Below are 56,267 nucleotides of genomic sequence, written 5' to 3'. Positions count from 1 at the left end.
TGCGTGGTGTTCGAGGAGCGGTTGGAAGCGCATCGTGCCGACCTGACCGGCTACTGCTACCGCATGCTCGCCTGCGCCGCCGAGGCCGAGGACGCCGTCCAGGAGACCTTCTTTCGCGCCTGGAAGAACGCCGACCGCTTCGATGAGCGAAAAGCGGGTCTGCGCACCTGGCTGCACAGGATCGCCACCAACGTCTGCCTCGACATGACCCGAAGTGTGCAGCGGCGCGCGCTCGCGATGGACCTCGGCCCGTCCTCGCCCGCCGGGGCCTTCCTCGGCGCGCCGTTGGATGCCGCCGCCTTCGTGCAACCGATCCCCGACCGGCTCGCGCTGCCCGTTGACGGCGATCCGGCCGAGCTGGCCGCCGCGCGCGAAACGATCCGGTTGGCGTTCGTCGCCGCCCTGCAAGCCCTGCCGCCGCGCCAGCGGGCCGTCCTCATCCTGCGCGAGGTGCTCTGCTGGTCGGCGGACGAGGTGGCCGGGCTGCTCGACAGCAGCCCGGCCGCGGTCAACAGCGCCCTGCAACGAGCACGTGCCACCATGTCCGCACGTCGCACTCCGGGCGGGAGCGGCGAGGTCGATGAGGAGCTGGTCGAGCGGTACGTCAAGGCGTTCACGTCCTACGACGTCGAGGGCCTGGTGTCGCTGCTCCACCAGGACGCCACCATGTCGATGCCGCCGTTCGCCTGGTGGCTCGGCGGCCGGGAGGCGATCCGGGCCGCCCTGCTGGGGGCGGCCGGCGCCTGTGCCGATGACCGGCTGGTCCGCACAGCGGCCAACGGATCGCCCGCGTTCGCGCAGTACCGGGACGGGAAGGCGTTCGGCCTGGTCGTCCTCGACCTCCGCGACGGACTGATCGCGAACACGACGACCTACCTCGATCCGTCCCTGTTCGCGCTGTTCGGACTGCCGATGACTCCGGCCCCGCCGTCCCGTATGTAGTGCATGACCGACATCGTTCACATGTGGCATGACCAGCGCGGCGAGGGCGACCCCGTGGTGCTCCTGCACGGCGGGCTCACCGACGGCCGCTGCTTCACCGGCAACCTCGACGGACTCGCCGACACGTTCACGATCTACCTGCCCGACCGCCGCGGCCACGGCCGCACGCCCGACGCCCCCGGCCCGATCACCATCGAGCTCATGGCGCAGGACACGATCGCCTTCTTGGAGCAGGTGGTCGGCGGCCCCGCCCGGCTGGTGGGCTACAGCGCCGGCGGGACGGTGGCGCTGCGGGTGGCGATGCGCCGCCCCGACCTCGTCGAGCGCCTCGTTCTCATCAGCACGGCCTACGACCTGGACGGACTGATCTTCAAGCCGTCGGCGGACGGCGAGATGCCCGCCGAACTCGTCGACGCCTACGCCGAGGTGTCGCCCGACGGCCGCGACCACTTCCCGGTCGTCATCGGCAAGATCGCGCACGCGGCCGCCACCGAGCCGAGCCAGGACCCGGCCGAGCTCCGCGCGGTGACACCCCGGACCCTCGTCCTGGCCGGCGACGACGATCTGGTCACGCTCGACCACACGGTGGCGCTCTACCGGTCGCTGCCCACCGCCGAACTGGCCGTGCTGCCCAACGCCAGCCACCTGCTGCTGATGGAGCACGCCGACGCGGTGCGCGCCATGGTCCTGGCGTTCCTGACCACTGACGCGGCCCCGACGTACATGCCCATCGCACGCGCCCGCCAAGGCACCCCCGAAGCGGGGTAGCCCCAGGAGGCCACGAGCTAAGGGCGTCCTCGACACGAAGGCCCGGACCGATCGCTCGGTCCGGGCCTCGATGGTGCCGGGAGGTCAGCTGCAGTGCGTCCAGCCGCTGTACCACCACTGGTTGTTGGTGCCGCCGCCCCACTGGACGCACTTGCCGACGGCGGGAGCGGAGACGGGACCGGCGTAATAGGCGTAGCTGTCGACGTCCGTGATCGGGTTGCTTCCCTGGACGTACAGGTAGGCGCCCGTGCGCGTCTTGGTGCCCACCGACGTGGTCTTCACCGTCACCACGCAGTTGCGGCCGGACGAGCTGTTCCAGAGCAGGTAGACGGTCGAGCCGGTCAGCGCCTTGTGGTCGATGACCGAGTAGCCCGAGCCGCAGACGGCGGACGGCGAGGTCGCGGCCGAGGCAGGGGCGGCCACGGCGACGCCGGAGGCGGCGACGGAGGCGGCGGCGAGGGCGAGTGCTGCTTTGCGCATCACGCTGATCTCCTTCCGCTCCGGCCGGTACCGGAGCAGTGAAGATCATCTTTCGCGGACGCCGACGCCCGGGCGAACACCAGATGATCACCAGCGAATCATCCGAGAACGCCCCGGTGCACCCCGCGTCAGGGACCACTCCGCCGTCCTTGGAAGGAGACGGCGGAGTGGAGCCAGGGCGTTCCTGGCTCCACTCCTTCGCGTGGACGTGTCACTGGAACTGTGCGAAGAACCTCCAGATCTCTCCCTTGGTCCAGGTGGCGACGCCGCTCTCGTTGGGAGAGCCGTCAACCGGGCCTGGGATGTGGTCTCCGTCGAACGCGGCCCATTGGACCGGGTACCCGGCGCGGCAGCCCGAGTAGACGGTGGTGATGTGCGTCCGGCTGCCTGGAGCGGGCTCGCGCGGGCTCTGGGGAGTGCAGCCGTTGTTGGCGACGAACTTGTCTCGCAGGGACCGTCCTTGCGCGATGTTGAGGACGGAGTCGCTGACGCCGTGGATACCGAAGTAGGCGATGGGCTGGGTGCCGCCGCTGCACCCGCTGATCTGGGCGCCGGAGAGGACCGCGACGGCCCTGAAGACGTTCGCCCGGGCGCATGCCAGTGCGTAGCTCATGCCGCCGCCCCAGCTGAAGCCCGTGGCGAAGAGCTGTGCGGTGTTGACGCAGAGGCCGCTCTCGATCTGCCGGACCATGTCGTCGACGAAGGTGACGTCCTCACCGCCCGAATTGGCCCAGCCGTTGCCGAGGCCCTGGGGGGCGACGAGGATCGCGCTGTCGTTCGACTGCTCCTGCTGGCCGTAGTAGGACCAGGCGCTCCCGCTCGTTCCACCCGACGCGACGTCGCCCGCGGTCCCGCCCCGCCAGTGGAACGCGAAGATCAGCCGGTAGGGGTGGCCGCTGTCGTAGTTGGAGGGAACCCTGAGGATGAAGCTGCGGCTCTTGCCGCCGCTCTGGATCGTGTACGTACCGCTCGTGAGCGCCGGGGCGCTGCCGCATCCGCTGCCGCCACCGGACGACAGCTTGACCAACTGCCACTGCTGGTTGGCGCCGCCCCAGTCGGCGTACTGGACGACGTTGCCGCCGTCGGCCGTGGAGGCGCCCTGGACCTCCACGGCCTTGCCGCTGCTGCGGCTGATCAGCCGGACGTGGCCCGCGTCGGAGTCGGCCAGGCGGAACTGCTGGTTGGTCCCGCCGTGGTCGGACCACTGCTGGATCGCGGCGCCGTCGGCCGTCGAGGCGCCCGACACGTCGAGCACCTTGCCTGAATGCCGGGCCTTCAACCGGTAGAAGCCGTCGCCGGAGTCCAAGAACTGCCACTGCTGGTTCGCTCCGTCGTTGCGCGTCCACTGGGTGACCCGCGCACCGTCGCCGGTGGACGCGCCGTACACGTCCAGTGCCTTGCCGCTGTTGCGGTTGACCAGGACGTACCAGGCATCGGTGTCCACCGTCGCCGCCTTGGCCGGCGCCGGGTCCACCGCGACGAGCATGCCGATCGCGAGGGCCACCGCCACCGCGGCGGCGAACAGGGACCGCCTGCGATGCCTGCGCGAAGCCGCACCGTAGGTCTTCATCGATTCACCCTTCCCGTGGCGGCAGGTCAGGTGCGGGTCCAGCGCTGGTTGTCGCCGCCCCAGCAGCTGTAGAGCTGGATCGCGGCGCCGTTGCCGGAGCCGGCGGCGTCCAGGCAGAGGCCGGACTGGACGCCCACGATGGATCCGTCGGAGTTGACGCGCCACTTCTGGTTGTCGCCGCCCCAGCAGCTGTAGAGCTGGACCTTCGCGCCGTTGCCCGTCCCGGCGGCGTCCAGGCACTTGTTGCCGTAGACCCTGAGCTCTCCCGCGTCGGTGGAGGTCCACTGCTGGTTGGTGCCGCCGTGGCAGTCCCACAGCTGGAGCTGGGTGCCGTCGGTGGTGCTGGCGTTGGGCACGTCCAGGCAGCGGCCCGAACCGACGCCCTTGATCGTCCCCGAACCGCCGGTGGGCGGAGGCTCCGAGGTGCCGCCGTTGAGGGCGTTGAGCACCGAGGTGTAGGCGGCCTTCTTGTTGCCGTTGCCGTCGAACAGCAGGGGAGTGTCCTGCGAGCGCCAGGAGTCGGTGTCGCGCACACCCCAGACGGTGATGCCGAGGCAGCGCGAGACGGCCAGGCAGTCGTTGGTCACGTTGGCGTAGGTCGTGGGTGAGGCGCCCTGGATGTCCAGTTCGGTGATGGCCACGTCGACGCCGAGGGCGGCGAAGTTCTGCAGGGTGGTGCGGAAGTTGCTGTTGTAGGGGCTACCGCTGTTGAAGTGGGACTGGAAGCCGACGCAGTCGATGGGCACGCCGCGCTGCTTGAAGTCCCGGACCATCGAGTACACGCCCTGGGTCTTGGCCCAGGTCCAGTTCTCGATGTTGTAGTCGTTGTAGCAGAGCTTGGCGGAGGGGTCGGCGGCGCGCGCGGTGCGGAAGGCGACCTCGATCCAGTCGTTCCCGGTGCGCTGGAGGTTGGAGTCGCGGCGACCTCCCGAGTTGCCGTCGGCGAAGGCCTCGTTCACGACGTCCCACTGGGCGATCTTGCCCTTGTAGTGGGCCATGACGCCGTTGATGTGGTTGATCATCGCCTGGCGCAGGCTGCTGCCGCTGAGGTTCTGCATCCAGCCGGGCTGCTGGGAGTGCCAGGCCAGGGTGTGGCCGCGCACCCGCTTGCCGTTTTGGACCGCCCAGTTGTAGACGCGGTCGCCGGAGCTGAAGTTGAACTGGCCCTGCTGGGGTTCGGTGGCGTCGATCTTCATCTCGTTCTCGGCGGTCACCATGTTGAACTCGCGGGACGCGATCGTGGTGTAGGCCGAGTCGTTGAGCCGGCCCGAGGCGATGGCGGTGCCGAAGTAGCGGCCGCTCTGCGCCGCCGCGGCGCCCAGCGTGCTCTCCGCGGCGACGGCCGGGGACGGTGCCACCAGAGCGGCGGCCGTGGTGAGCGCCCCGATGGCGCCGGCGAGAATGGCCCGCTTGCGGATCCCGGGCCTTGGCATGGCTTTCGTACGCACGTCTGTTCCTCCATGAATGAACGAAGGGTGGGAGCACGGAACACAGCCGTGAGAAAGACGCCGCGCTCCATCGGGGGAGCGCACACACCACCAGGCGTCGCGGACCCAGTGTGTGAGCCTTCGAAGATCCCGTCAATAGTTTCAAAATCTTTCATGGCGCATGCCCAGTGGCCGGTGTGCACGCGCCCAGTAGCAGCAGCTCTGCGCTCGAAATTTTTCGAAGGTTCGCGGCTCTTGACGATGCCATTGGCCTGTTATTTACTCCGGCCACCGCCACCTCCCCCCGATCGCCTATGGAGAGAAGGTTCCGCCCGGCAGGAAATGTTAGCGCTAACATCCACGCCGAACGAAAGGAAGAAGGTCATGTTAAGGACCGGTGCGGTGCTGGCATCGCTCCTGCTCTCGGTGCTCCTGTCCGTGACGTACATCCAGCCCGCGCAGGCCGCGACAGTGGATGTGAACAAGTGGTACGTCCTGGTCAACCGCAACAGCGGCAAGGCCCTGGACGTCTACAACCTCGCGACCAACGACGGCGCCCGCATCACCCAGTGGACCAGGAACGATCAGAACCAGCAGCAGTGGCAGTTCGTCGACTCCGGAGGCGGCTACTACCGCATCAAGTCCCGCCACTCCGGGAAGGTGCTGGACGTTTACAACTTCTCCACCGCCAACGGCGGCCCGATCGTCCAGTGGGCCGACCTGAACGGCACCAACCAGCAGTGGCGGCTCGCCGACAGCTCCGGCGGCTACGTGCGGTTCGTCTCGCGCCACAGCAACAAGGCCCTCGAAGTGCAGGGCGGCTCCACCGCCGACAACGCGAACATCGTCCAGTACGACGACTGGGGCGGCGACAACCAGCAATGGCAGCTCGTCCCCGTCAGCGGCGACACCACTCCGGGATGCGATCTCCCGTCGACATACCACTGGACATCAACGGGAGCGCTCGCCCAGCCCAAGTCAGGATGGGTCTCGCTCAAGGACTTCACCGTCGCCCCCTACAACGGCAAGCACCTCGTCTACGCGACGACGCACGACACGGGGACCAGGTGGGGCTCGATGAACTTCGGCCTGTTCGGCAACTGGTCGGAGATGGCCTCGGCCAGCCAGAACACGATGTCGAATGCCACCGTCGCGCCCACGCTCTTCTACTTCGCCCCGAAGAACATCTGGGTGCTCGCCTACCAGTGGGGCGGGACCGCCTTCTCCTACCGCACGTCCACCGACCCGACCAACCCCAATGGCTGGTCATCACAGCAGGTGCTCTTCTCCGGAAGCATCACCGGCTCCGGAACGGGACCCATCGACCAGACGCTCATCGGCGACGGCACGAACATGTACCTCTTCTTCGCCGGTGACAATGGCAAGATCTATCGAGCCAGTATGCCGATCGGGAACTTCCCGGGCAGTTTCGGCACGTCCTCGACAGTGGTCATGAGCGATTCGACCAACAACCTGTTCGAGGCCGTCCAGGTCTACAAGCTCCAGGGCCAGAACCGCTACCTCATGCTCGTCGAGGCGATCGGCTCGCAGGGCCGCTACTTCCGCTCCTTCACGTCCACCAGCCTGAACGGTTCGTGGACCCCGCAGGCCGCAAGCGAGAGCAACCCCTTCGCCGGCAAGGCCAACAGCGGCGCCACCTGGACCAACGACATCAGCCACGGCGAACTGATCCGCACCAGCGCCGACCAGACCTTCACCGTCGACCCCTGCAACCTGCAACTGCTCTACCAGGGCCGCAGCCCCAACTCCGGCGGCGACTACGGCCTCCTCCCCTACCGCCCAGGCCTCCTGACCCTCCAGCACTGACAACGACCCCCGTGCGCCCTGGGCTGGGCGGGCTCGACAAAAACCCGAGCCCGCCCAGCCCACCGCCAACAGCCCGCCCCTAGCCTCGGCCGCTCGCAGCCCGGCCCCGGCTGAACGAGTCCCCTCGTCAGAAAGCGCTACTCGCGTGGCTGGAGGAGTTCAGCCCGGATCAGTTCGAGCAATCGACCGACCCAGTTGCGTCCTTCGAGGGGACCGCGATCGGTCCAGAAGGGCGACTCGGAGACGCCGGTGTAGCTGATCCGTGCGTCGGCGGTGGACAGCAGGATCTCGGCGATGCCGGGGTGCTGGGTGAACTTGGCGCGCAGCAGATCGGCCATTGCGGCAGCCCTGGCCGCTGCCCAGTCCGGTCGCAATGTGCACCGGCCGCCGGTCTCGCGGGCTTCGCGGACGGTGGCCGCGTCCCGGATGCGGTCGTGATCTGAGCGGGCTGCCACTGCACGCGCCCAGTACCCGTGGATGATCGTGGAATAGGTCTGGCCGGCGTAGGTGAACGGAGCCGGAAACTCGTTGCGGAGTGCCCCCAGGTCCAGTCGTTCCGGCGGCTCGGTGGGCGGGTCGGCCCGCTCGTGCAGAGTGATCGTGGCGGCTCCGACCTCTAGGGGATCGTCGGCATGCAGGACGTCCCGGTGCTCGCGCTCACGCTGCAGGCCTTGATCGCCGGCGTTGAAGTACTTCAGAACCTTGGAGTGCATCTCCGCGGTGGCGATCGGCCCGTCCCCGCAGACCGGTTCGCCGATATCGGTGACCAACTGCCGCAGCGGAATGTCCTGCCGGTCCATGTCGCCGAGCACGAACACCCGCCGGTGCGCCGGGATCGCCAAGTACGCCTCGCGGATCTGCACGCGGTTGTCCTCGGATGGATCGGACTGGTACCGCCTGATCGCGTCCCAGCACCGGTCGGAGGTGGTCGGCCGACCGTTCAACGCTTCGATCTCGTCAGCGACCTCGCCCAGGAAGCCCTGGTTCCTCAACGGCTCCGGGTAGCGTGCTGACCACCGCGGCGTCGGCGCAGGCTGCTCGGACACCGGACGCTCAGGATCATGCAGAACGATCTTTCCGGACTCGAGCCTCTGCCGTAGTCCGCGCAGGTCGAACGTCTCTCCGCACCTGAGCAAGCCGTCAGCGTAGGCGAACAGATCGTCCACGTAGTAGCCGGAATGGCCGTTGACCCAGACGTGGCACCACACCCCGTCGACCCGCTCCCCATCCACGAGCCGATAGGTCGGCCTCCTCCACACCATTCGCACAAGCTAACCCTCGATCAGTACCGCGACAAACACGCATGCATCGGGAGAGTGGCGTGGTCAGCGGCATGAAAGGAGATTTAGGGTGTATGCGGAATATTCGGTGGTCCTACCCCGTCCGCAGTGATGAAGTGACGGCGTGAAGCAGCAGCGCAAGCGGCGGTCTGCGGGGCGCACGACGCCCCTTCCCGTACGTCACCACGCTCGCATCGCCGGGGCCCAGGTCGGCGATGCACTGGTGAAGGCCTCGATCGGCCCCAGTGGTGAGTTCATTGCACTGTGGTCGCCCGCCGCCGACGTCCAGGCCATGAGGTCGACGACGACGCAGCCGGGCTGGGCCGTCTTCCCGGACCCTCGGCCCCCTCGCCCGGTGACCGCTCGCGTGCCCTGCACTCGCCGGCGCTGACCAACGTGATCACGATCGGCGACTTCCCGCTCGCGCACCCGTCCGTCCAGCCGCTGCCGGACGGACGGGTTCTGGCCGTGGGCGCCAGGGCCCGATGGCGCCAGGACGGTCCGGACCGCAATGCGATCATCTACTCCGCCGACGGGACCGCACTGGCCGCCGAAACCCTCCGGGACGGCATCGAGCACGTCTTCACCACCGGCACCGGCCACGTCTGGGTGGGCTACTTCGACGAAGGCGTCTACGGCAACTACGGCTGGGGCGGGCCCGACGGCCCGGCACCGATCGGCTCCTGCGGGCTCGCACGCTTTTCCCCGGACCTGGAGATCGACAGGCGGTTCCCGTACCCCCCGGACAACCCATGGGGCGCGATCAGTGACTGCTATGCGCTCAACGTCGACGCGGACACCGCCTGGACGTGTTACTACACGCACTTCCCCATCGTCCGCGTCCACGATGGAGAACTCACCGGCTGGGACGGCGACGGCGAGGCCGCACATGCGCTCATCACCGACGGCTCACGCATCGCCCTGTACGGCGGATACGGCCCTGACCGCGACCGCCTGATCGCAGGCCGGCTGACCGACGACCAAATGCGGAGCACCGGAGAACACCGAGTCGTCCTCCCGAACGGGCACAGACTTCCCAAGGAAGCGCGCGTCATCGGCCGCGGCCCCGACCTGCACATCCTCACTTCCGCGGACTGGTACCGGCTCGACCTCAGCGACGTCCCAGCCGAACCATGACACCGCCGGGCAGCGCCCGACCAGATCATCCACTCAGGGACTGCAGGTAGGCCATGAGGGCCTTGCCGCGCGGGGAAAGGCGGTAACCGGTCTCCAGGCTTTCGGTGAGGCCGAGGGCTTTGAGGCGGCGGACGTCGGCCTTGAAAGGGAGTCTGTCGCGGCCCAGGTGTTCGGCCAGGTCCATGGCGCGCAGTCCGGGGTTTTCCTCGATGAGGCGGAGGACCTCGCGGGTCCAGGGGCCGCGGCGGCTGCGCGCGTCGATGGCGTCCAGGGAAGCTTTGAGGTCGGCCAGTTCCTGGTCGGTCAGGTCGTCGTCCGCGGCCAGCTCCGCTCGGGGGTCGGGCCCGCCCAGATGGAGCATGACGCGGTGGTAGCCGCCCTCCTTGCGGCTCTTGGACAGGGCGGTGAGCAGCGCCGCACGGCCGTCAAACCCCGAACGGAGGGCGTCCTCCTCCGTGATCTCCTCGGGGGCGACGGCCGTGACCGAGTCGATGACGATGATCCCCGCCCAGGTCCGCTGGGTGCTCCCCGCCCGGACCGGAGGCTTGCCCCACACCCGGAACACCCGATCGATCCGCCCACCCGCGATCCCCTCGAGAACCTCCCGCCGAAACAGCATCCTTGCCTCCCCGGGTGCTACGCCTCTCCTTCCTCAATCATCTGCGGAAGCCCTGAGAAGGGCCACAAGATCCCCGCCGACCCGTCGAAGAGGCAACGTGTCCGGTTGAGGCCTGAGCGTGGCCGCCGCCATGGGGGACGCGCCACGATGGTCCTCCGGACCGCGAGGAGATCGACATGGGCAAGGACGACAAGAAGATCGTCTTCTTCGCGGCCACCGTGTTGTCGGTGATGGCCGTCCTGCCCGCGGGGCTGCTGCTCGGCCCGCTCCACCTGGGGGACGGCGAGGCCGCGCGACTCGCGGCCGTGCTCACGTTCATAGGCGTTCTGGTGACCGCGTCGGTATCGCTGATCGGTCTCATGGTGAACCGCCAGACCGAGCACCGGCTGCAAACAGAGCGAGCCGAACAGAGCCGCCAACTCAAACTGGACTCGGCGATGCGCGCGGGCCAGCTCATCGCTCCCACTGACGGGACCCCATCCGATCCGACCGCGCTGGCCTCCGGGCTCCTCGCGCTCACCAAGCTCGACAACGCCGATCTGGCCGTGACCCTGCTGGTCGACCTGTGGGACCCCGAGAACCCACGTGTCTCCCACGAGACCGCCGTGCTCGTCATCGACGCGGCACTGCGCTCGCCATCGTCCAACGCCCAGCTCATCGCCGCCGAACTGCTGTGCCGCCACTCGACCCGCCTCAACCCCTGCCAGTCCCTGCACTGGCCGAGTGCGGTGGAGGGCTGCTGGATGCCGAAACTCAGCCCGCGGGCCAAGCTGCTGCTGGTCGAGGCGCTGGTGAACATGACACTGGCCGGACCGACCAACGAGAGCGCCCTGCGCGCGGTCGCCGTCCGTCTGTACGGCATCTGGCGTGACGATTCCGACGACCGTGTACGGGGTTGCATCGGCAAGCTCATCGACTCATTGATCGGCAGGCTCAACGACCTCGGCTACAAGGACTTCATGCAGGGCACCCAGCAGGTCATGCTGAGCGAGTTGCAGGAGGCCGCCCGGAGCAGGAGCCACAATCCGGACGGCTACCTCGACCGCCTGTCGACCAGGTTCGCCCGCGACCTCCGCGACTGGGCACAACGCTGCGAAGGCCTACCCACAGAACACGGCTGCCTAGCCACAGCCGACTGATCAGCAACCGCGCAAGGCCGACCCCGACGGCCTTGAGCCTGACCGCCTCCAGCCCTGTTACCGCTCAAGGCGCCCTTGGCGCCAGGCGCGCAGGGACCACCGCCGGCCGGTGGTGTGGTCGACGACCTCTCCGCGCTGGGCGTTGTGCGTGAAGGCCTTGGCCGATCGCTCGGACCGGACCTGGGTTCGGCGCAGGTGATCGGCGTCCTGCCGCGCCTGCCGCGCGGCCATGAGCCGAAGCCGGTCTTCCAGGTCGGTGCGGGCGGAGGCGAGGTTGGCGGCCTGGGACCGGCCCGTGGTCCGGGTGATGACTATGCCGGTGGGCAGGTGTTGGAGCCGGACGGCGGTCTCCACCTTGTTCTTGCGCTGGCCGCCGCGTCCACGTCCCCGCATGGTCTGCACGCGCAGGTCCTCGTCCCGGACGAGCGGTCCGATGGGACGGGTCTGCCGAGGCATCACCGCGACGGTCGCGGTGGAGGTGTGTCGGCGGCCGCGCCTGTCGTTGCGGGGCTCGTGCTGCAGGCGATGGGTACCCGACAACCAGGCGAGTTCCGCCTCGGCGACCCCGTCCAAGGTCATCACGATGGTGCGGCCCGGCTCGGCCGCGGAAAGGTCGACGGACCAGCCCCGGCGGGCGGCCCAAGCCGCGATGGTATCGGCCAGTTCGGTGGCGAAGGCGAGCGCGTCGGCGCCGCCTTCACCGGGACGAATTTCTACAACGCACATGGCAAGGCTCCTGGGCATGAGCACCGGTGGCGAACCGGCGAAAAAGGGAAAGCCGATGAGTCGAGAGCACAGAGGAGCGCCGCGATGCGGCGCAAAGCTCATCGACGCCCAGGAGCGAGCACGACAACACGCCCGCCGCCGGAAGCGGCCGAGCGCTGCGTCTTCGTCGTGCTGATCACGATTCCCACGTTCTCACACGCCCGCCCTGCCGCCAAGCGGGTTACGGCCTGGGGACCAGGGCGCCGCCATCGGACCTCCGGCACCACTCGGTGGCCCCAGGAAGACCGCGGTGTCGAGGCGGCGACCGGAGGTGAGCCTCTGCCGAAGATCCGCTTCAACGACCTCCGGCACGGAGCCACGACACTCGCCCTGTTCGACGACGTCAACATGGAAGTGATCAGCGAGACGCTCGGCCACGGCCGCCACACGTCCACCGCCGACACCTTTACCTCGGTACTTCTCGAGGTATCCCAGGCAGCGGCAGATGCGGTGCCTGCGGTCGCCCTTGCCGACCGCAGCCGACACCATCCGCCGCGACCGACGTGATCTCGTTCGCGGACCACCGCAACCGGCGCGGCCAACGCGCAGGGTAAGCAAGCGGCGAGGTCAACACCCGGCTTCGCTCGGGAGCGAGAGCACTCGCCGACATCCCATGCACACCAGACCGGGAAGAACGGACATCCGGAATGCGGCAGGGACTCCGTTCAAGATCGCGCGGGGCGGAGTTCTCGCGGCGCGGGCCGGGAGCTGAGCGGGCTCTGATCCGAAGGGGATCAGAGCCCGGGGCGTGGTTTGGGCGGTGACGGGGGTGGGGCGTCGTGTCCGGTTCGGGCCGGTCAGTGGAGGGGAGGTGCGGCCTGCTGGGCGAGGCCCAAGGCGTACTCGGGCCACCAGGCACCGGCCGCCGGATCGACCACGCCGTACTCGGGGTCCTCCGGGCCGGCGGTGCCGCGGGTGCACTGGCCGTCGGATTCGCCGGGACGCTTGATCCAGAGGAAGGCGTCGACCAGGGGATCGCCGGTGCGGGTCGACGGCCGGGCGCCCAGGCCGCGGCCCGGCGGGTTGCACCAGACCTGGGGGTCGCTGTACTTGTCCGCCGGAGGCGTCCACGGTCCCTGACCGTTGCGGCTGGTGTCCAGGACGAAGTGTGCGAGCCCGCGCGGATCGTCGGGGACGGTGGCCAGGTCGGTGTCGGAGCAGGTGGTCGCGCCCGTCTCCTGGCGGAAGCGCAGGCACTTGGACAGCCTGGTGCCGTACGAGACCAACTCGTCGGTGCTGCGGTAGTTGGAGACGTTCAGCGCGAAGCCGTCGGCCTTGGCGATGCCGCCCTTGAGCAGGCGGCCGGCCATGCCGAGCTGGGCGCGCGGTTCGCCGTATCCGGCGTCGTAGTCGTTGAGCGGCTGCCAGTCCGAGTGGCCGGAGTCCACGTAGACGCCGGTGCGCGGCAGCCGCTGCAGTGCGTCGATCGCGTAGTTGATCTCGCGGAAGCGTTCGTCGACCCGGGCGGGATCCTCCGGTGTTCCGGTGGTGCCTCCACCGCCCTCGTTGCACCACGGCTCGCTGGGCAGCAGCGCCAGCCCGTCGGGCTCGACGATCACTACGGCCCGGCCGCCGCCGATCCCCTTGGCGAAGGCGTCGATCCAGGCGCGGTAGGCCGCCTCGCTCGGCGCGCCACCCGCCGAGTACTGCGAGCAGTCCCGGCCCGGTACGTAGTACGCGACCAGCACCGGAACGGCGTGCTGCCTGGCGGCCCTGACCATCGTCTGCCGCACCGCCGTCCGCACCTCGGCGGGGGTGCCGCCGGTGAACCAGATCGCCTGCGAGACCTTGGACAGGGCCCGCATGTGCGCCGCGTCGGCATTGCGTCCCGCGGCCGCCCAAATGTCAGCCTGTCGTCCGGCGTTTGTCGTGGGCTCGACGTAGAACCTGGCCTTCCCGGCCAGCGGATCGTCGTGCCCCAACGCCTGCGCCGGCGGGGCGAAGAGCGCGACGATGCTCGTCGTGGCGGCGGCGAGGATCCCGATGCCTCGTCTCATCCGGTACTCCAGACTCTCGGGGTGGTGGAGGAGGCGCACCCATGAGAACCGCTGACGTATCAGGCCATGCGGGACGAGTGAGGCTAAACGTGGGAGCGCTCCCATGAAGGAGTCTGAGCAGGCTCCAAAGATCCGTCAAGACCCAACATCCCGACGATCGTCCGATCGTCCCTGCGCGGTGGCGCTGCCAGCGCGTCGGCGTCGAAAGCCCAACCCCTACCCGCGTCAAGGCGTTCAGCGGCCGTCAGTGACCGTGCCCGCCTACCCGCCGCGACAGACGGGCCACCAGACCGCCCCACACCAGAAACACCGACGAGAACGTCATCGAACGACGCCATGACGGTGGACAAGCCGCTGGCGAATCCGCTTCAGCTGATATCGCCTCCGTGGGCAACAGGTCGACTGAACGCCGCGCAGGAACTCATTCATAGTCGAGCGACTGCCAATTAGCGACCGAAGTCGAAGAAAGGGTCACCCTCCGGAAGGGGGCGTGGTTGCGGGAGGGGTTCCTGGTGTGCGGATGGGGTTGGTGGCTCTTCGTGTACTCGAAAGGTGTCCTGGTCGATCGGGTCGGATTCCCTGCGGACGGCCTCGGCCAACTCGGCGTTCGGCCATCTCGTCGTGGAGTCCCAGGTGCACTGAGCGAATTGCGCCAGCACGCAGCGTGGGTCAATCGATCCGGAATTGTAGTGCAGGAGGGCGCCAGTGAAATCCGTCCCGGTGAGGTCGGCGCCGGTGAAAACGGCTCCCACCAGGTGGGCGCCGATGAACTTGGCCCGTACGAGCCTGGCGCCATTGAAGCACCAGGCGCCGACCTCGGGGGCGCCGCCGAGATAGGCACCGGTCAGGTCGGCATCGGTGAGGTCGGCACCGATGAAATCGCCGACGATGCCGAAGTCGGCGTCGCGTAGATCCGCGCCGATGAGTTTGGCGCCGGTGAACTGGGCTCCCGCGCTCGCGGTCCGGGCCGGTTCGGCCCAGGAGAGATCGGCATGGCGCAGATCGGCTCCGCTGAGGTCGGCGCCTCTGAGGTCGGTGCCCTCGGGGAACCGGACGCCCCGCAGGTCGGCCCCACGCAAGTCCTTGCCGACGAGTTGGGCGACGGCCTCGGCACTGCTGTCATCGATCAGTTCCGCCAGGTTCTCCGGTGAACCGGACGGTCGACTTTTCCCTGTCCGCTCGACGGTGATGGCGTCTTCGGGGACGACCCTTCCGTGCAGCGCATACAGATGGAAACCGTCGCGGTAGCGTAGCGCCGGACCTGTGCGGCAGTGCAGCACCAGGGGGTCTTCCCCGAGCCTTGGCGAGGTGGCGAGACGGATCTGGGTGGGACGCTCGCACACCAGGCATACTTTCTCGAAGGGCCACCAGCCACCGCAGGACTGGATGAGTTCTTTCCACAGCGCCAGCCTGTGATTCCACACCTCCCGGCGTCGTTTTCGGAAAAACCATCCACCCTTCTTGCCTTGATGACCGCTGAGCAGGGTCAGGAGGAACTCCCCCGGATCCGGCACACCGTGGGCGGCCGCGATCGCCTGGGGCTCTGGCGCGCCGAGCTCACTCCAGTTCCAATCGGGATCCCCGCGGGGTGAGTCGATCCACACCAGCTGAGCCTGCGGCGCGCCGACCAGTTCATACAACCCGCGGATCGCCGCCTCGGCGGCAGACCGGTCGGCCGGTTCAGTGGATTGCCGTCCCGCCCAATCAGGTAGGCGAGCGGCCAGCCGGGCGATATCAAGGCCGGCAATGTCCGGGTGGACATAGATCTCGGTGTTGAACGGGCGAGGCAGCGCCATACTCGCTCTCTATCACGGGACGCGCCACGCATCCAGGCCCCGAGCCAATGCGGCCCTCAGTCAGTCGGACGCTCCTAGCGGTACCGCCCATTTCCGACAGACCAGAACCATCATTTGCGCATTTGCGTGCACCATCGAGAAAGGAGGCAGTCTCCGCATCTCATGCTCGTCTGCGGGGTGTGTAAACTCCCTGGCTGGTCTCGGCGCGTTGAGCGGTCAGCGTATGGTCGGGGCGCCCTGAACTCGGCGGTCAAGTCCAAACGCCTCGCACAAAACCGATCGAGCACGTGGAACTGTCCGGGATCAAGGGTAGGCGGGGCGCGCCGTACGCATGGACCGCCGAACACGTCCGGTGCCGAGAGAATGGCGGGCAGTCACCGTTCCTCCCGATAGGACCGTGGTGGCACCCGGTCTCCGGTCCCTGGCTTGCACCGCTTGCCAGCACCAGCGAGCAACCAGCGGCAGATGAGGTGGTGCGGCTGCGGTGGCGATGTCTAGAGTCTGCGTCGTGACTGACACTGGAGCCGACGTCGACAAACGCGTTGCCGAGGCGTGGGCGCGGATCGAGGCCGGCTTGAGTCGCGTCCTGCCGGCTTCCCTGCGGCAGCTCAATGCGCAGGCCGCGGTACAGGCAATCGATGCGGTGGAGGCCGACTTGGCCACACCACTGCCCCAGGATTTCCGCGCCAGTCTCCGCATTCACAACGGAACCGGCCCCGGCGCGACACTGCTGCCCCCTGAGCCCAGCCCGGTACCGCTGACTTGCCTCTGCGACACCAACGAGATCATCGAGATGACCCGGATGTGGCGCGACAACTATCATCCGGAGCCGGACTGGGACGATCCTCAAGTCTGGGCTTACCTGGTCGACACGAAGATGCTCTGGCTGAACGGGCCGGTACGGCCGATCATCGGTTCGCCCGGCGCTGTGGTCGTCGGCGACATGAATGGCGACGTGCAGTGGCTGCTCGACTTTGATCCGGCCCCTGGGGGAACGCCCGGACAAGTGGTTCGTGTTGACGTCGAATGCGCCTCATGGGACGTGCTGGCTCCGTCCTGGACGCAGTTGCTTGTCCGCTACGCCGAGGATCTGGAACTGTACGCTGCTGATCCTGATAACTCGACTCTGGAGATCGGTCACCTCGGACCGGCCTGTGAATGGGGCAGCACGCCGACGGACTCATGGGGGATGCGTCCCGCATGGCTCCAGGACGTTCAACGTCGCAGTCCGTACTCGACATGACGCCCCCCGCACAGCTGTCCTCACGGCCGAGTGCGCCCTGTCATCGGCATGAGCACGCGATCGTAGCGGGCGGCTCGAGTTCTCCGACTCATGCTCACCCACGACCGCGGTCGGGGGGCCTGCCTGGGCGGACATCGACCTCCAGGGCGCAGAGACGCTTGGCGCGCCGCTCAGGAGTGCGAAAGATCCACTGTCGGCCCCGAGGGGTGGGTGGACTCCGGGCGGGTCTTCACCCATGAGGATGGGAACGCCTACGTCCCCAGTGGGTCTCCACACGGTTCGGGGACCTGATCAAGAAGTACGGACTCGTCCAGGACAAGCACTCCGTCGAGGGCCGCCATCCGGGGCGCGCGGGAATAGGCCGCCGTCTTGTGTCTGCTTCAGCTCACGTGGCGAACATCGTGGATATCTCACGGGCAGACGACGTCGGCACCTCCTCCCCGGGACCGGCGTGGGAGATGTCAGGCATGGACCATGTCCAGCTGCCGGCGGGCGCGGTGCTCACCGAACCGCCGGCCCCGCTGTGGGCGCTGGTGCTGGCGGGCGAGCTCACGCTTGAGGTGGCGTTCGAGGAGCAGTCGCTCGCCGAGGGGGACGCCGTCCTCATCGACGCCCGCACCGCTCACCGGATCACCGCGTCGGAGCGGCACGAGGAGTCGGCCTTGGTTGTAGCGGACCTGCGCATGGCCGTCCCGGTCCGTCGGCTGCCCAGCCCGTTGGTGGTCCGCGGCTTCGGCACCCGGCACGGCGGCGTCATGGCGCTCGTCACGCAGTGCCCGCTCGAACGCGCGTGCCGACCGACCCTGTTCGCCGCCAGCTACGGCAACCTGATCGGCGCGGCGATGACCACCTCCTGGCAGGAGGACCAGGGCGGCGACTCCGGACCTCCGGACGAGGCCGTCACCGCGGTGGTGGCCGCCGTGACCGCCCGCCCGGCCGAGCCGTGGACCGTCGAGGGAATGGCCCGCCTCGTCCACCTGTCGCGTTCCGCCCTGGGCGAGCGGTTCCGCCGCGCACTCGGCCGCGGACCCGCCGAGGTGCTCCGGGAGATCCGGATGCGGGAGGCGCGCCGGCTGCTCGCGGACCCCTCGCGTCCGGTGGAGTACATCGCGTCCGCCGTCGGGTACGGCTCCACCGCCGCCTTCAGCCGGGCGTTCTCGTCCCACCACGGTGTCGCGCCGCAGGCCTGGCGGGAGCCGTCACCCGCGCGGGACGCGCAGCGCGGCGAAAAGCAGCCCGGCCGCCGCGGCGAACCCCGTGCCGAGCAGGAAGGCCGCCTGCACGCCGCGGGCGTCCAGGAGCGCGCCTCCTGACGCCGACCCGAGCGTGATCGCCACCTGGAACGCGGTGACCTGCAACGACAGGGCCGACTCGGCGCGTTCGGGCTCGACGCGGGTCACCCATAGCTGGGTGGCGACCGGGACCATGTTGAAGGCCACGCCCCACACGACGACCCCCGCGGCCAGCACCGGCAGGGACGGCGCGGTCGCGGTGACCAGCAGGCCGCCGGCCAGCAGCAGCGGGGCCGCGGCGACCACAGTGCGCAGCCGTCCCGCGAACCGCCCGGCGGCGAGGTTGCCCGCCAACCCGCCCACGCCCCAGGCCAGCAGCAGCCATACCGTGGCGCCCGCGTCGATGTCCTCGATCGCGACCCGGATATAGGGGTAGGCGGCGAAGTTGCCGAACGCGACCAGGACCACGCCCAGCACCCCGGCCATCAGCCACCGGTTGGCGACCGCCGCCCGCAGCATCGCCATTCCGGCGGCCGGGTGAGGGGGGACCGGCGGCAACGTCAGGGCCACGGCCAGGGCAGCGGCGACGCCGAGTGCCGCCGCGACGCCGAACACCAACCGCCAGCCGACCGCGTCGCCGAGCAGGGACGCCAACGGGACGCCGCCGATCGTCGCGAGGGTGACGCCCAGCGCGATGGACGTTGAGACCACGCTGTCGCGTCCCGGCACGGCGCGGGTCCCGGCGCCGAACGCGAACGACCAGTACCCGGCGATGGCGACGCCGAGGACGAGCCGGCCGAGGAGCAGGACGGCGAAACCGGGGGCGACCGCCACCGCCAGGTTCGAGACGGCCGCCGCGACCAGCAGCCCGGTCAGGACCGTGCGCCGGTCGGTCCGCGGCAGCAGCACCGCGATGCTGGGGGCGGTGACCGCGCCCGCGACCGCGGTCGCCGCGACCGCCAGACCGGCGGTGCCCTCGCTGACCCCGAGGTCGCCGGCCATCGTGGGCAGCACGCTCGCCGGCAGGAACTCGCTACCGACGAGCACCGCGATCCCGGCAGCGAGCGCGACGATCGGTGACCAGTTCGTCGAGCCGCCGGACCGTGCCGAGGACTCGGGCGGCGAAGTGTCTGCGGACGGCGGCGAGGACTGAGGCGTTGACATGCCTTCCAGCCTCGCCTCCTCCGCCCCGCCGCAGTTGATCGCGTGACGCGCACAGTTGACCGTCTGACCGGTCTGCGACCGGCCAGGCTCTCGGTGGAGTCGTGGTCGCCGCGGGGGATGACGATGGTGCGGTCGTGCCCTGCGGTTGCGAAGGTGTCCGAGCCGGGACACCAGGTCACGGCCTCACGAATGTCGCTGCTGGGAATCCGTTCGCCGGAGATGGCACCAGGTGACAGCCTCCACAGGCCGATCGTGCGGTCGCTGGAGCAGGAGAGCAGCATCGTGTCGCCTTCAATGCCGGTCCAGGCGAGGTCGTGGACGGTGTCCTGGTGATCAGGGCGTGGAGGGTGCCGGCGGCGGCCTCCAGATACGGATCGTCGTGTCGTCACCAGCGGTGGCGACTCAACCTCTCGGTGCAGCGGCGCCCACTGGCGGAACAGCGCCTCATGCGCGACCTGCGCGATGGGCGTTCCCTCCCACACGTCGGTGACCAGTAGCCGGGCCTCCACGAATGCGGTGAGGACGCGTCGCTCGTCCTGCACCTTGTGCTCACCAACCGCTAAATGCGTCCAAGGTGACCACTCTCCAAATGAGTACTCACCGTAGTTGCCAGGGCGGCTTCTGTTGCCGATTGGTATCCGGCTCACCGCAGGCGGCCCGGGAGAGTTCCGGCTCGGCTGTATGAGCGGGCGTTGCCCGGAGCGATTCGGTCAGCGAGGATCCTGGTTATGGCTGACCTTGAGCGACTGCAGAGCATGATCGATGAACTCAGGCGGATGCGTGAGGAGTGCGAGCCCAGATCGAACCAGAACCCAAGGTATTTGAGGTACTCGAACGCCGTATCCGCGCTGCGCTGGATCCTCGATGACCTCGCAAAGGAGATGTCCACGGGTGAGCGCGGCTGACCTCTGGCCGTCGCTGCAGCAGAAGAGGATCCCTACGTCGATCAGTAGAGCCATCGGTCCAGCACCGCGGGCCAGAGGTGCGTTTCGTGGTCGCCATTCCCAAAGGCGGGCGGGTCGAGCGCCCTGATCTGCTCCGACAGGTCGGCGAGTTCCGCCAATGCCTCCTCTTCGGCACGTTCGTCCTCGTCCCAGTGGCCGATGACGGTCGAGCCGGTGAGCCAGCTGCCGACCAGGTGCAGCGAACACAGCCAATGGTTGATCGTCGAGTTGACGAACCTCGTACCACCGTCTGACGACCCTACTTGCAGCACTTCGCCACGCCCCGGCACGGCGCCGTACTTCCAGGCCATGTCGAGTACGTCGTCGTCGATGCGCGCCAACCAGCACATCGTCGGCTCCGCGTCGAACGACACCGCGCCCACCAGATCATCGATCAGCGGTACGCCACAGGAGACCAGAGCCGCCTTCTGCGGCTCGGGAATCCGCCAGGTCGCCACGTCGGATTCGGCGGCACGCACTACCCGCCCCGCGCCGGCCCAGGAGGTAAGCGTGTCATACGCAGGAGGAACCGGGAGATCACCAGCAGGCACACCATTGAGGCCATCCAGGTACGGGTTCGGGTACCAACCTGCAGTTGCCATCATCCGACCATCGGCAGAGCCAGCGGACTGCGGGCAGAAGAGTGAGCGTTACGGCTGTCCCAGGTCGCACAGCCGTCGTCCTTGGGTACCAAGGACGACGTGGCGCCCAGCCTTGGCTATGTCATCCTATATGTTCGCGACCTTGCCGCCTCGATCGTCTTCTACCGGGACGTGGTGGGGCTCGCGTCCAAGTTCGAGGACGCTGGCTATGCGGAGTTCGCCACCGGGGTCACCAGGTTCGCGTTGTACGAGCAGCGTCGCGCCGACTAGTTGACCAACAGCCGGACCGCGCCCGGCCCGGCGGCCGAGGTCGTTCTCATGGTCGAAGATGTCGATGCTGCGCTCCTTGCGCAAGGCTGGGGTGCTCACGGCCTCCTTTCAGTGCTCGCCTGCTGTACCTGGTGGCCTGGCGACGGTTCATGTTGCAAATGGGTCCGCGCTGTCGGTGGCTTCTGGAAAGGTGGCACCCGTCAATCTCTGTCGGCGCGGGAGTAGGTACCGTGAAGGCTGATGCGTTGAGCCCTCGGCAGTTGTTCGACGGGAGGATGCACTACGAGATCCCGCCGTTCCAGCGCCCCTACGTATGGAACGAGGAGGATCAGTGGGCTCCGCTGTGGGCCGACGTCATCCGGGTCGCCGAAAGCCACGTGGTCGCCGAGGGGAGCCAGCCCGAGGTCCCGCACCACTTTCTCGGCGCAGTCGTCTACGCGTCGAAGCCACCAGTCGTGGGTGATGTCACCCGGCACAGGATCATCGACGGGCAGCAGCGCACCACCACACTGCAACTGATGATCGATGCGGTGCAGTCGGTCGTCGCCGAACGCGGTCACGAACATCTGGCCGAAGACCTCGAGGAACTTATCCTGAACCGGTCATCGGCGTTCAGAGGAAAGCCGGAGCGGTTCAAGTTGTGGCCGTCGAAACAGGACCGGGCGGCGTTCGCTCAGGCGATGGACCCCGCTCCTGATTGGAGCGGCGAACATCGCATCCTGGAGGCGCACAAGTTCTTCAGATACGAAGCGCGCACCTGGCTGACCGGGACCCCCGACCCCGACGGCAACGAGCCCCCGGGCACCGAGGATCAGCGGGCCACCGCGCTGTCGGCCACGCTCCGCGACCACCTTCTCCTGGTGGCGATCAACCTCACCGGTCATGACGATCCGCAATTGATCTTCGAGACCCTCAACGACCGGGGGACCCCGCTGCTGAAGGCCGATCTGATCAAGAACTGGGTGTTCCAGCAGGGCGACCGGATCGGTGCCGATGTCGAGGAGTGGACGGAGGTCCACTGGGCCGACTTCGACGATGAGTGGTGGCGAGAAGAGATCACCCAAGGCCGCCATCAGCGCTCCCGGATCGACATCTTCATGCAGTACTGGCTCACCATGCGGCTGAGCGACGAGGTGAAGACCGAACAGGTGTTCCGGGTGTTCACGACCCACGCCGGACCCCACATGTCCGACGAGCAGAGCGCGGACAGACTGCTTCGCGAGTTCCGCAAAGACGCCGACACCTACCGAGCCCTGACCAACCTGCCGGAGGACACCGCCCAGGGCTCCTTCCACTCCCGCGTCATCGAGATGATGGGGCTGGCGGCGACCAGTCCATTGCTGCTGTGGTTGCTCTCGGACAACCACAAGGTGCCCGAGCGGCAGATCGAGATCGCGCTGCGCGCCCTGGAAAGCTGGGTGCTGCGGCGCACGCTGCTGCGGATGACGATGAAAGACGTCAACCGGATGATGGTCTCGATCCTCAGGTTGCTCGACCGTAGCGAGGTGGCCACCGCTGGCGATACGGTCCGCACCTTTCTGGCCGCGCAGACGACCGACACGCGGCTGTGGCCGTCCGACGAGCAGATGAAGTCGGAACTGCCCCGGCTGAAGCTGTACGGCTATCTACGCCAATCCCGGCTGCGCGTGGTGCTGGAGGCGATCGAGCGTAGATTGCGCACGGAGTTCCATGAGGACGTTGTGCTGCCGGCCAAGCTGGAGATCGAGCACGTCATGCCGCAGGCGTGGCACACGTACTGGAATCCCGAGCCGCGGCTCACTCCCGAACAGGCCGCCGACCGGGACTGGCGGATCCAGACCCTGGGGAACCTGACGCTGGTGACCAAGAGCCTGAACGGGGCGCTGTCGCACCGTCCCTGGACCGACACCCGGGCGAAGGGGCTCACCACGGGTGGCGAAGCGGGGCTCGGTAAGCGCAGCCTCCTGGAGAAGTACAGCCTGCTGGTGCTGTCGAAGAACCTCATCCACGACCACCCGGACGCGTGGACCGATGACGACATCCATGCGCGCGGGGTCGAGATGACCGCGCACCTGTGCGAGGTGTGGCCGGGACCGCCCTCGGACGTGACGCCGATCGAGGCGATCGAAGAGACCGGCGGCCCGGACCAGGCCATCGCACTTCCGCGCGTGGAATGGACAGAGAAGCAACTCACCGAGTTCGCGGCGTCCACAACCGACCTCACGCGGGGATTCCTCGACTACATCGCGGGCAACAAGGCCGGAGAGTTGTTCCTTGGAGGCGACCTGGAGGGATCGGGGTACGTCACCGGCCAGATCGCAGGCATTACCGGCGCGATGGCCCGCAAGACCTACCAGGACTACCAGCGCATCAACCCGCCTCTGGAGTTCGTCCACGCCAACGGCCGCTGGCACTACCGGATGGACCCCGCCGTCGCGTTACTCTGGCTGAAGATCCGCGGCTAACCGCCTCCAGTGCAACAACCGGCATGCCGAGGGCGGCTTGCACGTGAGCGCTAACCCGGCGAGCTTGGTTGCGGCATGAGAGGAGGCCAAGGGGCCCTCAAAGGAAGGTCCCCTTGGCCGTACTCGTGCCCGGTTAAGTTAAGTCTGGGTGGGTTCGTTCTCCTGTGTGGCCAGCCTTGTCTGGATGGCGAGAAGTCGTTCGGACTGCCATTTCATGGCGATGGCGGGTGCCGTGTAGAACGAGGCGCCCAGCAGTGCATACGCGAACTCCTCTCCGCCGAGCAAGTATCCGAGGATGGTCACGACGCTCATTCCTGGGAGGCCGAGGAGCACGACGGCGGTCGGCCTGGAACGCGCCGCGAAGTCCAGGAACCCCGCCCCGATACGGCACGGTGTGGCATAACGATGCCGAAGGAACTCCAAGATCCTCTCGGATCCGAGAATCTTGAACGACCCGATGAAGTTGCCGAGTGCTTCGAGGAGGAGTTCGGCGGGCAGGCGGCCCTGACGCTTGCTGTTCCTGAGGTCGGCAGTCCACTGCGTGTGGAGTTCGCTCCCGAGGGAGCCGCCGACGATGGCAGCTCCCAGAGAGTTGAGGAGCGTCGCGAGACGTTCACAGCGCGATGGCCTGATGCGACTCCACCATGCCCGCACGACCAAACGCTGGAGAATAAGTCCGGGCGTGCTCACCACGTGCTGCCGGATGGCGGCACCGACCTCGGGCCGGTCGTAGGTCGCAGCATCGATCTTGCGCAGCGTTCTGCCGAGTTCGAGGTTGAAAGAGGCACTCAGCAGAGCCGCGAGTGCCGAGCCTGCCCAGAACAGGAGCAGGTAACTCCCGTCGGGCAGGCCACCGTTCGCGTTCATCGGGCGGTTTTCCCTTTCTGATCATTGCCCGAAGACCGGTTTGGGAGGCAGCGCGGCAGACGGAGACAAGCCGGCCTTCGCCAGAGCCTCTCGGCGCGCGTGGACCGCAGCGCGTGCGCGCTCCTGGCCTTCGGACGTCAGCGTGTAGTACTTCCGTGGTGCTCCCGAGTCACGCGGCTCGCTCGGATCATCCCGGTTCTCCCACTGACTCCGCACCCAGCCCGCCCGTTCGAAGCGGATCAGGATCGGGTACACGGTGCCGGTTCGAAGCGCTGTCGCGGCGGCGATGGCCTGCCCGTACTGCCCTTTCTCGCTGTCATTCGCCAGCAGAACGGACAACACGGACAGCATCTGGTCGGTCATTCGCGTAAGCGGGCGGACCTCAGGTTCGCCGTCGCGAGTTGGTCTGGGGCTCGAAGAGGAGGACATCACGCCGCGCCCCCCTTCGACCCGGCAAAGAGGTGCTGGGCCCAGAACGCGGCGACCAGCGCAGCGAGCGTTGCCCGCGTCAACCGCATGCCTAGACCCGTCGCGGCCAAAGGCACCGCCCCCGCGAAAGGCGCCTTCGGGCAGACGCACGGTGCCAGCGCGCGTCCGTCCAATGCCTGGAGGTTCATTTGCCTGGTGTTCCTCTCCTCTTCTGCGGCCGGATTCTCACCAGCCGCCGAGCGCCGACGTCCGAGCGCTGCCCCCGCGGACCCCCCGCGATCAGCACCCGGCTCTCCTTCCAACCACGAGAATACATGTTCTCGATATATAGAGATAGGTCCTTCAGCGCTACTTGCCGCGCACCACTGCCGACCGGCTCTCGCACTACGCGCGGTCAGGTCGACGCCCTGACGCTCGCAGAACTGGCGGGAGACATCCCGGTCCGGCATTAGCGGATGCTTGTCTGCTGGCCCCCTGAGGGGAGTCGGCTGCAGGTAGAAGCCGCTCGATCGGGTGCTGCAGGACGGGTTCTAGATCGCGGCACGCTTCTGGTCACCGGTTCCGGGAGAGGACGGGGTGTGGGCTTTGCGTCGTCCGGGAGGCGCGTGGCAGGAGGCGCCCGGCGAGGGCGCGGACGTCGGCGAACAGGGTGGCTGGCGGTTGGTCCAGGTCGAGGGTGTGTTGGTGGATGGTGATGCCGGTGTGCCGGACGCGGTGGGCGGCGTGCGGGTGTTGCCTTTGGCGTAGATGAGGTGGCCGTCCGAGAGGCGGAGGGCGGTGCAGTAGGCGAGCATCTGGTACAGGTCGGCGTCGGGGAAGCCCTCGGGTCTTTCGGCCTTGTACTTGGCGTCGGCCACTGCCTGCGGGATGCCATCATCGGTGTAGTGGACGAAGTCGGGCACCATCCGGATCGCGTGGTTCTCGTCCAGGTGGTGGGTGGCTTGGAGCACGCAGTGGCCGCTGGTCGTGCTGAGCGCCTCGCGTAGGGAGACGGTGACGAACTCCTCGAAGACGCGTGCCATGTCGAGTAGGAAACCGCCGACGGTGGTGTTTCCGGGGCGGTGCTCTACGGAGGCGCCGCGCAGGACGAGTTCGGCGAGGCGCACCGCAGGCTGATAGCGGACGTTCAGCCGCGTGGGCCGCCACGCCGGTGGTTCGTGGCCCCGTCCGATCGGGGCGATGTCGGCCAGCCGGACGCGCAGCCTCAGCAGCCCCCGCGCAGCCCCCTTGGCACACCCGGCAGGCGGAGGAGCCGTTCGGTGGCGGTACGCAGGAGCCGGTTCTCGGCGATATCCGTTGTGTACTCGTCGCGAACGATCTCGACGGGTACAGCAGGTCGAGTCGGCCGCGGCCCACCTCGGTGATGTTGGCGGTGATGCGATGTCGAAGGTAGGCGGGCGCTATGGAGTGGCAGGCGGCAGCCTCTTCGGAGGTGATGAGGCTCGCCTGTCGAGCGGCCCGGGCTTGGCGGGCAATCACCGTGTCCGCGCCGAGCCGGACCGTGGCGAAACCCGGCCCTCGAATCCCACCGCTCTATCGGCACCAGCAGGCGGTCAGCAGCATGACAGCTGATCGCATCAACGGTCGACGCTTCGGCTGATGAATCCGGGCCCCCAGCGGCGTCCGGGCTCAGCCGTTCGGGCCGGCTCCGAAGCCGTATGCGGCGCTCGCGAACGCGATACTGGGGCAATGCAGGACTCGTGGGTACACGTTGGTCGGCTCTGGACCAACGGCGAACCGTTTCTCGCACTCGACGCCGCACTTCGTGAGGCCTGGCACGGCTTCAGCGACGACGAGTTCGACCGGATCGTCGAACTCGGCCCGCAGGAGGCCAGCATCCTCGTCGGCACCGGACGAGCAGCCCTCGTCGGCGGCGACGGGGTCGTCCGCGACGACAGTTGGATCGAGGTCTTCCAGGCGGCGAGCGGCACCGTCGCCATCGTGCAGGCCGACGGCGCAGACTATTCGGAAGCGCTGGCCAGAGCGCTTGACTACCCGACCGCACAAGACGAAGACGAAGACACGCTGAACCTGCACAGCGGCGCGCTCGCCATCTTCAGTGCCGCGGTCGACGGTGCCGGTCCGCATTCCGTGCCCCTGCTCGCGGCCCAGCCCGGACCAGTGCCGGCCGTTCACGGCCCGCCGTCTCGCGGTGTGGACCCGGGTCTCCTGTTGGCAACCGCGCACACCACCTACAAGATCAAGGTTCGCTGGTACACCGAACTCGACGATGACGACTGCTTCGCCCGGTGGCTCCTCATTCCAGTACAGGCCATGGGCTGAACAACGATCGGAGCGGATCCGCATCATCAACGGCATGAGCGAGTGTTCGCCGGGTGCCGGGGGCGGACCGAAAGCTCGGGCGACGAGCGGACGGCCGGCGGTGTGATCGTGCTCGCCGGGCCGGGCGCACGGCACCATGGGGGCATGGGCTGGGAGTTCGAGGACCGTGCCTCCGAGGCGCCGCACATCGACCGGGTGTGGCGCTGCCGGAGCTCCGGCGTCGCGGAGATGACGTCGCTGGCCACGGCGCACTGGACGTTCGTCGTATGGGAGGAGGCTCGGGCGGTCCACGCGGCGGTGCAGGGGCCGGAGAGCCGGGCCGGCCGCGCCCCGGTTCCCTGCGACGCGGAGTTCCTCGGTATCAGGTTCGCCCTGGGCACCAGCCTGCGGACGGTGCCCATGCACCGGCTGGTCGACGGCCATGTCCCGCTCGGCGAGGTGACCCGGCAGTCGTTCCTGCTGGCGGGCCACCGTCGGCCGCTCCCGGGCTATGACAACGCCGAGGACCTGGTGGCCTCCCTGACCGCAGACCAGGTCCTGGTCGGGGATCCGGTCGTCGACCGGACACTCGCCGGACGATCGGTCGACCTGACGCCCCGGTCGGTACGGCGGCACTTCCTAGCCTCGACAGGCCTCACCCCGCGGTCGGTCGGCCGGATCGAACGGGCCCGGAGCGCGGCGTCACTGCTCCAGGCCGGAACGCCGATCCCCGAGGTGGTCCATGCGCTGGGCTACTACGACCACCCGCACCTGGCCCGCTCCCTCGGCCGGTTCGTGGGCGCCACCGCGTCCGGGCTGCGCCTGCGCGCCTCGGGCCCGCTGTCCTTCCTGTACAAGCCGCAGGCCGGGCCCGCGTCCTAGGCTGCACGGACCGAAACCGATCAGCAAAGGAGCAGGCCGGTGCGTCCGCTCATCGCCCACATCTTCGTGACCCTGGACGGCGTCGCCGTTCCCGACGCCGTCATCGACACTCTCGCCGAACTCCGCGACGTCCAGGAGGTGACCACCCCGTTCTTCGAGCGCACGGCCGAGGAGGACGCGATGCTGCTCGGCCGGATCACCTACCAGGAGTGGGCCGACCACTGGCCCGGCATCAGCGGCCACCCGTTCGCCGACCACATCAACACCGTCCCCAAATACGTCGTCTCCACCACCCTGGACCGCGCCCCGTGGGGCACTGGCCCGGACGCGACGGTCCTGTCCGGCGATGCCGTCCAGGAGGTCGAGCGCCTCAAGAACCAAGACGGCGGCCCGATCGGCGTCCACGGCAGCCCCTCCCTGGTCGGCTCCCTGACACACGCGGGGCTCATCGACGAACTGTGCCTGGAGATCTACCCGCTGCTCGCGGGCACCGGCGCCCGGCTCTTCCCCGACGGCCGCCCACCGAAGCGGCTGCGACTGCTGGCCTCCCACACCACCTCCAACGGCGTGATCCTCACCTCCTACAGCAACCACCCCGCCTGACCGGGCCCCGGCCCGACGGCACCAGAGCATCGACAAGACCGACCAATGCAGAAAACCCGCCGACCCGGCCATCCCATCATCAGCAGACCCGCCTGTGGGATAACGGGCGGCGCGAGGAGGTGCTCGCCCTCAACAAGGACACCTACAACCGGCGCCGCCGGGTCCTTGGTGACGACCACGAACCGCTCGCCATCGCGCTGGTACAGCTGACGGAGCAGCGTGCTCAGCGGCTCGTCCCGGCCAAAGATCACCGCCGCCCCGTCCTCGGCGAACGCCTCCAGTCCCGGATACGGAGTGCGACCCGGATCCCACTCACGCTCCGGCGCCCGCGGCGGATTCCCCAGCCGCGCCGACACCGCCGTCAAGACGATGAACGCCACGGTCAGTACCCCGAGCCCGGGAACGGCGATCTTGTGCCGCAGGTCCAGCGGTAGCGGCGCGTCGGCACCGCCGGTCGCGTAGTTCGTCAGGATGCCCAGAAGGGCGAGCACGACCCGTGAGGGGACGGCGTGAAGGTCCGACCCGAACGGCTGCGGCCCTGGACGCCCGGGTGAGCGCTGCAGAGAGTACGACCAGGTCAGCCGTGCACACTCGCCAACTCAACGCCCTTGCCGTCGTTGCTGCGGGTTCGGCTGGCCTTGTGCCGGGTGGGGGTTTCGAGCGGCATGAGACCAGTGTCGGATGCGCGGCTGGACTTGCCAGCGGGGGTCCCCGCTTGGCTGAGTCACCTCTAGGGAGGCGGACGGGCGTGCGGTCTTTGCCTGTGGGGCCGGTGGAGTGCGGCGGATCGTCCGGGTCGGGGGACGGGACGACTCGCCGCTGCTCAGTGGTCGGGGGCGGCGCGGGGGTGCCGGGTGGTCAGTGCGTGTCGGCGGCGGCCTGGACGGCCGTCCACAGGGCCGCGCGGGTCACCCGGAGCACGGGCCCGTCCGGGTCCTTGCTGTCCCGCACCGCCACCGCGTCAGCCGGCTCGAACAGGAACGGAAGGCTCGCCGTCGTGCACGGGTACACATCGCCCTGATGATGGACCGCGCCATAGAACCTGCCGAGAGCCTTCTGCCGCTTCTCTGCGTCTGAGGAGCGCAGCGCCAGGAGGGTCGGGACCTCCTCGGCTGAGCCGTATGCATGCTCCATCGACGACCAGCCGATGTCGTGAAGTCCGCTGAACATAAGCGGCACTATGCCCGGCGGCACCGACACAGCGACCACCCCGGTAGCGAGACGGCACCCGGCTCTTTCTGGCGCAAAGACAGACCGGTGCCGCCATGCATGACCGGGACCGCAGAAAGTGGAGCCGGAATCATCCTCTGGAGCGCATGGTGAGCCGATCGGGACAAGGCCGCTTCAACGTTGCCCGCTACATCGGCGATGAGTTGATGCTGCTTCCTGGCCAGAAAGAAGCACGGCACCATGGCTGTAGTGGGCGCTGGAGACTGATCTGGTCCCTGCGGGGACGCGGTCGGCTCCTGATCGGCGGCGCGTACTCGGCTGGTGTCAAGATCCTGATGGATGGCCGTTTTCGGCCCGGCAATGGCTTGCGAAGCGTCTACATCGCTGTATGCCACCCGCCAGTATGGCTCTGGTGGACACCCTCCAGTTCGTCGATGCTATGACTGGCCGACTCGCATGGCCCAGTGCTGCACTTCTACTGGGGCTGATCTTCCGTCGGCCTGTATCCGCGCTCATAGAACGTGTACGGCGCCTGTCGTGGGGAGATGCCGAGGCGGAACTCGACGCCACCAAGAACGTCCAGGAAGCTGTGCAGGACGCGGCGCGTTACCATCTTCCCGAGCCTGATCCTGCTCAGAAGGAGCGAATCAGGAATGCAGTTCAGGAGGCCGTTAACCTCGGATTCACAAGCGGCCGTAAGACTGAAAGAGTTGCGGCCCCCGCTGTTCAGATCAAGTGGGATAGGGGTGTGCCTCATATCTTCCTCGGTGACTCGTCCGCTGAAGAGCACATGATTAGGCGTGTTGTCGCACGGCTTAAGAGAGCCGAAACCGTCCGCGAGGAAGTGGAATAACAAGGCTTTGCCTGGTATTGCAGCAAGCCTATAATCGCCACTCCGTTGACAGATTCGCCTTGATGACGCGGTCGCCGACGGGTTCTGGTATTTCTGGCTTACTGATGTCGCCAAGCCGCAGCGCATACCTCTATCCAGGTTGCGAGGTCGGGCACATTATTGATCGTGAGCAGTGAGTATGGCGGGGAACCGTCCAGTGGCGTGACATCCTCGAACGCGTGGTCTGGTGCGAAGAGAAGGAGCCGACCATCGTCCCGATGCGCCAGTGTGAGGTTCCCGTTGGCCTCTACGGCGACGGCGTAGTACTCAACTGGGTTGATGGAGACCTTCAGATCGTCGCCTTCCCAGAGCCACGCGTAGTCGGCAAGGACGTCTGAGACTCGTACACGTGTCGCCTGGGCCGTGAGCACTTGGTTCTGGTTGCACCACCAGGTGCTGGGTTCACCGAATCTCTCGACGATTCCGCCGCAGAGCCTCCAGAAGCTCATGTGCGCCTTCGGAAAAGACCCGCCGGCCACATTTTGGGGCGGGCGGCAGAGCCATCCCCGTCGACCGTCCGGTGGTCCCCACGCCAGCAACTCGTACGCCGTGTCTCCGACGAGGATCGGGGTGAGAGTCGTCGAGTCGAGCAGTGCGGACAGTTCAGGCAGGTCTTCGGCCGATCCGCGGGTCCACGGCTGTACCTCGCCCACTACGACGTTCTCGCCGGGTTGGAGGAACCATGGAACCTCCTGGAGGAACAGCTCCCAGTCGCTCATGCTCCGATGATGGCAGGCCCGCTCTTGCCCACACCGACCAGGAAGCCCGCGAGGTCGCCCATCGGCTCCTTGGGACGCCGCACGGGTCTCAGGTGAGCAACTTCAGCCTGCTGCGGCACGCTGGGCGGTGCCGAGACGGGTGGTTGACGGCGCGTGCGCCGGCGAGGGGCGTTCGGCTGCCGGTACAGCAGAGTCGGGTCCGGCATCTCGCCGAGTCGCTCGCTTGTGGCGACCGCCGGTGAGCCGGGGGACGGCAGGAACGGGAGAAGGCGCTCGTAGACGGCGTAGGCGTCGGCCGGCCGCTGTTCGGGCTTCTTGGCGAGCAGATCCAGGACCAGCTTTTCCAGTTCTGGCGATACATCCGAACGCAGCTCGCGTAGCCGCTCGGGTGTGGCGGTGAGGTGCTGCTTCCAGAGTTCGTACTGGCCATCGCCAATGAAGACTGGCGCGCCCGACAAGAGTTCGTGCAGGACACAGCCCAGCGCGTACAGGTCGCTCTGCGGGGTGACCTGAGCGGCGTCGACCTGTTCGGGGGACATGCAGCGGCTGGTCCCCATCGGGCTGCCCGTAACCGTGATCTTGGTGATGTCGCGGCGGAGGATCGCGGCGATGCCGAAGTCGAGGACCTTGACGGTGCCGTCGTCGGTCACCAGGACGCTGTCGGGTTTCAGGTCGCGGTGGACGACCGGAATCGCGTGCGCGTGGGACAGGACGGTGGCGATCTGCGCGCCGGGTCGAACACCAGGGCCGATGAGGATGGAATCACCTCGATGATATTGCCTAGCGTGGTCAATGCTGGAGGAAGGGGGAAGGGCTGACTGATCGAGTGGAGAATCTTGCGCTTGGGTTTGATGCGGCAACTGGGCAGGGTGTCGAAGGGCAGGGGTAACAGCTCCCTTCCTGCCTGGCCCTTGATGCTGCCTGAGTCAATGATGTGCCGTCCACTTCTGGGGCGCCTGACGGGTCAGCTCCCGGGCGGTCTCCAGTTGGCCGGTATCGGTCATGCTCAGAGGCAAGATCAAGAGTAGGATTCTTGTCGTTTGACATTGACGATTTCCTGTTTACGAGAATCTGGTCAATCCGCCAAGTCGAACGGCACGGGGGTAGCGGGCACTGCCCGCAAAGGGGGCAACAGAAGGCGATGCTCGAAATAACGTTGTTGCATGCCTTGTATGCAGTTCATAAGCATGGGTCGCTCAGTAGTGCAGCGGAAACTCTCCACATTACGACTTCTGCGGTATCTCAGCGGATCGCCAAGTTGGAGCGTGAGACCGGCCAGCGGATGATTGAGCGTCTTGGCCGCGGAGTACGGCTCACTGACGCAGCGGTAATCCTCGTAGAATACGCCGAACGCATCCTGTCGTTGGTCAATGAGGCCGAAGCGGCTCTGGACGGGCATCGTGGTGCGATCGCCGGACAACTTTCCATCGCCGGGTTCTCCACCGCCGTCCGAGGGCTGCTGCCACCGGCGATCATCGCACTGAGGGAAAAACATCCGAAACTGCGACTGAAGATCTGCGAGGACGAGCCCGACGTGTCGATTCCGCTGTTGGTGCGCGGCGACGTCGACATCGCGGTGGTCCAGGATTGGTTCAACGCCCCGCTCGACCTGCCTGAGGGGCTGATGAAGGCGTCGCTCCTGGACGATGTCGCCGACGTGGCGCTGCCCGCCCAGAACCCCTTGGCCCAACGGCACATGCTGGAACTGGACGATCTGACCAACGAGAACTGGATCACCTGGACGCCGGGCTCGGTCTGTCACAGTTGGCTGATGCAGACCTTCCGCGCACGCGGCGTCGAGCCCCATGTGGTGCATACCGCTGCCGACTACTCCACCCAGTTGGCGCTGGTCTCGTCCGGCCTCGGCATCTGCTTGATCCCGAGGCTCGGCCGGGAACCGGTGCCGCCCGGGGTGCGCGTGATCGGTGTTCGGCCGCTGCTCAGCCGACATGTGTACGCGGTGTGGCGGCGTGAATCGGCGCGTCGGCCCGCTATTCTCGCCGCCACCGACGCGCTGGTCGAAACGGCCCTGCCCACGGAGTTGAGCTACAACACCAAGACCAACTTTCCGGCTGAGGCGCCGGTCTCCAGCAGCTGATGGGCAGCCGGCGCTTCGGCGAGTTGCAGGTCTCGCCGGACACCGACCTTCAAAGCGTCCTCGGCGATCCAGCGGAACAGGTCGTCACTGCGCGCGCGCAGTTCGGCGGGGTCGGTGATGTGGTGCTGGAGGTTGGGCCTAGTCAGGAAGACCGAACCGGCCGTGTTCAGCCGCTGCGGGTCTAAGGGCGGCACCGCGCCGCCGGCTTGGCCGTAGAGGGCCAACACCCCCCGCGGCCGTAACGCGGCCAAGCTCGCCTCGAACGTCGGCCCGCCGACGCCGTCGTAAACGGCCGCGACGCCGTGTCCGCCGGTCAGCTCGCAGACCTGTGCGACCACATCGGCGTCGCGGTAACGGATTACGTGATCGGCTCCGGCGGCCTCTGCCAGCCGTTGCTTCTCCTCGGTTGAGACAGTGCCGATCACACGCCCCCCGAGCAGCCTGACCATCTGTGTGAGCATGAGCCCCATCCCGCCCGCTGCCGCATGGACCAGCACCGTGTCGCCGGGCCGCACCGCGTAGGTGTCGTGGGTGAGATAGTGCGCGGTCATCCCCTGTAGGAGTGCCGCGGCGGCGGTTGTCAGATCGATGCCGTTCGGGATCGCGACCAGGCGGTCGGCGGGAACGACGGCGCGCTCGGCGTATGCGCCGGGCAGGTTGACCCAGCCGACTCGGTCGCCGGGCCGGAACCCGGCTCTGTCTGCGCCCGGGCCGACGGCTGCGACGACGCCCGCGCCCTCCACCCCGGCCACGTAGGGCAGTGGCACCTGGCAGACGCCGCTGCGCTGGTAGACATCGATGAAGTTGACGCCGGCCGCGGCCACCTCGACCAGCACTTCGCCCGGACCGGGCCGCGGATCCGGCAGCCGCACGGACCGGAGCACGTCGGGCGGGCCGTGCTCGGCGAAAACGATCGCCCGCATGCTCAGCCGAGCTCCGAATCGGCCCCGGACAGCCGCCGGAACTGCTCCTGCGACAACTCCAGGCCGGCCGACGCGACGTTCTCGGCCAGGTGGTCGGCTGAGCTGGTGCCCGGGATAGGGATCATCACGGGGGAGCGGTGGAGCAGCCAGGCAAGGCAGACCTGGGCCGGAGCAGCTCCCAACTCCCCGGCGACCTCGGCGATAACGCCGGACGGGCCGACCAGCGAGCCCGAGGCGATCGGCACCCACGGGATGAAGGCGATGCCCTCACGTTCGCAGTAGTCGAGTACCGCCTCGTGCCTGCGGTCGGCCAGGTTGTAGAGGTTCTGCACGCTGACCACCTCGATCTGTCGACGGGCCAATTCGATCTGTTCGACCGTTACCTCCGACAGCCCGATGTGACGGATCTTTCCCTCCCGCTGGAGCTGTTCGAGCGCGCCGAACTGCTCTTCCGTGGGGACCGCCGGGTCGATGCGGTGCAACTGGTACAGGTCGATGCGGTCCAGCCGGAGGCGGCGCAGGCTGAGTTCGGCCTGCTGGCGGATGTATTCGGGACGGCCGAGGGGCCGCCATTCGCGGGCGCTCGGCCGGCTCTGCCCGACCTTCGTGCCGATGACCAGCTCCTCAGGGTAGGGATGCAAGGCGTCGGCGAGCAGCTCCTCATTGGCACCCGGACCATAGGAGTCAGCGGTGTCGATGAAATCGACGCCCAGTTCGACCGCCCGTCGCGCGACCTTGACGGCGGCCTCGCGGTCGGCCGGAGGGCCCCATACTCCGGGGCCGGTCAGGTGCATGGCACCGAAGCCAAGGCGGTGGACGACGAGATCGCCGCCGATGGTGAGGGTGGAGTCGTGCATTGGACTTTCCTCCTGACAGAGAGTGTCGGGGAAATTTCATTCTGCCAAGAAAGGTCTTCATTCAGGAGATCGGATGCGGCTGCGGGACATGAAAGATTCTTAACCACGGCCTCCGGTGTGGCTTAACTCTGGCTCCGGAATCAAGAGCTCATGGATCGGGATCCCCCTCGCGGCCGTTCAGGAGTGCTTGAGGCAACCCCTGTACGGCGTCGGAGAGGCCGGATCGATGCTGTAGTGCCGCAATAACTTCCGTCCTATTTTGACGGCGTGTTCTGGATGCGTCGCGCTCGGTAGTTGACCGTTTCCGTTGAATCGGTTAGGTCTGCTGTACCCGACACTCAAAAATCTCTTATCTTCTAATGGTGGCCGGGATGATCTCCCTGTTGACGCCGTCATTGGGTGGTGTGTATTAATCATTTGCATCCCCGCGAGAAAGTCGACGCAACGGCGGCCAAGACATCAGGTCCTGCCGGCCAACCCTCCAAGCTCCGGGAGAGAGAATGGCTGTTCGGAAGCTCACGATCGGCGAACACATCGTTTCGGACGACACCGACGCATATGTCATCGCGGAGATCGGGCACAACCACGAAGGTGATTTGAACAAGGCGCGGGAACTGGTCGTGCGTGCTGCGGAATCCGGTGCCAGTGCGGCCAAATTGCAGAAGCGCGACAACAGGTCGCTCTTCACCGCCAGCATGTACAACGAGCCCTACACCGGCCGCAACAGCTACGGCCCGACCTATGGAAAGCACCGCGAGGCGCTGGAGTTCGGCCACCACGAGTACACCGAGCTGGCCAAGCTGGCCAAGGAGGTGGGGATCGATTTCATCTCCACGGCGTTCGACTTCGCCAGTGTGGACTTCCTGGCCGAGCTGGACGTGCCGGCCTTCAAGATGGCCTCGGCTGACCTGACCAATACGCCGCTGCTGGCGTACGCCGCCAAGACCGGTAAGCCGCTCATCATCTCCACTGGCGGCGCGAACATGGAGGACGTTCGGCGTGCGGTCGACACCATCCTGCCGATCAACCCCGAGCTCGCCGTGCTCCAGTGCACCGCGGTCTACCCGGCCGGGCCCGCCGACCTACACCTGTCGGTCATCGAGACGTTCCGCCGCGAATTCCCCGAGGTCGTGGTCGGTTTCTCTGGCCACGACCTCGGTACCGAGCTGAGCATGGTGGCCTACGCGCTCGGGGCCCGGGTCGTGGAGAAGCACTTCACGCTCGACCGCGCCCGTCCGGGCAGCGACCATCACTTCTCCCTGGAGCCGGCGCACCTGACCAAACTGGTGTCGGGGCTGCGAGAGGCCCGCAAGGCGCTCGGACGACAGGAGAAGCGGCAGATGCCGTCCGAGGCCGCCGCGTTGCGCAAGATGGCCAAGAAGCTGGTGGCCGCACGCGACCTGCCCGCTGGTCACGTGCTCAGCGAGCGCGACATCGCCATCAAGTCGCCGGGCGACGGGCTGCGGCCGTACCTAATCGGGGAGTTGGTGGGCCGGACGTTGACCGATCAGCTGGCCGCCGACACCGATTTCACCTTCGACGTCGTCGCCTGACATGGCCGACCAGTCATCCGGTGGGACCACCGCACCCTCCGGTCCGGGCATCGATCTGACCGGCGAGACCGCCGTCGTCACTGGAGTGCTGGGCAAGCTCGGACCGGTCTGGGCAGGTGCCTTGCTCGACGCGGGCGCCCGCGTCGTAGGGCTCGACCTGAGCACCGATGCGCCCCCCTCACTGAAGGAGCACGGGCCGGACCGGCTTCTGCTGCTCGAATCCGATGTCACGGTGCGGGATGAACTCGCGAAGGCGCTGGCCGAGTGTGTGGACGCCTTCGGGCCGCCGACCGTGCTGATCAACAATGCGGGCATCGACCGGCCCCCGGCCGCCGACGGAGACAGTTGGCGCTTCGGGGACATCCCGGACGAGGTGAGTACGGCCATCGTCGACGTCAACGCGCTCGGCGTGCTGCGCGGGTGCCAGGTGTTCGGCAGCGAGATGGCGCGGCGCGGCCGCGGCTCGATCATCAACATCGGATCGTTGTACGCCGCGATGGCGCCCGACCCTCGGCTGTACGAGCACCTGGCCCAGGACCCGCCGTTCCTCAAACCCCCCGCCTACGGCATGTCCAAAGCCGGTGTATGCGCGCTGTCGCGCTATCTGGCGGCTCTCTGGGGACGGCAGGGCGTGCGCGTCAACACGCTCTCGCCCGGCGGGGTGAGCGGCGGGCAGGACCGGCGGTTCCGGGAGCTGTTCGGCGCGCGCACGCCCATGGGCCGGATGGCGCGGACGGACGAGCTGGTCGGGCCGCTGCTGTTCCTCGCCTCGGGCCTCAGCAGCTATGTGAGTGGCACCGAACTGCTCGTTGACGGCGGCTATTCGTGCTGGTGACGACATACCCGGAGGATGTCTTGCAATGGTTGCCGACCGGCGAGTTCGACCGCGTGCTCGGCGGTATCACCGATCGCCATGAGCGGCTGCGCGCTTTCTCCGCGCTCAGCCGGTTCAACACCCTCTACATGGTCATGAAGGCGGGGTCGGGCCATCTCGGGTCCAGCTTCAGCGCTGCCGACCTGGTCAGCTGGCTCCTGCTGGACGAGCTGGCTGACGACGACGTGTTCTTCTCCTCCAAGGGGCACGATGCCCCTGGCCTCTACGCCGCGCTCATCGGGCTCGGCCGACTGGAGGAAGAGCTGGTGCACCGGCTGCGGCGGCTCGGCGGGTTGCCCGGCCACCCCGACGTCCGGACGCCCCACATGCCCTTCAATACCGGTTCGCTCGGTATGGGCATCTCCAAGGCCAAGGGCCTCATCCTGGCCAACCGGATGCTCGGACTCGACCAGCGCGTGTTCGTGCTGACCGGGGACGGTGAACTTCAGGAGGGGCAGAACTACGAGGCCCTGGGCGGCACCGTCAACGCGGGCATGGGCGAACTGACGGTCATCGTCGACCATAACGGCATCCAGTCGGACACCTGGGTGCGCGATGTCAATGACCTGGGAGATCTCGAAGCCCGGTTCGCCGGGTTCGGCTGGGCGGTGCTGCGTTGCGACGGGCACGACTTCGACCAGATCGGCAAAGTGTTCCGGCAACGCGCCGAGCGGTACGCCGACCGCCCGGCCGTCATCATCGCCGACACCGTCAAGGGCGGCGGCTGCTCGGTCTTCGCGGCGACGTCCATGGCGCCGAACGAGTGGCGTTACCGCTTCCACAGCGGCGCGCCCGCCCCCGAGGTCTACGAGCAGGCCCGCGACGAGTTGCTCGCGTCGGCCGACGCCGTCGTAACCCGCAACGGGCTGGCAGCGCTCACGCCGCGGAGATCCGACGAGCGTCCGCTGGACAAGGCGACCGGCCCATCCCTGCCCGACGTCTACGGCCGAGCCCTGGTCGACGTCGCGCTTCGGGACGAGCGGATCGTGGCCATGGACGCCGACCTGGTCCTGGACACCGGCCTCATCCCCTTCATGGAAAGGCTGCCGGAGCGGTTCATCGAGTGCGGGATCGCCGAACAGGACATGGTCTCGATGGCCTCCGGCCTCGCGGCGCGCGGCCTGGTTCCGTTCGTCCACTCGTTCTCATGCTTCCTGCATGCGCGTCCGAACGAGCACATATACAACAACGCCACCGAGGGACGCCGGGTGGTCTACGTCGGGTCGCTGGCGGGGGTGTTGCCCGCCGCGCCGGGGCACTCGCACCAGGCCGTCCGGGATGTGTCGGCAGTCGGATCCGTGCCGGGCCTGGTCGTCGTCGAGCCGGCCGGCCCACAGCAGGTGCGCGCGGCCGTCGAGTACTGTTCGTCCACCTCCGACAGTGTCTACCTGCGGCTGGTCAGCGCGCCGGTGCCGCCCGAGGTCGTCGCGATGGACGCGGACACCTCCGGTGCGGCGTCGTTGGAGGTCGGACGGGGGACAGTGGTGCGCGAGGGCGGGCCCACCGTCGCCATCGGTGCGGGTCCGGTCGTCCTCGGCCAACTCCTGCTCGCCGCCGAGACCGCCGAGACCGCCGACCTGACGGTGGTCAACCTGCCCTGGCTGAACCGAGTGGACCCGGACTGGCTGGCCGGGCTGGCGGCCCACGCCGAGCGCATCGTCGTTGTGGAGAACCACTACACCCACGGGGGACAGGCAGACCTCGTCGCCCGAGCCCTACTCGAACTCGGGTTGCCGGACCCGCCTCGCTTCCAAGGCGTCGGACTCACTGAGGTCCCCGCGTGCGGCACCCCCGACGAGGTCCTCTCCGTCCATGGCCTGAGCGCCGCTCGGCTGGCCGACACCCTCACCCGCGCCTAAGGAGGCACCAGGTGGAAACCGTCTACAACGAGTTGAACCGTCCGCCGCAGAAGCTGATGGACGCGTTCCGCGAAGTGCTCAAGGAGTACAGCCCGAGCTGCCTGGTGACCGACGCCCGCCGTCGGGTGGGCGCGATCGGCGGGCTGCTCCCGGTCAGCCCGCACCACAAGATCGCCGGTCCGGCGCTGACCGTGAACCTGTCGATCGACGACTTGGTCGACTGCATGCCGGTGCTGGCCAAAGCGCAGGCGGGCGATGTCATCGTCGTCGCCTGCAGGGGTGCGTGGGAGACCGCGATGTGGGGTGGGCTGATGTCCACCCTGTCGCAGAAGGCGGGTGTCGCGGGAGGCGTCGTGGACGGCGCCATCCGCGACGTGGACGAGATCCGCGACTTGGACTTCCCCGTCTGGTACCGCGGCACCGTGCCCCGCCCGTCGCCCACCGCGGTGCACGACCGCACCGAGCCGGTCCAGGTGAACGTCCCGGTGGTGGTCCGCGGCCAGGTCATCAACCCCGGCGACATCATCGTGGCGGACGAGAACGGCATTGCGGTCGTGCCGCCCGCGCTCGCCGAAGAGACCCTGGAACGCACCCGTGTCCAGATCGACAAGGAACGGGTGATCCGGGAGAAGATCGCGTCTGGTGCGAGCGTGTCGCAGTTGCTCGCGGAGTTCGGGCACCTGTGATGCGCGTCTACGTCACCGGAGCGAACGGCATGCTCGGCAGCGCCCTGCTCAGGGCGCTGCCGGGGGGCTGGGCCGCACTCGGGGTCTCTCGCGAGGACTTCGACATCTGCGACGCCGACGTGGTCGTCAAGTCCATCGAGGCGTTCGCGCCGGACGTGGTGGTGCATGCCGCCGCCAACGCCATCGTCGACGACTGCGAGCGCCGTCCTGCCGACGCCTTCCGGGTGAACCTGCGCGGGACCCGCAACGTCGCCGCCGCCTGCCGCCAGGCCGGTTCCCGGCTGGTCTACATCTCGAGCGACTACGTCTTCGACGGTGCCGCCGTGCCGGCAGGCGGCTACCGCGAGACCGACCTGCCCAACCCATTGAGCGTGTACGGGGTGACGAAACTGGCGGGCGAGCGGATCAGCGCGGCGGTCGAGGGCCATCTGTCAGTGCGCACTTCCTGGCTGTTCGGCGGCCGGGACGAGGTCACTGACCAGGTACTCGCACTAGTCCGCCGGGTGGAGCGAGGCGAGCGTGTCAGGCTCATCGACGACCAGTTCAGCGCTCCCACCTACACCGAGGACCTCGCCCGCGCGTTGGTCTTCCTCCTGCGACGCCGGGCCACCGGCACCGTCCACGTCGCCAACCGGGGCCGCGCGAGCTGGTACCAGGTCGCCGACGTGGCACTGGGGCCCGGTCACCGGGACCGTGCTGAGCCGATGCCGCTGGACGAGTGCGGGTTCCGTGGCGAGCGGCCGCGCGACTCCACGCTGGCAACCGACCGACTCGACACTCTGGGATTCACAATGCCGACCTGGCAGGACGCCGTACGCCGGTTCACCGGCCGGCTGCCCGTCGGACACGGCTGACGGGGAAGGAGGCACGATGACGGACCGACGGCACATCTGGCAGACCTGGTCGCGAACCGTGCGCTGCCGCCCGGACCGGTGGGTCACCCCACGGGTCGAGGGCCAGCTCACCGAGGCGGTGCGCACAGCCGCCGAGCAGGGTTTGGGCGTCCGCGTCGCGGGCTCCGGCCACTCGTTCAACCAACTCGCCTGCACCGAGGACATGCTCCTGGACCTGTCCGGCTACACCGGGGTGCTCGACATCGATCGCCGGGCCGCGACGGTGACGGTGCGCGGGGGCACCCGGCTGGCCGAGATCAACGCCGCGCTCGACCGCGCGGGCCTGGCGCTGGCCAACATCGGCACGCTCGACACCCAGACGGTCGCCGGCGCGATCTCCACCGGCAACCACGGCACGGGCATCACGCACCGGCCGTTCTCCGACCAGGTGTCGGCGCTGCGACTGGTCACCGCCGAGGGAACCGTGCTGTGCCTGGAGGAGGAGTCCGAGCTCATGCGTGCCGCGCGCACCTCGCTCGGCACCCTCGGCGTGATCAGCACGGTGACACTGCGCTGTGTCACGCTCTTCAACCTCCGTAGCGTTCCCGGCGCCGAACAGCTCGACGACATCCTGGACCGCTTCGAGGAGTGGGCGCACAGCGCCGACCACGTGTCCTTCAACTGGCTGCCGTGGACCGAGGAGGTCTTCACGCGAGCCTGGCATCGGACCGATGAGGTCCCGACCCGCAGCGCGGTCCGACAGCGGTATGCGACCACCGTGGATGAGATGCGCTGCGGACTGGCGGGCCTGGCCGGACAGCGGCGGCCCACCGCCGTTCCCTGGGCCAAGCGCTTTCTCGCCTCCGGCGTTCCCGCCGAGTACGTGGACGTCGGCCACCGGGTTTTCAGCTTTCCCCAACCGGTCCGCTTCCTGGCGTTGGAGCACGCGCTGCCGCTGGAGAACGTGCCGGCGGCGCTCCGTGAACTACGGGTGGCGCTTCGGCGCTTCGGCGCGTACTCGCCTTACTCGGTGCTGGTGCGCGTGGGCGCGGCCGATGATTCGCCGCTGAGCCCCGCATATGGTCGTCTGACCGGATACGTCAACCTGACCGTTCCGCGGACTGCCCGCTATACCGAGATCCTGCGCACGGCCGAACACCTGCTGCGCGACCTGGACGGGCGTCCGCACTGGGGCAAGGCTCACACCGCCACCGCCGAGGTGCTGCGGCCGCGTTACCCCGAGTGGGACCAGTTCCAGACGATACGCGGCAAGCTCGACCCCACCGGGATGTTCAGCAACGAGTACATCGGCAGGGTGCTCGGCCCGGTGGACGCGGCCCAGCAGGTGTACGCATGAGAAGGGCGCTGTTCTTCGACTTCGACGGGGTCATCTGCGACACCGAGCGCGCCGCCAACCGGTCGTGGCAGGAGCTGTACGCGCGGTTGGGGTTGGAGTTCCCCGCGACCGTGTGGGCGGCGATGGCCGGGCACGCGAACGGCCAGGACGTGGCGATGGCCGATGTCGCTGCCCGGATCGGGCGTCCGCTCACCGGAGACGAGATCGCCTGGCGGCTGGAGCGCAAGCAGCGGCTGGCGGACGAAGAACCGGTGCGGCCCTGCGTCGCGGTGATCCTCGCGGCGGCCGCCCGCAGCGACCGGTATCTGGCGGTGGTCTCCAGCTCCCGCGAGTCGTGGGTGGGCGGCCATCTCGATCGGCTCGGACTGCGCGACGGGTTCGACCTGATCGTGACCGGCGATGGGCGCATCCCGAGCAAGCCCGCTCCCGACCTGTACCTGCACGCCCTTGCGTGCTCCGGCCTGCCGCCGGAGACGGTCACCGTCATCGAGGACTCGCCGCCCGGCGTCGCGGCGGCCCGCGCTGCCGGGTTGCGGTGCGTGGCCGTACCCAACGCGGTCACCGGCGCGGCGGGACTCGGGGCTGCCGATGCGATGCTGGACCCCGAAGCTCCCGACCTGGCGGTGGTGGGTCTGGCCGAGGTGATCGCGTGACGCTCGATTCGCTGGCCTCCCCGCAGGCCGGGCACCCGCGCTGGATCTGGCGCAACGGCGAATTGGTCCCGTGGGAGCAGGCGACCGTGCACGTCAACGCGGTCGGGCATGCTTCGGTCGCGGCGGTGTTCGAGGGCGTCAAGGCATACCTGGCCGACGATGGGCGGCGGCTGTTGGTGTTCCGGCTCGACGACCACATGCGGCGGCTCGCCGACTCGGCGCGGATCTGCCGGTTGGAGCTCCGCCACACACCCGGGGAGTTGGGCCGCGCGGTACTGGATCTGCTGCGCGCCAACGAGTGCCACGATGACACGTACCTGCGCCCCTGGGTGTTCCCCTCCGGGATCATCCGCGAGCAGATGGTGCCCGCGGGCAGCGCCTGTGAGGCCGTCATCGACAGCTGGCCGTTCCACGCCCGTCCGCCCGCCGCCGAGGGGTGCAGTGCGGCGGTGAGCTCATGGTCGCGCATCGGCGACGCGTCCATGCCGCCGCGCGTCAAGGCCTTCTCCAACTATCACAATGGCCGGCTGGCGGCGATCGAGGCGCGGACCAACGGCCACGACTGGCCGATCCTGCTGAATGAGAGGCACAAGGTCAGCGAGGGTCCTGGATCCTGCGTGGCGCTCGTCCGCGACGGCACTGTCATCACCCCCTCGCTCACCAGCGGCGTGCTGGACAGCCTCACCCGTGCCACGGCCCTGGACCTGTTGGCGGACCTCGGCGTCCCTGTCGAGGTCCGCGAGGTGGATCGCACCGAGCTCTATCTCGCCGACGAGCTGTTCTTCATGGGCACCGCTTGGGAGATCTTGCCGATCACGACGATCGACGGGCTGCCCGTGGGAGACGGCAAGCCCGGAGATCTCACCCGATGTCTCGCCGACGCCTACCGAGCGACGGTGCGCGGTGTGGACACCCGGCACCCTGAATGGCTCACCGAGCTGCCGGTTTAAGCGTCACTGGAAGATGCAGCCCAGAAACATTCACGCCCCAGCCATCGATTCGCGGCGCATCACCGTCGTATCTTCGAATCGTGGCCAATTCCCTGGGAAGGCGGCGGAAAATTGAGCATTCTCGTTCTGCATAAAAAGAATCTGAGTCGGCGTCGCCATTTGGACCGAGCCCGACAGTACGCGCGCGACAACGGGCAGCGGCTGATTCTTATCATGAAGGATCCCACCTGGGAGAAGGAGTACGTCGACCAGGTGGTCCTCGCCGATACCTCCAGCATCGACGACACCCTGGCCGCCGCGCGCGGCCTGGTCGAGCCGGTGGACGCGGTGCTGACCTTCGCCGAGGCTCCCGTCCCGGCGGTGGCTCGGGTGGCCGCCGACCTGGGCCTGCCGGCCGTGCCTGAGCGCACCGCGTCCCTGGCCCGCGACAAGTACGCGATGCGCACCGCCGTCGGCGACCGGTCGGGACAGCCGCGGTTCGCCTTGGCGGCGAACGTGGCCGAGGCCCGCCGGGTGGCGGACTCGATCGGCTATCCGCTGGTGCTCAAGCCGATCATCGGGACCGGCAGCATGTACGTGCGCAGCGTCGCCGACGACACCGAGCTGGAGCGGCACTTCGAGACGGTGCGGCGCGGCTCCTGGGAGAGTCTCGACTACGACCCGTTGTACGTCCGGGCCAAGGAGGAGTACGGCGGCGCGCTGCTGCTGGAGGAGTTCGTCCCAGGAACCGAGATCAGCGTCGAGTCGGTGGTGTCGGGAGGGCGTACGACATCGTTCGCCATCCATGACAAGCCGCTGCCGACCGGGCCGACCTTCGAGGAGGTCTACGCCTGCACGCCCACCCGCCTGCCGCGCGAGACCGTCGAGCGGCTCTACGAGGCGACGGCCGCCGTGCACCGTGCGATGGGCATCGAGGTCGGTGTCACGCACGTGGAGTTCCGGCTACGCGGCGAGGAGCCGGTGCTGCTGGAGGCGGCCGCCCGCATGGGCGGCGGGCCGATCTACCGGTCGGTCCAACTCAGCACCGGGGTGGACATGGTGGAAGCCGCGCTGGACTTGTCGCTGGGTCGCGAGCCGGTTGTCGCGCCCCGCGCCGAGCCGGTGGCGGTGGGGTTCCGCAACATCTTCCCCGATCGTGCCGGGGTGCTCGCCGCCATCCACGGGCTCGCCGAGGCCAAGGCCGATTCGCGCATCGATGAAATCGAGATCTACAAGCGGATCGGTGAATATCTAAAAGTCCCCCCGCAGACCTTCCAGGGGCACGGCCATCTCATTTTCACGGCCGACTCCACTGGTCGTCTCGACGAGGTCTTCGAGGAATTTCGCAGACTCGTCCGGCTAGAGGTCGCCGATTAGCCGGACTTAACCGTCCGAGAGAGAGCGATCATGAAGGATCACATGCGCTTCGTTCACCGCCGGATAGAGGACGAACCGCGCGACCTGTTGAAGAAGGAGACCGAGGAACGGGTCGCCGAGAGCGACCTCGATCCCGACCGCGACACCGAGATCCTGGCCCGGATCGGCGCCTGGGCGCTACGGCGGACGCTGCCGTCCGAGGTGCTGGGAGCCCTGGAGGGGTTCTCCGCCTCAGGCAACCACGCCCTGCTGCTGAGCAACCTCCCGCGTCCGGAAGCGCCACCGACACCGGTGCACGGCTTCGCTGACGAGAGGCTTCTGGCCGTCACCAACGCCCTGCACCTGGGGCTGATCCGGCTGCTCGGTCTCAGCCCTTATGCGGTGGGTTACGAGAACCGGGGTCGCCTCATCCGCAACGTGGTGCCGAATCCCGAGGCCACCGGCACCGCCAGTTCGTGGGGTTCGGACTCGGAGTTCTTCTGGCACACCGACAACCCACACCTGCCGTTCGGCGGCCCGGACGTCAACCCTCGCCCGTACGTCCCGCGCTATCTGACTTTCTGTGTCGCCCGCAACATCGAAGAGGTGCCGACCGAGGTCATGGCGCTGGAGACCGCCCTGGACCGGATTCCCGAGAAGACGCTGAAGGTCCTGGCCGCGCCAGTGTTCGAGGTCGCCGCGCCCGAGTCCAACGATCTGGCCGACGACGGAGAGCGTCGCATCTATGGCCGCACCGCCGTGCTGGAGCTCGACGGCGATGACGGACCGCGGGTCCGCTACGACCGGGGCACCACCCGGGGACGCGACGAGGCCGCGGACTCGGCGTTGGACACGTGGGCCGCCGCGCTCGCCACGGCCCCGTGCTGGCGGCCCGTGCTGCGGCCGGGGCACTTCCTGATCTTTGACAACTATCGCGTCGTGCACCGGCGGGACGCCTTCGAGCCGGCGCCCGACGACCAGGCCCGGTGGCTGCGCCGGTGCTACGCCAGTTAGACGAGGAGACAAGAACATGTACCGTGTGGCGGTCATCGGGGGCCAACCCCATGCTGTGGCGGCGGCTCAAGAGCTCGGTGTCGAGGTCGTCCTCGTGCATGAGGAGGGCAAGTACGAGGCGGAGTTCGCCGACTACTGCGAGCGCATCATCCACGCTCCCATCACCGACAGCGGCGCCATGTACGAGGTGCTGGCCCCACTGCACCGCGAGCGCCCGTTCGACCGGGTGCTCACCACCAGCGAGGACGGCGCGGTCGCGACCAGCGAGCTGTGCGAGCTGTTCGGGCTGCCCGGAACGAGCCCGGAGACCTCACGCATCGTCAAGGACAAGGGGGCGATGCGGAAGCGTCTCGCCGAGCACGACTTCAGCCCGGTGCGCCACCGCGTCGTGCGCAGCGCCGATGAGCTGGCCGACTTCTTCTACACCGTCAACGGCCGGATCGTCGTCAAACCGGTGGACGGCGTCGCCAGTATCCAGATCCACATGGCGGACACCGCCGAGGATGCGAGGACCGCCTGGAAGAGCCTGCGGGAGGCCGGGCATGAGTCCGCGCTGGCTGAGGAGTTCCTGGACGGACCCGTCGTCAGCGTCGACACCTTTTCTTTCGAGGGCCGTCATCTCGCGATCGGCATGTCGGAGTACCGGATGAACGAGTACTTCGCCGAGTGGGAGGTCAGCACGCCCAGCCGCGTCGCGATCCCGCACCGCGACGAGCTTCGCGAAACGACCTACCGCCTGCTCGACGCGATCGGGCTCCAGGACGGGCCCGCGCACAGCGAGTTCATCCTTACCCCGGAGGGGCCCCGTGTGCTGGAGACGCACAACCGGCTGGCGGGCAGCGGTGCGCCGGAGCTCGTGCGCCGGGTGTCGGGGCTCAGCCTGTCGCGGATGTTTCTGTCGGTCACCCTCGGCATTGAGGAGCTGCCGACCGAGCCGCCCGAGTGGACCGGTGGTGCGGCCATCCAGTTCTTCGTGCCGCCGCCTGGGACGATCACCGCGATCGAGGGCGTGGACTCGCTGGTCGAGCAGGGCGTGGAGGTCGTCCAGGTGCCGCCCGGCGTAACGCTGCCGAACATCGTCCCCTACATCAACCGGTTCACCGATGCCGAGCTCGGCGTCGTGGTCGGCAAGGGGGTGGGCGACGAGGTGCGCGAACTGAGGTCGGTGGCCGACTGCGTCAACGGCTATGTCATCGTCTCGGGCAAGGACGCCGACGACGCCGTGGCCAGAGGCGACGGGGCCATCGGTCGCGTCAGGTTCGAGACGCGATGAGCACGCAGGAGGAACAGGCGCCGCAGGAGAGCGCTGTCGCGACCAAGCCAGGCGGCCGGACCAAGCGAGTTCCGGAGCGCGAGCCGTCCATCTTCCGGGATCACGGCTACCGGTGGCTGTTCAGCGCCGCGCTGGTCAGCAAGATCGGCGCACAGGTCAGCTATATCGCGATCCCGCTGATGGCGGTGACCAAGCTGAACGCCACGGCGGGCCAGGTCGGCTTGCTCGGCGCGCTGAGCTTCGCCGCGTTCCTGCTGGTCGGGCTCCCCGCCGGAGTCTGGGTGGACCGCATGAGGCGGCGCCCGGTGATGATCGTCGCGCAGGTGTCGCGGGCCGTGCTGATGGCTACCGTACCGATCGCCTGGGCGCTGGACTCCCTCACCATCTACCAGCTGTACGCGGTGGTCCTGCTGAGCGGTGTCGGCACCGTCTTCGACGATGTCGCCGGGCAGAGCTACCTGCCGCACGTGGCCGGCCGTGAGCGGCTGATGGCCGCGAATACCGGCATCAGCAGCCTGAACGCGGGCAGCGAGGTGGCCGGACGCAGCGTCGGCGGCTACCTGGTCGCGGCCGTGACCGCCGCCGGGGCCGTCATGGTGGACGTCGTCGGCTTCCTGCTGTCGGCGCTGATGCTGATGCGCATCCGGCGGCCGGAGGCCAAGTCCGAGCGGGGGGCCGACCGCGATCTGCGACGCGAGATGTGGGAAGGGCTGCGGTTCGTCCTCGGCCACCCGATTCTGCGGCCGATCGCCTTGGCCGGCGCGCTGACCAACTTCTCATTTCAGGTCAATCTCGTCATCATGCCGATCATCTTCGTGCGGCAGCTCCAGCTGTCGGAGACCGCGCTCGGCGTGTACCTGTCGATCGGTGGCGTCGGCGTGCTCACCGGCGCACTGCTGGCCCGGCGTGTCGCGTACCGGGTCGGACACGGCCGGATGCTGTGGATCGCCGGCGCGGCGGTCGCTCCGATCGCGCTGTTCGTGCCGCTGATCGACAACGGCCCGTGGCTGTTCGTGGCGGGCGGCGCGTGGCTGCTGGTCACTATGAAGGCGGGCATCGACAACGTCATCCAGGTCAGCTTCCGCCAGCGGGCCACTCCGGACGCGATGCTCGGCCGGATGAACGCCACCATGCGTTTCCTGCTGACCGGGGCGCTGGCGATCGGCGCGGGCGTCGGTGGCCTGGTCGCGCAGCTCGCCGGTGCGCGCGCCGCCCTGTGGGTGAGCGCAGTGGGACTGGCCTGTATCTGGATGATCATCTACTTCTCGCCGCTGCGCGGGATGCGAGACCTGCCGGGGGAGTCATGACCGGATATTCCGGAGTCGCCGTGGTGACCGGAGCGAGTAGCGGCATCGGCGCAGCCTGCGCCCGGCGGCTCGCGGCCGACGGCTACGACGTCGTCGTCGCGGCGCGGCGCACCGAGCGGCTGGCGAAGCTGGCCGCCGAGATCGGCGGCAGATCCGTCACCGCGGACATCACCGACGCGAGCTCGGTCGCGGATCTGGCGGCGGTGTTGGACCGCTGCGACGTACTGGTGAATGCGGCCGGCGGCGCGTTCACCGCGACATCCGGTGAGACGTCGGACCCGGACGACTGGGAGCGCAGCTTCCGGCTGAACACGGTCGGCACCCTGCGCGTCACCCAGGCCCTGTTGCCGCTGCTGCGGGCCGACGGCGGCGGTTCGATCGTCAACGTCTCCTCCACCGCGGCATCGGTCGCCTATGAGGGTGGCGGCGAATATTGCGCCGCCAAGCACGCGGTGCGCGCCCTCACCCAGACGCTGCGCCTGGAACTGTGCGGCGAGCCTGTCCGGGTGATCGAGGTAGCGCCCGGAATGGTGCGGACCGAGGAGTTCGCACTGAACCGCTTCGGCGGCGACGCCGAGCGCGCAGCGGCTGTGTACGCCGGCGTGGACCGCCCGTTGGTCGCCGAGGATGTGGCCGAATGCGTGGCTTGGTCGGTATCGCTGCCGCCGCACGTCAACATCGACCAGATCACCGTACGACCGCTCGCGCAGGCGGCCCAGCACAAGGTCCACCGCGGGCCGCTGTTCTCCTGACGGCACCGAAGGGATCCGGAGTGAGCGAGTCGATGGGGAAGATCGCGGTCCGGCAGACGACGATCATGAGTGATCCGGGCAGGACCGGGCGCTTCGGCGAGTTCGGCGGCCGGTTCGTGCCCGAGTCCCTGGTGCCCGCCTGCGAGGAGGTGGAGGCGGCGTTCCGGGACGCGTGGGCCGACCACTCGTTCCGCCATGACCTCGACTCCCTGCTGCGGGTCTACGCGGGGCGCCCGACCCCGTTGACCCCTGCCTGGCGGCTTTCCGCCGAACTCGGCGTCACCGTACTCCTCAAACGCGAGGATCTGGCGCACACCGGGTCTCACAAGATCAACAATGTGCTCGGTCAGGCACTGCTGGCCCGTCGCATGGGCAAGAAGCGGCTGCTGGCCGAGACCGGCGCCGGGCAGCACGGCGTCGCCACCGCGACCGCTGCCGCGTTGCTCGGCATGAGCGCCACGGTTTTCATGGGCGAGCGCGACATCGAACGGCAGAGCCCCAATGTGTTCCGCATGCGGATGCTCGGTGCCGAGGTCGTCCCGGTCGGCACCGGAAGCCGGACGCTCAAGGACGCCTGCAATGAGGCGATGCGGCAGTGGGTTTCCTCCACTGCGGACTCCTACTACTGCATCGGCTCTGTCATGGGGCCGCACCCCTACCCGTGGATGGTGCGGGAGCTCCAGCGCGTCATCGGTGACGAGGCACGCTCGCAGTGCGCGGCCGAACTGCCCTCCGCCGTCCCCGACTATGTGATCGCCTGCGTCGGCGGTGGCTCCAACGCGGCGGGCACGTTCGCGGGCTTCACCGGGACCTCTGCCAGGCTGGTCGGGGTCGAAGCAGAGGGCGGCGCTGCCATCGCCTTCGGCCGGGTGGGCGTGCTGCACGGCTTCCGCTCGATGGTGCTCCAGGACGAGAACGGCCAGATCGCCGAGGCCCACTCGATTGCCGCTGGTCTGGACTACCCCGGCATCGGTCCCGAGCACGCCCACTTGAACGACACCGGTCGGGCTCGGTACGTCAGCGTCGGAGACGGGGAGGTCTTGGCGGCGGTGGAGCGGCTCGCTCGTGCGGAGGGGATCTTCTGCGCTCTGGAGTCCGCCCACGCGGTCGCCTGGGTGCTGCGCGCGGCCGGGACCGCCGACCTGCCGTCGGGCTCGACCGTCCTGCTCACCCTCTCTGGCCGCGGTGACAAGGACATTGAGGCACTGGCGGAGCGCCGATGAATCTCGAGACGCATCTGCGCGCCCGCTGCGACGCCGGCCGCAAGCTCCTGGTCCCGTACGTGACGGGCGGCCTCAGCTCCCGCTGGCCGGACTACGTTACTGCGTTTGAGGCTGCAGGGGCCGACGCCGTTGAGATCGGCCTGCCGTTCTCCGACCCGATGCTCGATGGCACCACCATCCAGGAAGCATCCGACCGGGCGTTGGCCCGGGGCGCGACAGCGCGCGGGATCCTGGAGGAGCTCGCTCGCCTGCGCGTCAACGTCCCCCTGGTGGTGATGACCTACCTTAACCTCGTCGTCCAGAAAGGTCCTGACGCCTTCTGCGCCTCACTGTGCGAGGCGGGCGTTTCTGGGCTGATCGTCCCTGACGCCCCGTTGGAGGAGGCTGCGGACCTGGAAGCGGCTTCCGCGCACAACGGCATCGACCTGGTTCTGCTCGCCGCGCCCTCATCATCGCCGAACCGGCTCGCCGAGATCGCAGACCGCAGCCGGGGTTTCGTCTATGCGGTGAGCCTCCTGGGCACTACCGGCGAGCGTGTCGACCTCGCCGAGAGCGCGGCGGAACTGGGCCTCGCCATCAAGGCCGTTACCGACCGTCCCACGCTGCTGGGCTTCGGCGTCTCCACGCCCGCCCACGCGGTCGAGGCCGCCAAGTGGGCCGACGGTGTCGTCATCGCCTCCGCGCTGATGCGCCGCGCGCTGGATGGTGTCCCACCCGAGGACCTCGCCGCCGACGTGGCCGCCATTCGCCGAGCCCTTGACGGCACGGGCACCGCCCAATCCTGTCCCTGTTCCCCGAACTGTTCGACTGGCGAAGCAAAGCAGGGCCAATGAGGAACCAAGCCACCGCCTGAGAGCAAGTGGTGAAATATAGCCTTGGGTATTATTTCGGGTGGAACATGGAGAGGGGCGCGAGGACGGGCGGGCGCTGCGCCCACAGTGGATCTCTACGCGATTCATCGCGCTCATCGAGAAGTACAACCGCGTCCGCCGGTGCTTCTTCGAGGAAGGCTGGACCATCGAGCGAATCGCCCGACGGGACCGTCTCACCGAACGCGCCGTTCAGGTGGCGATCGAAGGCCCGCCGCTCCCACCGGTTCGCTTCCACGATCTTCGCCACGGCTCGGCGACGCCGGCCCGATGGGCCGGGATCGACTGGAAGGCGCTCGGCGAGTCCCCCGGGCACGCGCGCGTGTCCTTCACCGCGGAGACCTACGGCGGCGTCCTCCCCCGACTGGACAAGGCATCAGCCGAAGCCGTGGGCGCCGTGGTGCCGCGAACGCTACAACACGATCCAGCGGCGCCACCTCGAAGAAGAATGCCCGCTCGATCGGATAGTGCAGCGCTATCGCGTCAACCCGCGGACGGCCCAAGCCGCCAGGTGATTCACGGTCCTCGTAAGTCTACACTTCCGCAGGTCAGCGGCTTGCATGGTTCCGCCTCATCCCCCGTAATCCATTACAGTGCGTGCGCACCCTGTGCGCACCAACCGCCAAGGTCGCTCATGGGCACCATGCCTCATGCGAGCACTCAGCGTGTCCGCCAGACGGGTCTCTTTCGTCTCCAGGCCGCCCACGATCGAGAGCAAGGCCAATCCATGCGGGTCTTGTAAGCGTTGATCACGATTAACCAGATGTCCGGTGGGTGCGCCCTGGACAACGCCGACGCCGAGGCGTTCAACAGCACGCTCGAGGTCGAGTTCGTGCACCGCCACCACTTCACCACCCGCGCTGAGGCACACATCAAGATCTCGACCTGGATCGCCGATTTCTACAACATCACCAGGAGGCACAGCGCCAACAGCGGGATCGCGCCGATCACGTTCGAGCAGCGGATGGCAGAAGCGCGGAGGGTGCCAACGGCCCGGCTCAGGGCCGAAGTGGCATAACGCCGTCTCCACGCTTTGAGGGGATCGACACCGCCGCGGTGACGTCGATCGCCTCCGGGCTCGCATACCCCGGTGTCGGCCCCAAGATAGCCATGCTGTGCACATCTGGCCGATTGTCCGTCGACACCGTTTCCGACGAGGAAGCAGTCGGCGCATTTCTCCGCATCTCGAGGTCGGAAGGGATCATCCCAGCACTCGAGAGCGCACACGCTCTCGCATTCGCGATCCGCCTGGCGGTGAACAGGCCGCCCACCGAGCGCATACCGGTGAACCTGTCAGGGCGCGGCGACAAGGACGTCGGCTTCGTGCTGGCCAGGCACAACGGCAGTGAGTCACGCCGAGGCTGACGGAGCGGAGGCGCCACACCCTGAGTGAGTAACCGAATCCCGGATCCGGCGACATCATCGTCGCGTTTGACGATCTGCACCACGATCTTGTGCGCGCCACTACCTGTCCGCGAACTCCGTCACACTCGCCTCGCGGGTCCGGGGTAGAAGATCGATGGCGGTCTCGGCGACGCTCTCCAGCCGGTCGGGGTCGATCCCGGCCTTGCCGAGGGCCTCGATGCCTCGAAGGACGGCCAAGACGAGGATGGCGAGCCGGTCGGCGTCGGCAGCCCGGTCGAGGTCACCATGACGCTGCGCGGCGCGAATACCGTCGGCCAGCATCGTGGCGATGCACTCCAGGGTCTTGCGGGATCGGGCAGTCACGCCGGGGTCGTGCTCGGAGAGTTCGGCCGCGCCCTTCGCGAGGAGGCATCCGCGGTGAAGTTGGTCGGCGGCGATCCCGGCCGCTGCCGCGCGGATGTGGGCGCACAGGCGAGCATAGGCACCGTCCTCTGGCCCGGTCAGGCCGTTCGTCACGGCGTCAACGGTGCGCGCACAGTAGGCATCGAAGATCCGAAGGAACAGTTGCTGCTTGCCCCCGAACGCGCCGTACAGGCTGCCCTTGCCCAAGCCGGTCGCCGCCGCGATGGCGTCCATGCTCGTCCCCGCGTAACCCCTGGCCCAGAACTGCTCACAGGCCACGTCGAGAACCTTGTCCTCGTCGAACTCCCTCGGTCTAGCCACTCCTCCAGCCTACCCGTTGTTGACGACCTCGTCCATAACTCGCTATGGTTATGGACGACTCGGTCCACAACGGAGGGCGTGATGGCGAGATGACAGGATCTCCGCGTGCGGTGATGCATGACCGGCAGGTGTCGTGGTCGCCGTCGGCCGCGACGTGGTGGACCGCCGGCCGGGGCGGGTGACGTTTTCCCGATTCCGGGTGCCTGGGTCGGTACGTGACCGCGGCGGCCGAACGGCACGGATACTCGCTGGTGAACCTGGTGCGCGGCACCGCCGACGCGGCCGCAATCGCCAAGCGGTTCCCCTCACTGGCCACTATCTCGACCTCGGAGCCGACCGCTACATCGCCGCCGATCCGCGCCAGCCCGCCGGAGCCATTTGCTGTTCCTCGTCGGCGACGACCGGGACGCCAACGAGGCCGTCGCCGAACTGGCCACACCATGACAGAGCCCCACACGATCGCCCGGTCCTGCCGGACGTCAGTGACCTTTTCCTTCAGCAACACCAACTATCAAGAAGGAGCAGAAGTGACGAGCAACGAAGAGATCGTTCGCAAGGCGTACCACCTGGCGGAAGGGAACGTCCTCGACGGACACGGTTTTCGCGCCTTGTTCAGCGAGAACGGCACATTCAACGACCTGCCGAATTCGCTGACCTTCCGCGGGGACCAGATCCCTCAGGCACTGGCGGGCCTCGCCAGCGCCTTCCCCGACATCCACCGGGAAATACTCGAACTACATACGATCGGTGATGTTGTCGCCGTCGAACTGCGGATCCAGGGCACGCATCTCGGCGCTTTCCCGACTCCGGTCGGCGATATCGGGCCGACCGGTAACCGCATCGACGTGCCTACGGCGGATCTCTGGTACCTCCGTGAGGGAAAGATCGAGACCTTCAACTGCTACAACGCGGCAAATCTGTGGCTCAGCCAACTCGGTGCCAACCCCGACTTCAAGTCGGCGGTCGAGGCGGCCAAGACGGCCGGCTCTCCTCTGGCTTGAGCGTCACAAACCTTGTCGATGAGGTCCGGCAGCCAGTTGACCCGAAAGTAAAGCGCTGGGGTGACCAGGTCCGCGGACATGCTCACGGAACAGTGCTACGCGGTCGTCCTACGGTCGCTCGCAGACTTCGCACCGACCGGAGCGGACAGCACGACGATGCCGATCACGCCGCCAGCCGAGCGGCTCGTGGGCCGGGCGCGGGGTCACGGTGTCCCGCAGGGTCCCTTCACAGCCGCAGCGGTGACACCAACGGTCGGTTTCAACGACCCGGCACGCGCGGACCGCGCGCTCGGGCTTTAGGCGCCGTCTGGTGACGACCAGCCCAAGCTCGTCGAGGCGGCGGAAGGTTGTCAGATCGCTCAGGATGAGCGTGTAGGAGGCTTCCCGCTGGAACCGTTGACCTGCATCCGTGACCGCCGCGCCAGCCACAGCCTCATCTGACGAAGAGCCTGAGTAGTTCATCTGCCGAGGGGCCGCGATCACGGGCGATGGCGGAAGCTGATGCGCATCAGCCGGCTGTCGGCCCAGTCTTCGAGCCGGGTCGGCCGGATGGTGCCGGGGGCGTGGGGTTGGTTGAGATCCGCGACGATCTCGGCCAGCACGGTCTGACGTTCGACCGGGTCGGTGACCGGCGTGGCCCGTGCGGGCAGATCTGCGCGGATCCCGTTCTTGAGGTGGAAGGTGAAGCTGGGATTGGCGAGGAGGTTCGCATGCCAGTCGGTCGCGGCCCCGCCTGCGCCGCTACACAGGTAGGTGGCGCCCGCGTCGATGTCCTCGATCGCGACCCGGATATAGGGGTAGGCGGCGAAGTTGCCGAACGCGACCAGGACCACGCCCAGCACCCCGGCCTTGAGGGCCGGGAATCCGGGCCTTCCACCGGGGACGCGACCACCAAGCCGCTCGCGACGGCCCGCCGACCGGCCTTGGCTGGGGCGGCCGCGCCCTCGCGCGTGCGTCCAGAACCCGCCGGTGACGTGCGGCGGTTTCATGGATCCGACCGCGGCTCAGGCGCGGACACGCGGGTTATCCGGTCGCGACTGCGCCGCGCCGCCTGACCTATCCCCGTGCGTCCCGGCCGCCGGGCGTCCGGAACCGCTTGCTCAGGCGTGCGGCGGGCCGGCCATTAGCGCTGGAACGGAAAGTCACGCCAAGGTCAAGGCCGGCGAGCGCACCGTGGCGCTGGACGAGGCGACTATCTCGGTACTGCTGGACTGGCGGGCCGTTCAGGAACGAGAAAGATCCGCCGCCGGCCCCGAGGTATGGGTGGACTCCGGACGGGTCTTCACCCGCGA

General features: G+C 68.0%; 56 protein-coding genes and 2 pseudogenes. 34 read left to right on the top strand and 24 right to left on the bottom strand.

The genetic code is table 11. From position 1 onward, the window contains the following. Positions 1-3 precede the first annotated feature (3 nt). Positions 4-942: a sigma-70 family RNA polymerase sigma factor gene (locus tag AB0C21_RS08355; protein ID WP_500203375.1), complete on the top strand. Its 939-nt coding sequence runs from the start codon at positions 4-6 to the stop codon at positions 940-942. 3 nt (positions 943-945) lie between these two features. Then, positions 946-1,710 carry an alpha/beta fold hydrolase gene (locus AB0C21_RS08350; protein WP_500203374.1) on the top strand — a complete coding sequence of 255 codons (765 nt, stop codon included), beginning with the start codon at positions 946-948 and terminating at the stop codon, positions 1,708-1,710. 84 nt (positions 1,711-1,794) lie between these two features. Here the strand turns inward: AB0C21_RS08350 and AB0C21_RS08345 are convergent, their stop codons facing one another. The 3 genes from AB0C21_RS08345 to AB0C21_RS08335 form a co-directional block, all read right to left on the bottom strand. Then, the gene (locus AB0C21_RS08345) at positions 1,795-2,190 is read right to left on the bottom strand and encodes a spore-associated protein A (protein ID WP_500203373.1); all 396 of its coding nucleotides are present in this window, start codon (positions 2,188-2,190) and stop codon (positions 1,795-1,797) included. Between the two features lie 211 nt (positions 2,191-2,401). Then, positions 2,402-3,760, bottom strand: a complete 1,359-nt coding sequence (locus AB0C21_RS08340; protein ID WP_500203372.1) for an RICIN domain-containing protein — start codon at positions 3,758-3,760, stop codon at positions 2,402-2,404. A gap of 26 nt (positions 3,761-3,786) precedes the next feature. After that, a complete protein-coding gene (locus AB0C21_RS08335; protein WP_500203371.1) occupies positions 3,787-5,208 on the bottom strand; it encodes an endo-1,4-beta-xylanase in 1,422 nt (473 codons plus the stop codon). Between the two features lie 363 nt (positions 5,209-5,571). On the opposite strand from AB0C21_RS08335, the gene AB0C21_RS08330 reads away from it, so the two are divergent. Then, on the top strand, positions 5,572-7,014 hold the full coding sequence (locus AB0C21_RS08330; RefSeq protein ID WP_500203370.1) for a non-reducing end alpha-L-arabinofuranosidase family hydrolase: 1,443 nt from the start codon (positions 5,572-5,574) through the stop codon (positions 7,012-7,014). A 137-nt stretch (positions 7,015-7,151) separates the two neighbouring features. Here AB0C21_RS08330 and AB0C21_RS08325 read toward each other — a convergent pair whose 3' ends face one another. After that, complete coding sequence (locus tag AB0C21_RS08325) at positions 7,152-8,276, bottom strand: DUF7639 domain-containing protein (protein ID WP_500203369.1); 1,125 nt, start codon at positions 8,274-8,276, stop codon at positions 7,152-7,154. A 414-nt stretch (positions 8,277-8,690) separates the two neighbouring features. Between AB0C21_RS08325 and AB0C21_RS08320 the strand changes: the two genes are divergently transcribed. Next, positions 8,691-9,431 carry a hypothetical protein gene (locus AB0C21_RS08320; RefSeq protein ID WP_500203368.1) on the top strand — a complete coding sequence of 247 codons (741 nt, stop codon included), beginning with the start codon at positions 8,691-8,693 and terminating at the stop codon, positions 9,429-9,431. A 25-nt stretch (positions 9,432-9,456) separates the two neighbouring features. Here AB0C21_RS08320 and AB0C21_RS08315 read toward each other — a convergent pair whose 3' ends face one another. Beyond that, on the bottom strand, positions 9,457-10,050 hold the full coding sequence (locus AB0C21_RS08315; RefSeq protein WP_500203367.1) for an ASCH domain-containing protein: 594 nt from the start codon (positions 10,048-10,050) through the stop codon (positions 9,457-9,459). 176 nt (positions 10,051-10,226) lie between these two features. Here AB0C21_RS08315 and AB0C21_RS08310 point away from each other — a divergent pair, with 176 nt between their 5' ends. Next, positions 10,227-11,189 carry a hypothetical protein gene (locus tag AB0C21_RS08310; protein ID WP_500203366.1) on the top strand — a complete coding sequence of 321 codons (963 nt, stop codon included), beginning with the start codon at positions 10,227-10,229 and terminating at the stop codon, positions 11,187-11,189. A 57-nt stretch (positions 11,190-11,246) separates the two neighbouring features. On the opposite strand, the gene AB0C21_RS08305 is transcribed toward AB0C21_RS08310, so the two are convergent. After that, positions 11,247-11,915 (bottom strand): peptide chain release factor-like protein, encoded by a 669-nt coding sequence (locus AB0C21_RS08305; protein WP_500203365.1) that lies wholly within the window; start codon positions 11,913-11,915, stop codon positions 11,247-11,249. Between the two features lie 84 nt (positions 11,916-11,999). Between AB0C21_RS08305 and AB0C21_RS08300 the strand changes: the two genes are divergently transcribed. Then, complete coding sequence (locus AB0C21_RS08300; RefSeq protein WP_500203364.1) at positions 12,000-12,461, top strand: hypothetical protein; 462 nt, start codon at positions 12,000-12,002, stop codon at positions 12,459-12,461. A 290-nt stretch (positions 12,462-12,751) separates the two neighbouring features. On the opposite strand, the gene AB0C21_RS08295 is transcribed toward AB0C21_RS08300, so the two are convergent. Together AB0C21_RS08295 and AB0C21_RS08290 are read right to left on the bottom strand one after the other, a co-directional pair. Continuing rightward, positions 12,752-13,951 (bottom strand): glycoside hydrolase family 6 protein, encoded by a 1,200-nt coding sequence (locus tag AB0C21_RS08295; protein ID WP_500203363.1) that lies wholly within the window; start codon positions 13,949-13,951, stop codon positions 12,752-12,754. Positions 13,952-14,397: 446 nt separating this feature from the next. Continuing rightward, complete coding sequence (locus AB0C21_RS08290; protein WP_500203362.1) at positions 14,398-15,747, bottom strand: pentapeptide repeat-containing protein; 1,350 nt, start codon at positions 15,745-15,747, stop codon at positions 14,398-14,400. Positions 15,748-16,255: 508 nt separating this feature from the next. Here AB0C21_RS08290 and AB0C21_RS08285 point away from each other — a divergent pair. Further along, a complete protein-coding gene (locus AB0C21_RS08285) occupies positions 16,256-16,990 on the top strand; it encodes an SMI1/KNR4 family protein (RefSeq protein WP_500203361.1) in 735 nt (244 codons plus the stop codon). 467 nt (positions 16,991-17,457) lie between these two features. Continuing rightward, a complete protein-coding gene (locus AB0C21_RS08280; protein WP_500203360.1) occupies positions 17,458-18,303 on the top strand; it encodes an AraC family transcriptional regulator in 846 nt (281 codons plus the stop codon). Here the strand turns inward: AB0C21_RS08280 and AB0C21_RS08275 are convergent. After that, a complete protein-coding gene (locus AB0C21_RS08275; RefSeq protein WP_500203359.1) occupies positions 18,190-19,386 on the bottom strand; it encodes an MFS transporter in 1,197 nt (398 codons plus the stop codon). The genes AB0C21_RS08280 and AB0C21_RS08275 overlap by 114 nt on opposite strands. A 413-nt stretch (positions 19,387-19,799) precedes the next feature. Further along, positions 19,800-20,033, bottom strand: a pseudogene (locus tag AB0C21_RS08270) (nSTAND1 domain-containing NTPase); the annotation flags it as partial. 81 nt (positions 20,034-20,114) lie between these two features. Between AB0C21_RS08270 and AB0C21_RS08265 the strand changes: the two are divergent. Then, positions 20,115-20,291, top strand: coding sequence for a hypothetical protein (locus AB0C21_RS08265; protein WP_500203358.1), 177 nt, complete (start codon positions 20,115-20,117; stop codon positions 20,289-20,291). 41 nt (positions 20,292-20,332) lie between these two features. Here AB0C21_RS08265 and AB0C21_RS08260 read toward each other — a convergent pair whose 3' ends face one another. Continuing rightward, positions 20,333-20,932 carry an SUKH-4 family immunity protein gene (locus tag AB0C21_RS08260; protein WP_500203357.1) on the bottom strand — a complete coding sequence of 200 codons (600 nt, stop codon included), beginning with the start codon at positions 20,930-20,932 and terminating at the stop codon, positions 20,333-20,335. Positions 20,933-21,031: 99 nt separating this feature from the next. On the opposite strand from AB0C21_RS08260, the gene AB0C21_RS08255 reads away from it, so the two are divergent. Next, positions 21,032-21,202 carry a VOC family protein gene (locus AB0C21_RS08255; protein WP_500203356.1) on the top strand — a complete coding sequence of 57 codons (171 nt, stop codon included), beginning with the start codon at positions 21,032-21,034 and terminating at the stop codon, positions 21,200-21,202. 230 nt (positions 21,203-21,432) lie between these two features. After that, positions 21,433-23,646 carry a DUF262 domain-containing protein gene (locus AB0C21_RS08250; protein ID WP_500203355.1) on the top strand — a complete coding sequence of 738 codons (2,214 nt, stop codon included), beginning with the start codon at positions 21,433-21,435 and terminating at the stop codon, positions 23,644-23,646. A 138-nt stretch (positions 23,647-23,784) separates the two neighbouring features. On the opposite strand, the gene AB0C21_RS08245 is transcribed toward AB0C21_RS08250, so the two are convergent. The 3 genes from AB0C21_RS08245 to AB0C21_RS08235 form a co-directional block, all read right to left on the bottom strand. Beyond that, positions 23,785-24,513, bottom strand: coding sequence for a hypothetical protein (locus AB0C21_RS08245; RefSeq protein WP_500203354.1), 729 nt, complete (start codon positions 24,511-24,513; stop codon positions 23,785-23,787). A gap of 21 nt (positions 24,514-24,534) precedes the next feature. Next, positions 24,535-24,876: a PadR family transcriptional regulator gene (locus tag AB0C21_RS08240; protein ID WP_500203353.1), complete on the bottom strand. Its 342-nt coding sequence runs from the start codon at positions 24,874-24,876 to the stop codon at positions 24,535-24,537. 596 nt (positions 24,877-25,472) lie between these two features. Then, positions 25,473-26,132, bottom strand: coding sequence for a 5-methylcytosine restriction system specificity protein McrC (locus AB0C21_RS08235; protein ID WP_500203740.1), 660 nt, complete (start codon positions 26,130-26,132; stop codon positions 25,473-25,475). A 499-nt stretch (positions 26,133-26,631) separates the two neighbouring features. On the opposite strand from AB0C21_RS08235, the gene AB0C21_RS08230 reads away from it, so the two are divergent. The 3 genes from AB0C21_RS08230 to AB0C21_RS08220 all read left to right on the top strand — a co-directional run bounded on the left by AB0C21_RS08230 (position 26,632) and on the right by AB0C21_RS08220 (position 28,689). Continuing rightward, on the top strand, positions 26,632-27,225 hold the full coding sequence (locus AB0C21_RS08230) for a hypothetical protein (RefSeq protein WP_500203352.1): 594 nt from the start codon (positions 26,632-26,634) through the stop codon (positions 27,223-27,225). A 144-nt stretch (positions 27,226-27,369) separates the two neighbouring features. Next, entirely contained in the window at positions 27,370-28,086 is a 717-nt protein-coding gene (locus AB0C21_RS08225) for a helix-turn-helix domain-containing protein (protein ID WP_500203351.1), read from the top strand. Between the two features lie 39 nt (positions 28,087-28,125). Further along, positions 28,126-28,689 carry a dihydrofolate reductase family protein gene (locus AB0C21_RS08220; RefSeq protein WP_500203350.1) on the top strand — a complete coding sequence of 188 codons (564 nt, stop codon included), beginning with the start codon at positions 28,126-28,128 and terminating at the stop codon, positions 28,687-28,689. Here AB0C21_RS08220 and AB0C21_RS08215 read toward each other — a convergent pair. Beyond that, the gene (locus AB0C21_RS08215) at positions 28,668-29,180 is read right to left on the bottom strand and encodes a hypothetical protein (RefSeq protein ID WP_500203349.1); all 513 of its coding nucleotides are present in this window, start codon (positions 29,178-29,180) and stop codon (positions 28,668-28,670) included. The two genes, AB0C21_RS08220 and AB0C21_RS08215, sit on opposite strands and share 22 nt — an antisense overlap. A 367-nt stretch (positions 29,181-29,547) precedes the next feature. Continuing rightward, entirely contained in the window at positions 29,548-29,859 is a 312-nt protein-coding gene (locus AB0C21_RS08210) for a DUF397 domain-containing protein (protein WP_500203348.1), read from the bottom strand. A gap of 412 nt (positions 29,860-30,271) precedes the next feature. On the opposite strand from AB0C21_RS08210, the gene AB0C21_RS08205 reads away from it, so the two are divergent. After that, on the top strand, positions 30,272-30,712 hold the full coding sequence (locus AB0C21_RS08205) for a hypothetical protein (RefSeq protein WP_500203347.1): 441 nt from the start codon (positions 30,272-30,274) through the stop codon (positions 30,710-30,712). Positions 30,713-30,810: 98 nt separating this feature from the next. Here the strand turns inward: AB0C21_RS08205 and AB0C21_RS08200 are convergent, their stop codons facing one another. Continuing rightward, positions 30,811-31,470, bottom strand: a complete 660-nt coding sequence (locus AB0C21_RS08200) for a hypothetical protein (protein WP_500203346.1) — start codon at positions 31,468-31,470, stop codon at positions 30,811-30,813. Then, entirely contained in the window at positions 31,467-32,330 is an 864-nt protein-coding gene (locus tag AB0C21_RS08195) for a serine/threonine-protein kinase (protein ID WP_500203345.1), read from the bottom strand. The genes AB0C21_RS08200 and AB0C21_RS08195 overlap by 4 nt, the downstream gene beginning before the upstream one ends. 281 nt (positions 32,331-32,611) lie before the next feature. On the opposite strand from AB0C21_RS08195, the gene AB0C21_RS08190 reads away from it, so the two are divergent. After that, a complete protein-coding gene (locus AB0C21_RS08190) occupies positions 32,612-33,568 on the top strand; it encodes a LysR family transcriptional regulator (RefSeq protein ID WP_500203344.1) in 957 nt (318 codons plus the stop codon). On the opposite strand, the gene AB0C21_RS08185 is transcribed toward AB0C21_RS08190, so the two are convergent. Further along, the gene (locus AB0C21_RS08185) at positions 33,517-34,491 is read right to left on the bottom strand and encodes a quinone oxidoreductase family protein (RefSeq protein ID WP_500203343.1); all 975 of its coding nucleotides are present in this window, start codon (positions 34,489-34,491) and stop codon (positions 33,517-33,519) included. The genes AB0C21_RS08190 and AB0C21_RS08185 overlap by 52 nt on opposite strands. 2 nt (positions 34,492-34,493) lie before the next feature. Beyond that, positions 34,494-35,348 (bottom strand): aldo/keto reductase, encoded by an 855-nt coding sequence (locus AB0C21_RS08180; protein WP_500203342.1) that lies wholly within the window; start codon positions 35,346-35,348, stop codon positions 34,494-34,496. A gap of 500 nt (positions 35,349-35,848) precedes the next feature. Here AB0C21_RS08180 and AB0C21_RS08175 point away from each other — a divergent pair, with 500 nt between their 5' ends. From AB0C21_RS08175 to trpA, 15 genes are all read left to right on the top strand, one after another. Then, the gene (locus AB0C21_RS08175) at positions 35,849-36,901 is read left to right on the top strand and encodes an N-acetylneuraminate synthase family protein (protein ID WP_500203341.1); all 1,053 of its coding nucleotides are present in this window, start codon (positions 35,849-35,851) and stop codon (positions 36,899-36,901) included. A gap of 1 nt (position 36,902) precedes the next feature. Next, entirely contained in the window at positions 36,903-37,736 is an 834-nt protein-coding gene (locus AB0C21_RS08170) for an SDR family oxidoreductase (protein ID WP_500203340.1), read from the top strand. Between the two features lie 20 nt (positions 37,737-37,756). Then, entirely contained in the window at positions 37,757-39,634 is a 1,878-nt protein-coding gene (locus AB0C21_RS08165; RefSeq protein WP_500203339.1) for a thiamine pyrophosphate-binding protein, read from the top strand. An 11-nt stretch (positions 39,635-39,645) separates the two neighbouring features. Continuing rightward, the gene (locus AB0C21_RS08160; protein ID WP_500203338.1) at positions 39,646-40,320 is read left to right on the top strand and encodes an RraA family protein; all 675 of its coding nucleotides are present in this window, start codon (positions 39,646-39,648) and stop codon (positions 40,318-40,320) included. Then, positions 40,320-41,174: a dTDP-4-dehydrorhamnose reductase gene (gene rfbD / locus AB0C21_RS08155; RefSeq protein ID WP_500203337.1), complete on the top strand. Its 855-nt coding sequence runs from the start codon at positions 40,320-40,322 to the stop codon at positions 41,172-41,174. Before AB0C21_RS08160 ends, rfbD begins: the two co-directional genes overlap by 1 nt. 16 nt (positions 41,175-41,190) lie before the next feature. Continuing rightward, entirely contained in the window at positions 41,191-42,510 is a 1,320-nt protein-coding gene (locus AB0C21_RS08150) for a D-arabinono-1,4-lactone oxidase (RefSeq protein ID WP_500203336.1), read from the top strand. After that, positions 42,507-43,163, top strand: coding sequence for an HAD family hydrolase (locus AB0C21_RS08145; RefSeq protein ID WP_500203335.1), 657 nt, complete (start codon positions 42,507-42,509; stop codon positions 43,161-43,163). Before AB0C21_RS08150 ends, AB0C21_RS08145 begins: the two co-directional genes overlap by 4 nt. Then, entirely contained in the window at positions 43,160-44,113 is a 954-nt protein-coding gene (locus AB0C21_RS08140; protein WP_500203334.1) for an aminotransferase class IV, read from the top strand. Before AB0C21_RS08145 ends, AB0C21_RS08140 begins: the two co-directional genes overlap by 4 nt. Before the next feature lie 111 nt (positions 44,114-44,224). After that, positions 44,225-45,469: an ATP-grasp domain-containing protein gene (locus AB0C21_RS08135; RefSeq protein WP_500203333.1), complete on the top strand. Its 1,245-nt coding sequence runs from the start codon at positions 44,225-44,227 to the stop codon at positions 45,467-45,469. Positions 45,470-45,511: 42 nt separating this feature from the next. Beyond that, positions 45,512-46,462, top strand: a complete 951-nt coding sequence (locus AB0C21_RS08130) for a TauD/TfdA family dioxygenase (protein ID WP_500203332.1) — start codon at positions 45,512-45,514, stop codon at positions 46,460-46,462. A gap of 16 nt (positions 46,463-46,478) precedes the next feature. Then, a complete protein-coding gene (locus AB0C21_RS08125) occupies positions 46,479-47,735 on the top strand; it encodes an ATP-grasp domain-containing protein (RefSeq protein WP_500203331.1) in 1,257 nt (418 codons plus the stop codon). Next, complete coding sequence (locus tag AB0C21_RS08120; protein ID WP_500203330.1) at positions 47,732-49,042, top strand: MFS transporter; 1,311 nt, start codon at positions 47,732-47,734, stop codon at positions 49,040-49,042. The genes AB0C21_RS08125 and AB0C21_RS08120 overlap by 4 nt, the downstream gene beginning before the upstream one ends. Then, a complete protein-coding gene (locus AB0C21_RS08115; protein ID WP_500203329.1) occupies positions 49,039-49,794 on the top strand; it encodes an SDR family oxidoreductase in 756 nt (251 codons plus the stop codon). Before AB0C21_RS08120 ends, AB0C21_RS08115 begins: the two co-directional genes overlap by 4 nt. Before the next feature lie 32 nt (positions 49,795-49,826). Then, positions 49,827-51,017 (top strand): tryptophan synthase subunit beta, encoded by a 1,191-nt coding sequence (trpB, locus tag AB0C21_RS08110; RefSeq protein WP_500203739.1) that lies wholly within the window; start codon positions 49,827-49,829, stop codon positions 51,015-51,017. Then, positions 51,014-51,850: a tryptophan synthase subunit alpha gene (gene trpA / locus AB0C21_RS08105; RefSeq protein WP_500203328.1), complete on the top strand. Its 837-nt coding sequence runs from the start codon at positions 51,014-51,016 to the stop codon at positions 51,848-51,850. The genes trpB and trpA overlap by 4 nt, the downstream gene beginning before the upstream one ends. A 49-nt stretch (positions 51,851-51,899) precedes the next feature. On the opposite strand, the gene AB0C21_RS08100 is transcribed toward trpA, so the two are convergent. Beyond that, a complete protein-coding gene (locus tag AB0C21_RS08100; RefSeq protein WP_500203327.1) occupies positions 51,900-52,136 on the bottom strand; it encodes a hypothetical protein in 237 nt (78 codons plus the stop codon). 513 nt (positions 52,137-52,649) lie between these two features. On the opposite strand from AB0C21_RS08100, the gene AB0C21_RS08095 reads away from it, so the two are divergent. Both AB0C21_RS08095 and AB0C21_RS08090 read left to right on the top strand, forming a co-directional pair. Continuing rightward, positions 52,650-52,904, top strand: a complete 255-nt coding sequence (locus AB0C21_RS08095; RefSeq protein ID WP_500203326.1) for an integrase core domain-containing protein — start codon at positions 52,650-52,652, stop codon at positions 52,902-52,904. 38 nt (positions 52,905-52,942) lie between these two features. Beyond that, positions 52,943-53,251 carry a hypothetical protein gene (locus AB0C21_RS08090; RefSeq protein WP_500203325.1) on the top strand — a complete coding sequence of 103 codons (309 nt, stop codon included), beginning with the start codon at positions 52,943-52,945 and terminating at the stop codon, positions 53,249-53,251. 99 nt (positions 53,252-53,350) lie between these two features. On the opposite strand, the gene AB0C21_RS08085 is transcribed toward AB0C21_RS08090, so the two are convergent. Then, the gene (locus AB0C21_RS08085) at positions 53,351-53,932 is read right to left on the bottom strand and encodes a TetR/AcrR family transcriptional regulator (RefSeq protein ID WP_500203738.1); all 582 of its coding nucleotides are present in this window, start codon (positions 53,930-53,932) and stop codon (positions 53,351-53,353) included. A 293-nt stretch (positions 53,933-54,225) separates the two neighbouring features. Between AB0C21_RS08085 and AB0C21_RS08080 the strand changes: the two genes are divergently transcribed. Continuing rightward, complete coding sequence (locus AB0C21_RS08080; RefSeq protein ID WP_500203324.1) at positions 54,226-54,975, top strand: ester cyclase; 750 nt, start codon at positions 54,226-54,228, stop codon at positions 54,973-54,975. A gap of 120 nt (positions 54,976-55,095) precedes the next feature. On the opposite strand, the pseudogene AB0C21_RS08075 reads toward AB0C21_RS08080, so the two are convergent. Beyond that, positions 55,096-55,341, bottom strand: a pseudogene (locus tag AB0C21_RS08075) (ISL3 family transposase); the annotation flags it as partial. 113 nt (positions 55,342-55,454) lie between these two features. Continuing rightward, positions 55,455-55,808, bottom strand: coding sequence for a hypothetical protein (locus AB0C21_RS08070; RefSeq protein ID WP_500203323.1), 354 nt, complete (start codon positions 55,806-55,808; stop codon positions 55,455-55,457). Positions 55,809-56,267 lie beyond the last annotated feature (459 nt).

Origin of the sequence: Spirillospora sp. NPDC049024 (assembly GCF_040649235.1) — a bacterium.
In the GTDB taxonomy this organism is placed as follows: Bacteria; Actinomycetota; Actinomycetes; order Streptosporangiales; family Streptosporangiaceae; genus Spirillospora.
The sequence above is the reverse complement of the archived record's forward strand: the minus strand, read 5'-3'. Positions and strand labels throughout refer to the sequence as shown.

Bases quoted from the DNA above. Each gene is read 5' to 3' on its own strand.
- AB0C21_RS08280 (WP_500203360.1), top strand. From the start codon at position 17,458: ATGGACCATGTCCAGCTGCCGGCGGGCGCGGTGCTCACCGAACCGCCG.
- AB0C21_RS08125 (WP_500203331.1), top strand. From the start codon at position 46,479: ATGTACCGTGTGGCGGTCATCGGGGGCCAACCCCATGCTGTGGCGGCG.
- AB0C21_RS08175 (WP_500203341.1), top strand. From the start codon at position 35,849: ATGGCTGTTCGGAAGCTCACGATCGGCGAACACATCGTTTCGGACGAC.
- AB0C21_RS08260 (WP_500203357.1), bottom strand. From the start codon at position 20,932: ATGGCAACTGCAGGTTGGTACCCGAACCCGTACCTGGATGGCCTCAAT.
- AB0C21_RS08325 (WP_500203369.1), bottom strand. From the start codon at position 8,276: ATGGTGTGGAGGAGGCCGACCTATCGGCTCGTGGATGGGGAGCGGGTC.
- AB0C21_RS08095 (WP_500203326.1), top strand. From the start codon at position 52,650: ATGTCCGGTGGGTGCGCCCTGGACAACGCCGACGCCGAGGCGTTCAAC.
- AB0C21_RS08120 (WP_500203330.1), top strand. From the start codon at position 47,732: ATGAGCACGCAGGAGGAACAGGCGCCGCAGGAGAGCGCTGTCGCGACC.
- AB0C21_RS08295 (WP_500203363.1), bottom strand. From the start codon at position 13,951: ATGAGACGAGGCATCGGGATCCTCGCCGCCGCCACGACGAGCATCGTC.
- AB0C21_RS08340 (WP_500203372.1), bottom strand. From the start codon at position 3,760: ATGAAGACCTACGGTGCGGCTTCGCGCAGGCATCGCAGGCGGTCCCTG.
- AB0C21_RS08330 (WP_500203370.1), top strand. From the start codon at position 5,572: ATGTTAAGGACCGGTGCGGTGCTGGCATCGCTCCTGCTCTCGGTGCTC.
- AB0C21_RS08150 (WP_500203336.1), top strand. From the start codon at position 41,191: ATGACGGACCGACGGCACATCTGGCAGACCTGGTCGCGAACCGTGCGC.
- AB0C21_RS08265 (WP_500203358.1), top strand. From the start codon at position 20,115: ATGGCTGACCTTGAGCGACTGCAGAGCATGATCGATGAACTCAGGCGG.
- AB0C21_RS08145 (WP_500203335.1), top strand. From the start codon at position 42,507: ATGAGAAGGGCGCTGTTCTTCGACTTCGACGGGGTCATCTGCGACACC.
- AB0C21_RS08290 (WP_500203362.1), bottom strand. From the start codon at position 15,747: ATGGCGCTGCCTCGCCCGTTCAACACCGAGATCTATGTCCACCCGGAC.
- AB0C21_RS08310 (WP_500203366.1), top strand. From the start codon at position 10,227: ATGGGCAAGGACGACAAGAAGATCGTCTTCTTCGCGGCCACCGTGTTG.
- AB0C21_RS08230 (WP_500203352.1), top strand. From the start codon at position 26,632: ATGCAGGACTCGTGGGTACACGTTGGTCGGCTCTGGACCAACGGCGAA.
- AB0C21_RS08240 (WP_500203353.1), bottom strand. From the start codon at position 24,876: ATGACCGACCAGATGCTGTCCGTGTTGTCCGTTCTGCTGGCGAATGAC.
- AB0C21_RS08345 (WP_500203373.1), bottom strand. From the start codon at position 2,190: ATGCGCAAAGCAGCACTCGCCCTCGCCGCCGCCTCCGTCGCCGCCTCC.
- AB0C21_RS08350 (WP_500203374.1), top strand. From the start codon at position 946: ATGACCGACATCGTTCACATGTGGCATGACCAGCGCGGCGAGGGCGAC.
- AB0C21_RS08180 (WP_500203342.1), bottom strand. From the start codon at position 35,348: ATGCACGACTCCACCCTCACCATCGGCGGCGATCTCGTCGTCCACCGC.
- AB0C21_RS08315 (WP_500203367.1), bottom strand. From the start codon at position 10,050: ATGCTGTTTCGGCGGGAGGTTCTCGAGGGGATCGCGGGTGGGCGGATC.
- trpA (WP_500203328.1), top strand. From the start codon at position 51,014: ATGAATCTCGAGACGCATCTGCGCGCCCGCTGCGACGCCGGCCGCAAG.
- AB0C21_RS08225 (WP_500203351.1), top strand. From the start codon at position 27,370: ATGGGCTGGGAGTTCGAGGACCGTGCCTCCGAGGCGCCGCACATCGAC.
- trpB (WP_500203739.1), top strand. From the start codon at position 49,827: ATGGGGAAGATCGCGGTCCGGCAGACGACGATCATGAGTGATCCGGGC.
- AB0C21_RS08245 (WP_500203354.1), bottom strand. From the start codon at position 24,513: ATGAACGCGAACGGTGGCCTGCCCGACGGGAGTTACCTGCTCCTGTTC.
- AB0C21_RS08190 (WP_500203344.1), top strand. From the start codon at position 32,612: ATGCTCGAAATAACGTTGTTGCATGCCTTGTATGCAGTTCATAAGCAT.
- AB0C21_RS08130 (WP_500203332.1), top strand. From the start codon at position 45,512: ATGCGCTTCGTTCACCGCCGGATAGAGGACGAACCGCGCGACCTGTTG.
- AB0C21_RS08115 (WP_500203329.1), top strand. From the start codon at position 49,039: ATGACCGGATATTCCGGAGTCGCCGTGGTGACCGGAGCGAGTAGCGGC.
- AB0C21_RS08185 (WP_500203343.1), bottom strand. From the start codon at position 34,491: ATGCGGGCGATCGTTTTCGCCGAGCACGGCCCGCCCGACGTGCTCCGG.
- AB0C21_RS08200 (WP_500203346.1), bottom strand. From the start codon at position 31,470: ATGAGCGACTGGGAGCTGTTCCTCCAGGAGGTTCCATGGTTCCTCCAA.
- AB0C21_RS08300 (WP_500203364.1), top strand. From the start codon at position 12,000: ATGCGGCGCAAAGCTCATCGACGCCCAGGAGCGAGCACGACAACACGC.
- AB0C21_RS08210 (WP_500203348.1), bottom strand. From the start codon at position 29,859: ATGTTCAGCGGACTTCACGACATCGGCTGGTCGTCGATGGAGCATGCA.
- AB0C21_RS08170 (WP_500203340.1), top strand. From the start codon at position 36,903: ATGGCCGACCAGTCATCCGGTGGGACCACCGCACCCTCCGGTCCGGGC.
- AB0C21_RS08305 (WP_500203365.1), bottom strand. From the start codon at position 11,915: ATGTGCGTTGTAGAAATTCGTCCCGGTGAAGGCGGCGCCGACGCGCTC.
- rfbD (WP_500203337.1), top strand. From the start codon at position 40,320: ATGCGCGTCTACGTCACCGGAGCGAACGGCATGCTCGGCAGCGCCCTG.
- AB0C21_RS08275 (WP_500203359.1), bottom strand. From the start codon at position 19,386: ATGTCAACGCCTCAGTCCTCGCCGCCGTCCGCAGACACTTCGCCGCCC.